Genomic DNA, 55,395 nt, shown 5'->3' on the forward strand with positions numbered 1-55,395 from the left:
GCGGGTGTTCCGTGAGCCGGTGCTGGACGCGGTGGCGCGCGGACTGGTCGACATCGCCTACCGGCACCAGGTGGACGAACTGATCGTCGAGGACGGTGCCGTGGTGGGCGTTCGCGGCACCGTGCTCGAGCCCGCGAACGCGGCACGGGGTGTGCAGTCGTCGCGAGTCGGTGTCGGTGAGTTCGAGCACCGTGCCGCCGCGGTGATAGTCACGTCGGGCGGGATCGGCGGAAACCCTGATCTGGTAAGGGAGAACTGGCCCGTCGAGCGGATGGGTCCGGCGCCGCGCTCGATGATCCGCGGCGTACCCGCGCACGTCGACGGGCGCATGCTCGCAATCGCCGAACGGGCCGGCGGCAGCATCGTCAACCGTGACCGGATGTGGCATTACACCGAGGGCATCAAGAACTGGGACCCGATCTGGCCCGAGCACGCGATCCGGATCATTCCCGGCCCGTCCTCGCTGTGGCTGGACGCGACCGGAAGGCGGCTGCCCGCCCCGTACTACCCGGGGTTCGACACGCTCGGCACCCTGCGCCACATCGCCGGCACCGGCCACGACCACACCTGGTTCGTGCTCACGCGCGCGATCGCCGAGAAGGAGTTCGCACTCTCCGGGTCGGAGCAGAACCCCGACATCACCGGCAAGGACCTCAAACTGGTGCTGTCGCGCGTGAAGAAGGGCGCGCCCGGTCCGGTCCAGGCCTTCCTCGACCACGGCGAGGACTTCGTGCAGGCGTCGACGCTGCGCGAACTCGTCGACGCCATGAACGCGATCTCTCCCGGACCGCAGCTGGACTTCGCCCAGGTCGAGCGTGAGGTGGCCGCCCGCGATCGCGCGGTGGCGAACGCGTTCGGCAAGGACATGCAGTTGATGGCCATCAGGAACGCCCGCGCCTACAAGCCCGATCGGATCATGCGCGTGGCGAAGCCGCACCGGCTGCAAGATCCCGCGTACGGCCCGATGATCGCGGTCCGGCTGCACCTGCTGACCCGCAAGACGCTCGGCGGGCTCGAGACCGATCTGGACTCGCAGGTGATTCGCGCGGACGGCTCGCCGTTCCCCGGCCTGTACGCGGCAGGCGAGGTGGCCGGCTTCGGCGGCGGCGGCGTGCACGGGTACAACGCGCTGGAGGGCACCTTCCTCGGCGGATGCATCTTCTCCGGCCGGGCGGCTGGGCGGGCGCTGGCGAGGGACCTGCGGTGACCTCGCCGCGCACGGCACTGGTCACCGGCGCATCGTCCGGCATCGGCGCCGCAGTGGCGAATGCCCTGGTGGCGAAGGGGTATCGGGTGTTGGGCACCAGTCGCCGGCCGGAGTCGATCGCAGCTCCGATCGCCCGGGTCGAATACCTGGCACTCGATCTCGGTGACGACGCCAGCGTGACCGCGTGTGCAGCCGCGGCCGGCGCGGTCGACGTGTTGGTGAACAACGCCGGCGAGAGCCAGAGCGGCCCGTTCGAGGAGCTGCCGGCGGATGCGATCGAGCGGCTGTTCCGCGTCAACGTGTTCGGCGCGGTCCGGCTGAGCCAGTTGCTGCTGCCCGGCATGCGTGAGCGCGGGTACGGGCGCGTGGTCATGGTCGGCTCGATGTTGGCGAGCTTCCCGCTCGCCTATCGCGGCTCGTACGTCGCGTCCAAGGCGGCGATCAAAGGGTTCGCCAGCTCGCTGCGCCGCGAGGTTTCCCGTTACGGGATAGGGGTGTGCACCGTGGAGCCCGGGTCGATCAGCACCGGGATCGGCGAGCGCCGCACGCACTATCTGCGTGACGGTTCGCCGTACGCGTCCGAGTACCGGACGATGATCGAACACCTGGACGCGAACGAGCGGGCGGGCGTGTCGGCCGCGCGGGTCGCGCGGACCGTGCTCGCCGCGATCGAGGCCGACCGGCCGCGTCCGCTGTATGCCGTCGGCTCGAACGCGCCGCTCGTATTCGCGCTGCGCCGGCTGCTGCCGCGGCGCACCGTCGAGACGATGGTGGCCCGGCGACACGGCCTGCGCTGATCCTGCCGAGTTCTGCCGCTGCGGCGGTGCCGCAGTTGCCCTCCGGCGGCGCCGCAGGTGCCGGTTCAGTCGATGGTCAGGATGAACCAGACCGTCTTGTGGCCGTCGGCCGGGTCGATCACCGTGCCCCAGGCGTCGGCCAGCGCGTCGACGATCTGCAAACCTCGCCCGTGCGCCTCGCTCGGCGTCGGGCGGCGCACCCGCACGTTCCCGCCGCCGCTGTCACTGACCTCGATGCGAATACGTGCCGATCCCGGCTCCACGCGGATCCGGAACTCGCTGCCGGCGTGCAGCACGCAGTTGGTGGCCAGTTCGGACACGACGAGCGCGGCCGTGTGCAGGGTGTCGTCCGGCAGGCCGGACAGCGACTCGGTGACGAACCGGCGCGCGGCGCCGACCGATTCGGGGGCGGGTGGCAGCACGCACGCGACGCTCACGATGCGACCCGCAGGATGTCGCTGAGCCCGGACAGTTCGATCAGGCGGCGGATCGGAGTGGACGCGTTTCGCAATTCGACCGCGCCGACGCGATGAGCGGCCTCGAGCAGCAGAGCGATACCCGAGCTGTCCATGAAGTCAAGATCTGCCAGGTCGAACGCGATGGAGTCGGGCGCGTCGGCAAGTGCGCGATCGAGTTCGGGCTGCAGTACGGGGACGCTGGAGATGTCCACCTCGCCGCGTAGCCGGAGAACGACCGTGCCGCTACCGTCGCCCGGTAGCCGCGCCAGCTCCGCGCGTGCGCACGCGTCGGCGCCCCCCGACCCCGCTACGCCAACCATTTGACCCCCAGAATGGCAGTGTCGTCGTCGTGCCCGTCGTGCGCCAGCCCCGCAAGTACCGTATCGATCACGCTGTCGAGCGAGCCCGATGCGCTGGCTGCCGTCGTCCGTAGCCGGTTGAGGCCCGTCTCGAGGTCCTCACCGCGTCGCTCGATCAGCCCGTCGGTGTAGGCGATCAGCGTCGCCTGGGGCGGGATGGTGACCGTGACCGCCTGGTGGCCGTGGCCGTTCGCCACGCCGATCGGCGGGCCGACGGGCAGCTTCGCGTACTCGGCCCCGCCCGCGCTGATGATGAGCGGCGGCGGGTGGCCGGCGTTGGCGAGCGTGATCTCGTGCCGCTCGATGTCGGCAAGACCGCACAGCACGGTGGCGAAGTGCTTGTCGTGGGCAACGCTGAGCAGTGGGGCGAGCTTGTCCAGGATCGTCGCGGGCGGGTGCCCTTCGCTGACGAACCCGCGAATCGCGAAGTTGAGCGAGGCCATCACGGCGCCGGCGCCCACCCCGCGTCCGGACACGTCACCGACGACGAACATGCAGCGCTTGGGGCCCACCGGGATGACGTCGTACCAGTCGCCCCCGATGTCGACCCCGTTGACACCGGGCAGGTAGCGCGCCGCGAACTCGACGCCAGGAACCTGCGGCAGCGCCTTCGGCAGCAGCGCGTGCTGCAGCGTCTCGGCGATCGTGCGCTGCTCGCCGAGCAGGCTCTGCACCTCACCCGCCAGGCGTTCGGCGGCCTGCCGGCGCCGCACCAGCCGTTCGGTGGTGACGGCAGCGACGATCGCGATCAGGAAGCCCAGCGCCGCAACGATCCACCACAGCCAACCGGAGAGGTTGCCGCCGAGTTGGGTGGTGTTGGAGGCCACCAGCGTCAGCGAGTTGGAGCCGAACGGGACGACGACGGTGGCGGTGCGGCCCCGCAGCGGGGGCGCGACGTTGCTCTCCAGCAGCGAGCTCGGCGTTGCGGACTTGCCGAGGTACAGCGCGAAGTCGAGGTCGGAGAACGGCGAGTCACGCGACGGGGAAGGGGCGCGCCGGTTCGGCGGCAACGCGGTCTCGGCATATACCGCGTAGGCCGGTGCCTTGTCGGTGGACACGAAGGCCCAGCCGAGCCGCAGCTCGCTCGTCCCGATCGGCCCGGTGACGCTCAGCTCGGTGCGGCTGCCGGCTTCGGCGAGGAAGGTGGCCATCTTTGCGGGCTGCGCCTTCAGTTCGGGCGTCTTGCCGACCACCGTGATCAACCGAGGGGTGGCGCCGTCCAGTTCCCAGAGCGAGGCCGACGCGAACGTCCCGTGCGGTGCCAGGTAGGCACTGATGTAGTCCTTGAACGCGGCCGGGTCGCCGTGGCCGGTCGCGGCGATCTCGGCCGCGGAGGCGAGCGGTGTCTCGATGCTGGGCACGATGGCCTGCAGCACGGTTCCGGTCTGCTGCGTCTGCAGGTGCAGCAGGCGATCCTCGTTGCGATCGTTCACGTCGTAGCAGAGCCAGGACAGGACGCCGGTGACGATCAGGGTGATGACCAGGGCCGCCACGCTGGCCCGGCTCGGACGCCAGCGGCGCGGCGAAGCCGATTGATCTGCCTCGGCCACGCCCGCCCCCTTCCCCGCACGTGAGCAGAACGGTACCGCCAAGGCGGGACGCTTCCCGGGATCCGCCGCCGCTGCCACACGCGCGAGCACGACAATTCGCACAAGAGCATCCGGCGGGGACCGGGCACTGCAGTCCGGGGGTCACCGGGCCACGGCGTCACCGGACCCGCGCCCACCGAACGCCGCCGCTAGATTCGCCCACGTGCCCATCGTGACGACGGCGCGCCTGAGCCTGCGCGAGATGACCGACCAGGACCTCGACGACATGGCGGACCTGCTCGGCGACGAACAGGTCATGCGCTACTACCCGCGGCCCAAGACCCGAGCCGAAGCGCAAGACTGGATCAGCTGGAACCGTCGTCTCTACGAGGAACACGGGTTCGGACTCTGGATCATCTCGCTCACCGAGACCGGCGAATTCGTCGGCGACTGCGGGTTGACCATCCAGCAGGTCGACGGTGCCAGCGAGGTGGAGCTCGGGTATCACGTCCGAACCGGGTGTCAGCGGCGCGGCTACGCCACCGAAGCCGCAGCGACGTGCCGCGACCTCGCGCGCGAACGGTTCGGCGTCGCTCGCCTCATCGCCATCACCAACCCCGCCAACGGACCGTCGCGAGCGGTTGCCGAGAAGATCGGGCTGCGACTGGAGAAACACGCCCGGGTCCACGGCGAGGACCGCGCGATCTACGCCGCCCAACTGTAGGTGCGCCCGCGGCGCTCAACATCCGGACGGTTCCCCCATCGACTGACGACATTCCGGCCGCTCGCCCCACCGGCTCACGAATATTCGGCGCCAGATCTCGTCACTGCAGGGGGGAAGCAGCAGCGGCACGCACCATCGAGGCCCGAGTACGGTGCCGCGTCCGCTGCCGCAACCTGCGGTGACAGTGGAGCGATCACCTCGGTGGGCCCCGCGGGGCTCGAACCCGCAACCTACGGATTAAAAGTCCGCAGCTCTGCCAATTGAGCTAGAGGCCCGGCGTATGGGAGGAAGTCTGGGAACAACGGCAGGAAGAACCCAGGGAACAACCCGCTGCCGGCTCCCAGCGTAGTGCCCAGCGCCCCTCCGGCCACGGCGTCCTCCCCGGCTTGACCGTTCGGGGCGCTGCCCGTGCGTCAAGGAGCCGCGACCCTTGCCACTGGGTGGAGGATGTTGCTGATCATCGACGGTCGTCGGAGGGTACTGCGTGGCAACGCCTGCGGGATTTGAAAACAAGGTCGCGTTCGTATGGAGGATCGCGGACAAGCTGCGCGGTCACCTCAAGCCGCACGAGTACGGGTCGGTGATGCTGCCGACGCTTGTGTTGTTCCGGCTGGACGCGGTCCTGGAGGAGACGAAGCCGCAAGTGCTGGCGAAGGCCACCGGCCTAGACCTGATGTCTCCGGGCGCCGACAAGATCCTCCGCAAGGTGGCTGGGCAGCCGTTCTACAACACCAGCCCGCTGACGCTGAAGTCGATGCTGTCGGACGACAAGAACATCGCCGCGCAGTTGCGGCAGTACATCGCGGCGTTCAGCCCGGCGGCGACCGAGGTGCTCGACGCCTATCGCTACGACGAGACCATCACCCGACTGGACAAGGCCGGCGTGCTGTACGCCGTGCTCGGCGACTTCGCCGACATCGAACTGCACCCGAACTACGTCTCCAACGAGGCGATGGGCTACATCTTCGAGGAACTCCTCCGGAAGTTCTCGGAAATGAGCAACGAGACGGCCGGTGAGCACTACACGCCGCGTGAGGTCATCCGGCTCATGGTGGACCTGCTGTTCGCCGAGGACGCCGACGCACTGACCGGCCCGGCGCCGGTGCGCACGCTGTACGACCCGTGCGCAGGCACCAGCGGGATGCTCTCGGTCGCGGCGAACTACCTCACCGAGCTCAACCCGAACGCGCTGCTGGAGGTCTACGGGCAGGAACTGAACCCGGAGACCTGGGCCGTCGCGCGGTCGGAGTTGATGATGCGTGGTGTCGAACCCGACCGCATGGCGCTGGGCAACAGCCTCACCCAGGACGGCTACCCGGGGCTTCGCGCGGACTACCAGCTCACGAACCCACCCTACGGCGTGGACTGGAAGACCTACGCCGACCCGATCAAGACCGAGGCCACCACGAAGGGGTTCGCCGGCCGCTTCGGCGCCGGCCTGCCCCGGATCAGCGACGGCTCGTTCCTGTTCCTCCAGCACATGATCAGCAAGATGAAGCCGATTGTCGGCGGCCAAGGTGGATCGCGCATCGCGATCGTGCTGTCCGGCTCGCCGCTCTTCTCCGGCGGCGCTGGGTCCGGGGAGTCGGAGATCCGGCGCTGGATCATCGAGAACGACTGGCTGGAGGGCATCGTCGGCTTGCCGGATCAGATGTTCTACAACACCGGCATCTCCACCTACGTCTGGATCGTGACCAACCGCAAGCCGGCCGAGCGGGCCGGCACCGTGACGCTTGTCGACGCCCGGGAGCTCGGCACGAAGATGCGGAAGTCGCTCGGCGACAAGCGAAAGGAGCTCAGCCCGGACGCGATCAGCGAGATCAGCCGCCTGTTCCGTGATGCGCTCGAACTGGCCGGCTCAGACCCGCGCGTGAAGGTGATGCGCAACGAGGAGTTCGGCTACGCGCGGCTCACCGTCGAGCGCCAGATGCGTCGGGTCTGGCGGATAGATGACACGACCCTCGTCGAGCTGCCTGGGGACCTTGCAGCCGTGGTCGACAAGTTGCGCGGCCAAGCTTGGACGACTGAGAAGGCGGCGCGCATCGCCGTGGGCGCGTGCGGGCTGGACACCAAGCAGATCAACACCGTCGTCAAGACGATCACGGTCTACGACGCCGAAGCCGAACCGATCAAGGCGAAGAAGGGGCACGGCTTCGAGGCCGACCCCGACCTGCGCGAACAGGAGAACATCGCTCTTCCCTCGGGGTACCTCGACCTGGGCGAGCAGGAGCGGATCAAGGCCGTTCGGGAGGCTGCTGTGAAGCACCTCGCCGAGGAGATCCACCCGTACGTTCCCGACGCCTGGATCGACCATGACAAGACGAAGATCGGCTACGAGATTCCGTTTGTCCGCCAGTTCTACGTCTACACCCCACCGCGTCCGGTCGCGGAGATCCGGGCCGACATCGACGCCCTCGAGCTTCAGGTTCAGCGGTTGATGCAAGGACTAGCAGGATGAGTAGTAGACCGGGTTGGCAAGGTATCCCGGCCTCGATCCCGCAGGTTCCATTCCGGCGTGTCATGACGCGGCTCGACCGGCCGGTACCGGCTGACGCAGAGATCGTCACGGCATACACCGACGGCCAAGTCACTCTCCGACGTAACCGGGCGAAGATCGGTTACCACGAGGCGACGGATCTCTCTGGGTACCAAGGTGTCGAGGTTGGCGATTTCGTCGTCCACGGTTTGGACATCCTGCGTGGGTCGGTCGGAGTTTCCGAGTCCCGTGGTGCTATGTCGAGCGTCTGCACAGTCTGTCGGCCGTCACCAGATGTCGATGGTCGATACGTCGCGTATGCGATTCGAATGCAGGCAGCCAGCGGCTATACCCGGGCCCTCGCCCGAGGGATCCGCGAAGGCGGCGCTGACTTCAGGCGCTGGGACACCATGGCGGAGCTCCCGGTGCCTGTGCCACCTGTCGCTGATCAGCGCAGGATCGCGGATTTCCTCGACGACCAGCTCTCTCGCATCGACAAGATTATCGCCGCTCGACGGCAACAACTCGATCAACTTGGCGAGTACCTCCAGGCCGCTATAGATGCCGCCTTTCTTCCAGGCCCTGGTGGTGGGGCGCCCGCAGGCCGATTCGTGCGAGTGCTGTCGGGGTGGGCCTTTCCGAGCGGTAGTTACTCGGCGGATCCCACCGACATCCGCCTGCTGCGAGGCACAAATGTCGGGGTCGGCCTCGTCCGCTGGGACGACGTCGTCTACTGGCCAACCGATCGGATGACTGGACTCGCGCCGTTCAGGCTTGCCGACGGTGACATCGTGCTTGGCATGGACAGGCCTTGGATCGGCGACGGACTGCGTATAGCCCGGTTGACCGCCGAAGACCTACCGTGCCTGCTCTTGCAGCGCGTTGCCAAGCTCACGCCCTCATCGGCAATACGTCCGGCCTTCGTGTTTTGGGCCTACCGCGCGACTGCCTTTCGCCAGCAGGTGGAGTCCGAGTTGACAGGTCTCGCCGTACCGCATCTCAGCGCAGAGCAGATCTTGTCGTATCGGCTGCCCATCGCAGACATCGCCGAGCAGGATCGCCTCGTCCGGGGAGTCGAGGAGAAGGCTGGGTGGCAGCGATCGCTGAAGAGCTCGATCGAATCCGCGATTCGTCTCGCGGAGGAGTTCAGGCGCTCCTTGATCACGGCGGCGGTAACCGGCGAGTTCGACATCTCGTCAGCGGATGGATCGCGGGTGCCGGCATGAGCAACGTGAGGTCGGAGTCCGCGTTCGAGGCCTCGATCGAGGCGCATCTCCTCGCCAACGGTTGGGACGAGGGCACGGCGGGATACGACGTAGCGCTGGGCTTGATGCCGATCGAGCTGGCAGCATTCGTCGCAGCGTCGCAGCCGGAGGAGTGGGAGCAGCTGTCCCTGCGCTTGGGCGGCCCGGCAGCCGCGACGGCGAAGGTGGCGCAGTACGTCGCCAAGCAGCTCACCGACCGTGGCACCGTCGATGTGCTCCGGCGCGAGACCAAGATGAACGGCGTCGCGTTTCGGGTGGCGTTCTTCGCGCCGGCGAACGGGCTGACGGCGTCGTTGTGGGAGCGGTACCGCGCGAACCGGCTGACGGTGGTGCGGCAGTTGCATCACAGCGAGTCGAAGCCGGGCGACTCGCTCGACATGACCCTGTTCGTGAACGGCATCCCGACGGCGACGGCGGAGTTGAAGAACCCGCTCACGCAGCAGACGGTCGCGCACGCGATGAAGCAGTACCAGCAGGACCGTAACCCGAACGATCTGATCTTCCGGCACCGGGCGGTGGTGCACTTCGCGGTCGACCCGAATCAGGTGTACATGACAACGCGGCTGGCCGGGGACAAGACCCGGTTCCTGCCGTTCAACCAGGGCAGCGGCGGCTCCGGGCAGAAGGGCGGAGCCGGCAACCCAGTGAACCCGGCCGGCTACGAGACCGCGTACTTATGGGAGCGGGTCTGGCACCCCGACGCCTGGCTCGGTCTACTGGGCGAGTTCGTGCACGTCGAGGACGTCTTCGACGACGACGGCAAGAAGACCGGCGAGACCCGCACGCTGTTCCCGCGCTTCCATCAGTGGGATGCGGTGCAGAAGCTGCTGGCCGCGACCCGGGCGGCCGGTCCGGGAGTGAACCGGCTGGTGCAGCACTCGGCCGGGTCCGGGAAGTCGAACACCATCGCCTGGACCGCACACCACCTGTCGCGGCTGCACACCCCGTCGTTCCACGGCGAGCTCACCGACGAGGTGAAGGCGGCCGCGCTCGGCGTTGACCAGCCGATCTTCAACAAGGTCATCGTCATCACCGACCGCGTGGTGCTCGACCGGCAACTGCAGGCCACCGTGGCCGGGTTCGAGCACACACCAGGCACGATCGTGAAGATCGACGAGGACTCCCAGCAGCTGCGCGCGGCGCTGGCCGGACACACCGCCCGCATCATCATCACCACCCTGCAGAAGTTCCCCGTCGTGGCCGAGATGGCTGCCCAGGACGTCGACGGGAACGTCGCCGGCCAGCGGTTCGCGGTCATCGTCGACGAAGCGCACTCCTCCACCTCGGGCGACGCGATGAAGGACCTGAAGAAGGTCCTCTCGACCGGCGGCGGGGACTCGGTCCTGCTGACCGAGGAGGAGGCGGCCAACCCGCTGAGCGTCGCGGAGACGGCGGAGGCGAAGGCCGAGGCGGAGACGCCGGACGCCACCGATGTGCTGGCGGCGTCGATGACCGCGCGCGGCGCGCAGAAGAATCTGGCCTTCTTCGCCTTCACCGCGACGCCGAAGCCCAAGACCCTGGAGCTGTTCGGCGACCTTGCAACGGGGTCGGACGGCGAGCCGGTGCGGGTGCCGTTCCACCTGTACTCGATGCGGCAGGCGATCGAGGAGGAGTTCATCCTCGACGTGCTGGCCAACTACACCACCTACGACACGTACTACCGGCTGGCGAACACCGAACCGACCGAGGACCCGGACGTGCCGGTGAGCAAGGCTTCGGCGGCGCTGGCCCGGTTCGTGTCGCTGCACCCGACGAACCTGGCGCAGAAGGCGGAGATCATCGTCGAGCACTTCCGGCAGAAGACCGCCGGCAAGATCGGCGGCCGCGCCAAGGCGATGGTGGTCACCCGGTCCCGGCTGCACGCCGTCCGGTACAAGCAGGCCATCGACGCCTACATCACGAAGAAGCGCTACGACACCGGCCCGAACAAGATCGCCACCCTGGTCGCGTTCTCCGGCACCGTCACCGACCCGGCCCAGCCGACGGTGGCCTGGACCGAGCCCGGGATGAACGGCTTCGGCGAGGCGCAGCTGCCGAAGCGGTTCGCCAGCGACGACTACCAGGTGCTGGTGGTGGCCGAGAAGTACCAGACCGGGTTCGACCAGCCGCTGCTGCACACGATGTACGTGGACAAGAAGCTTGCCGGGGTCAAGGCGGTGCAGACGCTGTCCCGCTTGAACCGCACCCACCCCGGGAAGGCCGACACGTTCGTGCTGGACTTCGCCAACAGCGCCGAGGAGATCCAGGACGCGTTCGCGCCGTTCTTCGAGCAGTCCAGCGCGGCGCCTACCGACCCGAACGTGCTGTACGGGTTGGAGCTCACCATCAAGGCGGCGCAGGTCATCCACCCGGACGAACAAGCAGCGGCCGTGGCGGCGCTGCTGTCCGGGTCCACGGCGAGGCAGAAGGACGTCTACGCCAACCTCAACCCGGCCGCGAACCGGTTTGTCGCCCTACCAGAGGACGAGCAGCGGGACAGCTTCCGGCAGGCGCTGAAGTCGTACGTGCGGGCGTACTCGTTCCTGGCCCAGGTCATGCCCTGGACCGACCGCGACCTCGAGTCGCTGTACCTCTACGGGCGAGCGCTGCTTCCTCTGCTGCCCACGGCCCCGGACGAGCCGCTCCCGCAGATCAGCGACAGCGTTCTACTCACCCATCTGCGGACCGAGGCGCAGGCGCAGGAGGAGAACATCGCGCTCACCACCGGCACCGACGAGCCCGGGGTCGCGTTGCCCGGCGGCGGCATCGGGAAGAAGTACGAGTCGCCGGTGGAGAAGCTGTCGCAGCTGATCGCGACGCTCAACGACAAGTTCGGAATGAACCTCACCGACGCCGACAAGGTGTGGTTCGAGCAGCAGAAGCAGGCCGTCAAGGAGAACGAGCACGCCCGCGTCGTCGCGCTGAACAACGACCGCGACCAGTACCGGGTCGTGCTGGAGAAGATCGCCGAAGACGCCATCATCGAGCGGCACGAGTCCAACGGGCAGCTGTTCAACGCCTTCTTCGACAAACCCGGCTTCCGGGAGAAGCTGCTGGAGTATCTCGCCGAGTCCTACGACGAGATCCGCGAAGAGGGCGAGGCGTCCTGACATGGCCGCGCCTGCCCACACTCGCTGCAAGCACGAGCTGCTACCGGGCCAGTGCGCCGACTGCGCGCGACCACCGGCCAGGCAGAAAGCGGTAACGCCCTTGACCGGTTCGGCCGCCGCAGCGCAGGTTGAGCGGCTGGTCAAGGCGCTACTCGCCCAGCAGGGCGGCATCGGCAAGAGCAAGGCGGTGCGCAAGGACCTCGCGAAGCGGGTGCTCGACGCCGAGGCGGCCCTGAGCAAGACGGACCGGCGACGCGCGAGGCGGATCGCGATCGAGCGTCAGCCGGCGTTTCGTCCCACCAGGGCGCAGCTGGCGCACGAGGACAGGGTGGCTGGCATCTACCAGCCGTGGGCGTCGCCGCAGAACGTCGGCCGCGGCAAGCGCAGCTGACCAAATCGCCGAGAGGGGCAGGACGACACGATGGGCAGACTCGACGACGACTGGCTCGCATCGGCTAGCGCCAGTGACCTGCTTGCCGGATACGCAGCCATCCTGCGAACGTTGCGCGAGCGGGGCGTCGTGCGCTCGGCCAACGCCCCAGTCGGGGACTACGCGGAGCTGCTGGTGGCTCAAGCGCTGAACGGCGAGCTGGTGGAGAATTTCTCGGTGAAGTCCTACGACCTGGACTGCCCCGAATACCAGCGCGTGCAGGTGAAGGCGCGCCTGGTCTCGTCGCCCCGGAGATCCGGGCAGCTCCAGACCTCGCCATTCCGCTCCTGGGACTTCGACCACGCTGCCCTGGTGTTGGTCGACGCCGACACCTACATGGTGGAACAGGCGGTCCTGCTGCCAGTCGAGGCGGTGCAGGCCGTCGCGTCGCACCGCTCGCACGTCAACGGCGCGGTGGTGCAGATGAACGCCGCGACCATGCAGCACCCGCAGGCGGTGGACATCACCGACCGGATGCGTGCGGCTGCTGCAACGTCCCCCACTTCGTGAGATGGGCCGTCCGCGGCCCTTCTTGCGGCGCTACAGCCAGTGGAACAGCTCGGGGACGATGACGCCGTCCCAGAGGAAGTCCACGAGTGGCCGGGCGCGTGCGATGGCGTCCTCGGCGCTGCGCGGCTCGGCGTGGCCCTGTTCTGGTTCGGGCCCGCTGATCCACCACGCGGCGAGCGCGGCGGCGGTCGGCAGCCACTGGGTGGGGTCGGGTAGTTCCCGGCGGTGACCGTCGAGGCGTGCCCTGGCCGCCTCGTGCAGGTCGTCGATCTGGTCCGACCGCATGCCCGGACAGGCCGAGCCGATGGCGGCGAGCATCTCCTCGGTGGTGGGGTCGAGGTCGGGGGCCATGGCCATGCCGGCCGCGATGTGGACGATCAGGGCGTCGAGCAGCGGGCCGTGCCAGGTGGTGTCGTCGCGGCGCTGGAAGGCGGCGAGCAGGCAAAGCCGGTGGTGGGGGAGCCAGAAGGGCGGGTCCGCGATGAGCTGGCGGAGCACGTTCTCCGCGGCGGTCAGTTCCCAGCCTGCGGCGACCGTGTCGCGCAGCCGCCGCACGGTGAAGTCGTCGGTGAGCGTGTCGTCGGGGCCGTCGTTGATGAGGGGAGTGAGCGGGTGGTCCATGGGTGTCCTTGGATAGGCGAAGTTGGAGGGCAGCGGGGCGTCCGGGCCGCGGACGCGGTCGATGCTGAGTGGCAGCGCTGGCTGCCGGGCGGGCGCGTGGAGGGTTGATCACCTCCTGGTCCACGCGGGGTCGGTGCCCGAGAGCCTTGGTCGACGGGTGGTAGGCGCGGGTGCGTGGTGGTCACCTCCTCGGTGCACCCGCGGTCAGAGTGGGATGGGGACGTCGGGCGTGGAGCCTCCTTTCCGGTCGTGGTTGTTAGGGCCGCGTCGTCGGTTTCGCTGTGGAGTTCTCAAGGAGCCGGTGACGCGTGAGCGTCGAGTCCGAAGGTCCGCGGCCGTCCAGGCGGCGCAATCGCCACCGCGGCCGGACGCGGTCAGGAGGTGTACAGGGCGCGTTCGCCGAGTTGGAACAGCTGCCGGTACAGGGTGGTGGGCTGGACGCCGGCGTAGGCGGCGGCCGCGGTGAGCCCGTGCTTGCGGCCGTGGTCGGCGGCGGCCCAGTACCGGAAGGATCCGGCGGACAGGCCCGGTTCGCGGCGGAGGTCGGCGACCTTGAGGAGCTTGCGGACCTGCTGGTCGGCACAGACCTGGGCGCTGGTGGAGGTGAGCGGCTGGTTGCCGCCGTACAGCACGGACGCGTCGGCGGGTACGGGCTGGGCGCGGCGGCGTTCGGCCTGCCAGGCGGTCAGCGCGGCGACGTCCCATGGGTCGAGGCGGTTGGTGCGGGTGGCGATGGCGGTCTCGGCCCAGCCGCGGTCGGCCGGGCGGCCGGGCAGGGCGATGGTGGCGCCGGCGAGGTCGAGGTCGCGCCAGAGGATCTGCGGGGCCTCGCTGGTGGTGGCGGTGCTGGAGCAGATGGCCAGCGCAGCGGCGGCCAGGTGCCGGGTGCGGCTGGTCTGCGCGAACGACGCAGCCAACCGCACCAACAGCACCTCGTCGTGCGTGGCCGGGCGGACGTGGACCTGCTGGTCGTAGCCGTTCCGGTTCCGGTGGGCGGTGGCCGCGCCGCGGCGGGTGCCGCGCTGGTCGACGCGGACCTGACCGGGCACCGGCAGCAGGCCGTGGACGGGGCTGAGCGCCGGGCCGGTCGCGCTGAACCCGGTGGGCACGCCGTGGTCGGCCAGGGCCAGGTACGCGGCGTGGATGGTGTTCTTGGCCAGCACGGCGGCGTCGGCGTCCAGGCCGTCCTCGAGGACGAACTGGTGCGCCAGCGCCGGGGGGATGTCGGCCCAGCGGGTGATGCGGTGCTGGCCGGCGGCGATACCGACCAGGGTGATCAGCACCGAGGTCATCGCGTCGGTGGCGGCCGGGTCGGGCGAGACCTCGTCCCAGCTCCGGACGACCAGCGGCAGCGAGTCGACGATGCTGCCGGCCAGCGCCGCGCTCGTGTCGTAGACGGGCCGGCGGGCCAGGGCGAGGTCGGCGTGGCTGCAGCCGGGGTCGACGCGCAGCAGCAGCGAGCCGAAGGCGGACTGGCCGACGCCGACCGGAGCCGGGTCGCTGGGGGGTGCGGGGGTGCCGCCCGGCGTGGGGGCGGGGGCCGCGGTGGTCACGGGATTCCTTCAGCGGGTGGTCGTTGGGGGATGCGGTGAGTGCCGGTGTGCGTTCAGGGGCGGAACTCGCGGGCGACGGCGTAGGCGGCGCGGACCAGCGACACCGGGTCGTGGTGCAGCAGGGTGAGCTCGCCCTCGGTGACCGGGGCCGGGAAGGCGCACACCAGGCGCGCGATCCGGGTCTGGACGGCGTGCAGCGCCAGATCGTCGTCGGGCGTGGCGAGCCTGCGGGCGGCGTAGCGCCGGACCCAGCACGCCAGGCCATGCTGCTCGGACATCCACCTGCTGAGCTGCGCCGGCCAGCCGTCCTCGACGGCCTCCACGACGTAGCCGGTCAGCGCGAGGAACAGCGTGGCGGCCATCGACGGGTCGACCGCCGAGCGCAGCAATGCGCTGCGGTGGCGGTTCAAGTCCATGGCATTGCTCAGCGCGGCGTCGATCGTGCGCGCGGTGGCCTCGTCGAACTCGCTCGGGATGACGATCTCGTGCTGGGTGATGGCGGTGCCGAAGTCCACCGCGGCGGTGCTGGTCGTGCTGGTCATGGAAGCTCTCCACTGTCGTTCGGAGGATTCGCGGCCCGATGACCGCTGAAACCAGCCTCATCGAGCGGGGCGCGGAAAGCGTCCGACGAGAACCTGATCTTCCGCGTACGGCGTGCGCCCCGCCCCGTGCGGCTTTCGCCGTACCTCCGTACGGTTTTCGCCGTACCTCCGTACGGCATCGGCGCTACCGAACTGCGAAGTTGCGATGAGTGAGACCGAAGTTGCGTGCTCTCGCTCCGGACCAAACCGCGGAAGTTACACGGCTCGCACCGGCCTGATCGTGTGGGTGTCGGCTCTTGCCGGACCCGGCGAAGGGCAGCGATGTCAGCGCCGTGGTGTGCCTGGCCGAGTACTGCACGTCGCCGCGGCGCTGCTGATCGAACCAGGCCGCCCACGCTCGGACGAGCTCGTAGACGTCGACGGTGCCGATCTCGCGGGTCAGCCCCGGCGCCTCGACTGCGTCGGCAGCGGTGGTGTCGGCGGGATCTCGCCCGTGTGGAGCCGGCAGACGGGACACGCGCACGTTGGCGAGATCAGCGGCCTCCACCGAGCTGACCCCCGCGGGCGTGGGTCAGAGACGCTCGCGCAAGGCGGTGGTCGGGTCGCGGCGAGATAGCAGGGTGCCCTTCGAGCCTCGCGGTCGAACAGATGCTCGCGAACCACCGCAGGGCCAGGCGAGGGGTCCGGCCGGCGGAGGTGTGCACGCCACGCTTGTGCGGGGCGGGCGATGGGCGGGGTCGGTGCGCGACCGGTTGGCGGGTAGGTGAGTGTGAGGCGTTGACGGCCGGTCACGCGGCCCACCGGGCAGCGTCGGCACGCGCGGCGGTGAGCACGGGTTGCACGTCGGAGCCGCTGCGCAGCCAGGCTGCTGCCGACACATTGCCGGGCAGGTACGGCGCCGGTGCGGCCAGCCATCGTGCCGCGCGCCAGCGTCGGTCGTCGCCGGGCGTGATCAGCACGTCGAGGAGTTCGCGAAGGTGCGGCAGCGGGTTCCCGCGGTCGTCGAACTGCAGCGCGGGGTAGCGCCAGAAGCCGGACTCGGTCCGGCAGGCCAGCAGCGTGTGCGCCTTGTTGCGCTTGTCGATGGCCTGCTTGCTGATGCCGAGCCAGCGCGACAGCCCGCGGGTGTCGTAGCAGGGGCCGACCAGGGCCGCGGTCGGGTGCCGGCCGATCGGGATGGCTGCACCGACGCGCGCGGTCAGCTCCTCGGCGCTGCCCAGATCCTCTGGGCCCAGACCGTTCTCGGTGGCGAGCGCGAGCCGCGTTTCGATCGTGGCCACCAGCTGCTCGCGCAGACTCGCGAAGCTGGCACTGAACGTCGCGTACATCACCGCCGCACCCTCTCGGTCAACCGCGTCAACCTCTACCGTACGACGCAGTCAGCGCGGACAGGGCCGACTTCGAGGGGCCGCCCGATACCGCGGCCAGGTGCTGGCTCCGGATTGGCGTCGATCGCCTGTGTCGCAGCGAGACCTCACACTCTCGTCGTGGCAAGCACTGAGGCATCGAACACCCCGTCCGCAACGCCCGCGGAGACGACGTCCGCGCTGTACCCGGGGTTGGGCGGACGCTGGCTGGTGAGGACCAGGCGCAGTTCGCACGTCTGGGACTTGGACGCGTCGACCTACCAACGGCTGCCGGGGTCCACGGCCAAGCGCATGCCGCATGACGGCCGGGAGTTGCGGATCACCCGAGTGACGGCGTGGCCGGCGGTCGGCCGGTCGGCGTTGGTGTTCTTCGACGATCCGCACCTGGACGCGCTCGAGCACTGGCGGCAGTGCTCGACCATCCAGAGCATCACCCGACTCGCACCCGGCGAACCCTCCGAAGACCAACCCCAACGCTGAAGCAGCGGTCCTTGCCACCATGCGCTGATCCGGCCCGGATGAGCCACGCCGCGGTGAATGCACGGGCGGTTTGGGCTGCCCCCCTTGCGGGGGACGAAGCCGCACCGAGGGGTAGCGGCGCGCACCAATCCATCCGAGCGGTGCGCCGCGTCGCCGGCCAGCAAGCCCGCCGGCCGGGACGCCTAGCCCGTGGAGGGCTCATGTCACCAAACGAGCAGTTCGATCAGGCCCCGGACGACCTGCCTCCCGGCGGGTCGAGCGTGATGCCGCTGCCGCCTCGGCTCGCGGTTGCTGTCGCCCGACGGCACGCGCTGGCCGCGCACTGGGCCGAGTCCATGGCCCATGGCGGCCCGGGCGCGGAGATCTTCCAGGAGTTGGCCGACCTGGAAGAGGCCATCGCCGAGGCCTGGCCCCGCTTCTGGGACGAGCACGCCCATGACTGGGCGATCCGCGACGCCGGGCTGATCCACAGTGAGGCGACGCCTACCGCCGCCTGCCGCACCTGCACCCTGCAATCGGCAGCGTGGAGGCGCGAGGCTGCCTGACCGCAGCGTCGGTCAGCAACGTTGGTGATCTCGAGGAGGGGCGGAACAGCAGATCCGCCCCTCCCTCACGTCCGGGAAACGGGGGCGATTGCGCCGGCCGGCGGCCTTCGGACCGGTCACGACGTCCCGCACCGACGTCGAAGGCGCAATCATGTCCATCCACCCGTCCTTCACTGCCACGCCGACCGTGGCCACGCCGTCCCCGGTCCTCGCGAAGCCGGAGAGCACCACCGACCGGACACCCATCGTCCCCGACAGCGCGCGGGAACACGCGCCGAAAGACGCGCGCAGAGCAGGCTTCACCGCGAACAGTCCCGCAACACCCATCACCGCCGACACCCGGCCCACGCTGCAGCAGTTGACGCTGCCGGGGCCGCGGCGAGATGACGAGGGCCGTGGCGGCGCGATGGCCGGGCTCAACCTGATGCGGCTGATCATCCGCTGCCCACTGTTGCCGGCCTGGTCGAGCCGCATCATCCGCTCCCGCAAGGGGCGCCCCTCGGGACTGAAGAAGCCCGACCTGTTCTGGACCTTCTACCTCCTCGCGACGCGGGAGTTCGGCAGCCACGAACAGCTGGACCAGGAGCTGAAGACCCACTGGTCGGCGATCCGCGACGAGTTCTGGTTCGAACATGGCGTCCTGCTGCCCGACGCGAAAGCGGACGGGGAGGTGTACGGCTACATGGACTTCAAGAGCTGGCGCAAGCACAACGTCATCGAGGCCGGCCGGGTCGAGGCGATGCTGCGCCAACTCACCGTTGTCTCGGCGCCGCTGGCCGCCGCCATCCGCGCCGCCGAGGAACCGACCGGCGCCGTGCGCGACCCGCTGAACCCAATGCCGTGGGACTGCCTGTCCGCCGACGGCACCGTCATGGACACCGCCTCCAGCGTGTACGAGCACAGCTACGTCGACCAGGACGGTCACACCGTGAAGAAGATCCAGGGAAGCCGCGCGAAGACAGGCAAGCCCCGGCTGTACCAGCCGACGCGCAACACCGGCCACAAGCGCTCCGGCGGCGGTCGCGGTCTGTTCAACGTCGCCGCGGTCACCAAGGGCGTCGACACCTACACCCGCGTCGCGCTCGGCGTCGCCATCGGCGACCACACCCAGGGCGAGGTGCCCATCGCGATGGGCCTGCTCGAGCAGATCTACGACGTGGTCGGCAACCAGTTCCCCGTCCTGCTCTACGACGGCGCGCTCACCCCCGTGTTGTGGCACGAGCTCACCCGCCGCTACGGCATCTACTGCGTCAACGCCAACTACGCCCGGCCTCGGCAGAAGGGCGAGCCCGCCTTCGACGCGCCGGACGAGCTCCTCGGCGCCCCGGCCGGTGCCGGCAAACGGCTCTACGGCCGACGCCGCAACGACCCCAAACGCACCTACATCACCGGGCTGCCACCCGAACGCCACACCGGGCCGGACGGCCACACCCACCTGCATCACCTGGTCGCCGACGACGGCGGCGTCTACGAGCTCGACCGGGCGTGGCGCCGCAGCGACCCCGGCGTCCGCCAGCAGCTGCTCGTCCCAACCCGCCTCGAGCGGTTGGTCGACGACCGGGACGAGTACTACTTCGCGGTCACCCTGACCGGAAAGTGCACGCACAGCAGTTTCGACGTCACCTTCCACCTGCGCGACCACCAGCCCGAGCCCGGCGGGGAGCTGTCCTGGAAGTCGCAGGTCGCCAACATCCGGATCTTGCCCGAGGCGCTGATCGAGCGCTACGCGGTCGTGTTCGGTCGCCGCAACCAGATCGAGTCGTTCTTCTCCTGGCTGGAGCAGCGGTTCCGGCACAAGGACCGTCACGCCTCCTACGGCATCGACTCCGAACGCCTCGACCTCGCCGCCGTCGCCCTGCTCGAGAACGTCCGGGCCTGGGGGCACCTCGCGCTACGCCACCCCCGCCACGCCGAAGCCCTCGCCGCGCAGCTCGCCGAGATCGCGCACACCACCACCGTGGCCGGCGACTCCCCGCCCACCCCAACGCCCCGGCGCTCGGTCCTGGACGGCAGCCCGTCCACGCCGATCGTCCGGGCGAGTGTGCCCGTCGGCGTGCCCGTCACGCTGCCTCGTGTCGAGGTGCCCGCAGGCGTCGGAGCGTGGCCTGCCGGTCGGAGGCAGTAGCGGCGTGGTGGGCGGCCAGGGCGTTATTGAGCAGCCCGTAGCACAGGACGTCGAGCAGCTGCCGGGCCGCGCCCAGGCTCATCGCCCGGTCCACCAGCAGGCTGCGCTTGAAGTGGGCGTTGAACGCCTCGGCGTCGTTGCGCAGCCCGTACAACCGGGTGAAGTCCTCCTCGCCCTCGGCGATGACGCGCACCGCATCGGCGCGGCGGTGATCCGGGTCCCCGGGTTCGCCGTGCGGGGTCACCCAGGCCAGGAACACTCCCTGCGGGCAGGGGATCTCGTAGGCGACGTTGAAGTGGTAGCCACCGTGCAACCGGCGGGACCGCTTGACCTGTTTGCGGGGCAGCCGGCTCACCACGACCGGGGTGCCGGCGTCGTCGGTGCCGATCTCACTGACCGCACCGTCGACCGCGGCCAGGGTGTGCCGGCAGACGCCGGTTGGGGTGTCGTGTTCCCACTGGCCGAGCGGGTGCCAGCGTGGCGCCGCCGGGGGTTTCTGCTGGCCGGCGGCGCGCTGCTTACGGCTCCGGGTCTTGCTCGAGGCGTGGACCTTGTTGACCACCAGCAGCCCGCACTCGCGCATCAGCTCGTCGATGTGCACCCCGCGCAACGCGCCGTCGTAGACGACGACCTGCATCCCCGCCCCGGCCACCACGTGCAATGCCTTGATGCCGGCCACGGCCGCCTCGGCCTCGCCGCCGGGGCGTTCGGTCCGATGGACGCCGAGCACGACCCGCTGATGCGCCCGGTCGCCCCGGGCGTAGAGGGCCACGAAGTTCTGCCCGTGGACTGGGCCGGCGTGGCCGTGGAAGTCGGCGGCGTCCGGGTCGAAGCGGCGCCGCGGCGACGCGATCGGGTTGCCGTCCGGGTCCAGGTACTCGACCTTGGTGAGGCCGGTGGCCGGGTCGGTGACCCGCCGGGCCGCCGGCGGCCGGTACATCGGCCGCACCACGGTGCCGTCGCCGTAGACGGTGCGGCTGCGGTCCGGGTGGGTCAGCGACCCGGGCCCGTCCGGCCGCAGCAACCCGAGCTGCCGGGCCTGCTCGACCGCGGCGCGGGTGAACTCCTCCCGCAGCGCGTCCAACACCTCGGGGTCGGTGAAGTAGTGGTTGCGGGCGTACTTCCACGCGTCCCACCCCGGTGGCACCGGGCCGGCCGGCGAGATCTCCAGCTCCGGGTCCTCCGCCCGCATCCAGTCGGCGGCGTCGAGGATGAGCTGCCAGGTGCCGGGGTGGCGCAGCTCGTTCTCCACCCGCACCCCCGACCGGTACACCCGGGCCAGCACCCCGTACCCGAGCAGCACCCACGCCGGGTGCTGCGCCGGCCGGCCGGTGCCCTGCCGCGTCGGCAACAGCGCCGCCAGCCGGTACAGCGCCGGCAGCGAGAACACCGCCCGGACCTGATCGGCGGTGGTCAGCACCTCGCTGCGCACCGCCCGCAGCTTCCTCATCGGCCCTCCCCTCCCCGGCTGCGGCGACCTCGACCGGTCGCGGCGGCCCGCCAGTCGAGGCCGATGTCGGTCGCGGCCTCGTCCAGCGACCGGTGCCCGAGCGCCAGCGCCGCCTGCTCGATCGAGCCAGTCCGCTCGTAGATGACGCGCCCGGCCCAGTGCCGCACCGACCCCGGCCGCACGTCCGGCTCCCGGCCCAGGCCGGCCTGGTTCAACACCGCCCGCAGCGCCGTGCAGGCGGCCGCCTGCGCCTTCGCCCCGCCCGGCGGCCGGCGCCCGCCGTAGGCCAGCAGCGTCTGCCCGTCCGCGCCGGCCGCGTGCAGCTCCACCACGCGCCGCGCGACGACCGCCCGACCCCACTCGCTCAGCACGCCCACCCTGGGCTCGTGCCGGCGGGTGCCTGGCAGCGCCACCCCGGTCGCTCCGACCCCATGGCGGACGTCGGCGACCCGCACGGCCGCGATCTCGCTGCTCACCGCGGTCGCTTCGGCCAGCGCCCACACCGTCGCCCGCACCGGTGACCACAGCTGCGGATGCCCGTACGCGCTCAACCGGGCCAGGCCGAGCTCGTCGTCGGTCAGCGGCCTGGCGGCCAGCTCGCCGCGCGGCGGCAGCTGCAGGTCGAGCGTCGGGTCGCCGTTCGCCAGTCCGAGCGCGCGCAGTGACCGGTACAACGCCCGCAGCGCGGTCCGCCGCGCGTGCATCGTCGCCAACTGCGGCGCCCTCCCGGACCCGGTAGCCGCCCGGACGAACTCCTCCGCCTGCCGCGGCGTCACCGCCGCGAACGACGACGTGCCCCGGAAGGCGAGCCGCTGGGCGAACCGCGACACCGTCTCGCCCATCCGAAGCTGCGTCTGCTCGGTCAACGCCACCGAACTCGCCCAATGCGCCTGGACCCGCGCGAGCGTCTCCTTCAAATCACACCGTGTGCCGGACGTGTTGCACCCCGAACCCGGCGACGCCGTCCTGCTCAGATGGCTGGACACCTCTTGCGTCGACATCACCCGTCGGCCCATCCCGACCCCTTCCCGGCCACCGATTGGACGGCCGAAGGGTGCGGGCCACCGACGTCACGGCATTCGCTCGGCGGGGTCGTCGCGCTGCGAGCCGTGGCTGATTGCGCCGCGGCCTTGGTCGGCGACGTTCAGTCACGCACTACGCGGCAGCACCTTGAGAACTCCACAGTGGAAACCACGGCGGCCTGGCCCTCGGTCGGCGGACGGCGCGAGAAAGGAGGTGATACGAGCTCGCCCGGCCCGCGAAACGGGCGCAAAGTCGAACGCCGTTCGCGCCTGAGGTTGCACGCTACTTCGCCGGACTCTAGCTGACCGTCAGCGAGCGCCGCGGCGACGCAACGACGCGTTTCGCAGCTGCCATCCGCTGAACGGCGTCGTGGGTCGTTGGACACACGTCGCGGATACGGCACTGTAGCTACAGTTAGGCTACAGTTGAGCCGATGGAGGAGTTGTGCTGACGCTTCCCGCTCCTGACCGCCGCCCCCTGCCAAATGCGGCGTTGTCCCTTGTCGTCACGCAAGTCAGGTTCGACGCGCGGGCTGACGCGGTGTCCGGAGAGGTCTTGGAGGCCCTTCGCGGCCGCCTGGACGAAGCGGGCCACCGGTACACCCAGATGGACCAGCTATCAGCTCGCGATCTGATCGTCGGTCCGGCCGGGCCGATCGCGGAGACATCTGCGGTGCGCAAAGGTTGGCGGCTCGCCACGCCCGACAACCGATGGCAGCTGAGTCTGCTACCTGACTCGCTCTCGGTGGAGACAGCGCAGTTCGAGACGTTCGACGAGATGCTGCCCAGGGTCACGGCTGCACTGGACGCGCTGTCTGGCGTTGATAGGCCCACGGTGGTTACGCGTGTAGGTCTGCGCTTCATAAACCAACTCGAGTCGCCGCATCCCCTCAGCGGCATTGCGGATTGGCGGCCCTGGTTGGCGCCGGCGCTGCACGGAGCACTAGCAGATGACACTCTCCGCGACGGCGTCGTGGCCGCCGAACAGCGGATGGTGCTGGCCGTCGATGATTTCGTGCGCTCCGCTGTACGGTCCGGGCCGCTGGTCCACGACGGTGAGACTGCACGCTATCTACTCGACATCGACAGTTTCGTCGAGATGTCGGAGCTGTGGCGAACCGTCGACCTTCCAGGATTGATTTCCCGCCTGAACGACGTGAGCGTGTCGGTGTTCCAGCACCTACTATCGCCGAGGATGATCAGCTACCTGCAGGGCCACGAGGGAGGCGAGTCATGAGCGTTGCCGAGTTTGTCGACGAGGTGACCGGCGTGCCCACTGACGACCTGTGGACGCCCTACTCCAGCACCGGCCTCCTAGATGCGCTCCACGGCCGGCACCCCCGGGTGCTCGTCGTGCTCGACCAAACCCTCGAGCAGACCCCGGTGACCCCGTGGCCGCTACGGGCGCGACTCATCTCGGTGCCCGAGGCGTTATCGGTCGTTCCAGGGGCAAGCGGCGCGCCACCGCACCCAGGGGTTGTGGCGACACGGGAACTTGTGTCGTGGCTTGCTCGACCCCAGGCGGAGATCCTGCAGCTAGTCGGACTCGCCGAGTCGACTGTTGCGTATTGGCGGAATACGCCAACCGCCGAGATGAAGCCGAACAAGGGCGGTCGACTTCTCCGACTACACGCCGTGGTAGGGCTTCTCGTGGAGCACTTTGGAGTCGATGCGGTCCGGCGTTGGATGCGCGAGCATTCGTATTTCGACACCCTCGCCCCGGGTGAGGAGATGGTCGCGACCATCGAACGTGATGGTTACGCACGCCTTCGGACGATGAGGCCGCCGCGTCGGGCAGTATCGGAAGCGGATTGGGACGCCGCCGAAGCCGCCTGGCACAAGGGCGAGGCCGAGGAGGCTCGCCGGGAGCTGAATGACGGCCAGATCGCCATTGCCCCCGAAGAACCGGCCGCGCGGTAAGCGACCGTCCCGCGGACCCGCTTGGCCGTGGGACGACACGCCGGCGAACGAGAAGCTCATCGCAGCCAACCTCGCGACTGCAAGGAAGGCGGCAACCGCGCTCGGCCGCGTCGGCAGGCTGCCGACAGCCGACGACGTCCGCGACTGGCACATCGCCGCCCTGTCCGGCGTCCGGGTGGCCGACTCGTCCGTGGTGGGGCGCTTTCGCGGGGAGGACCCGGGCCCCACGACAGCGGTCGCCTACGTCGGGCTCATGGCCGGCTTGGCTCCGGCCGGGGTGCCGAAGGCAATCCACCGGTTCTTCCGGCAATTAGCGTCGCGCGTCGACCAGCTCGATCCCCGGCGCGATGAGGACGGAGGGTTGAGCGACGACCTCTACGACGATGTGCTCGACCTTCTAGCCTGGGTGCATGGGCAGTGGGTTCGAATCCACCCCTTCGTGAACCTCAACGGGAGCACCGCTCGCCTTCTGACGGTCTCGGTCGCCGCGTACTTCGGCCTACCGTTGCCGCTGCCCGGGAAGCCCCGCCCCACGAAGACCTTCGGGAGCGGGCTCGGGCTGAGCATCGAGTACGGACACGCCGCTGGGCTGCAGATGGCCGGAACGGATGAACCGATGCGTCTGTACCTTGCACAACTCCTTGCATGAGATGCCCCCACCGCGCAGTCCGCCACGCCACCGGCTCCCGGGCTCCTGACCGCAGGCGGACCCGGACCGCGGCGTCGGTGTGCGCGGGCGTATGGATTGCGCCGGAGCTGAGTCACGCAATTCGGAGCTGCTGCTCCTGACTGGTGATGTGCCATCCGTTGCAGGATCCGCAGTAGTACTTCCGTCGCTCGCCTCGCCGGCTCGAGTCGCCGGTGAGTTCCGCGATAGCGCGTGCGGTCGCAGCACGATGCACTGCCTGCGTCGCGCTGAGCTGATCTGGGAACCGAACCTTGCGTGTTACGGGGCACCTGCTTACCGGCGGTACCCCGTGACGCCGTCCGTGCGTCACAACACGACAACCGCGGTCAAGGCCGCCGCGCTGACACCGGCGGCGCCGACGACCGTCCAGCGCAGCACCTCCTTCGCGACCTTCACCTGTGTGGAGTCGGACTGCTGCGGCGCCATCTGGTCGAAGAACTCCCGGACGTCCCCCGCGAATCCGCCGACGACCGGGACCGAATAGATCCCACCGGTCGGTCGGGATTGCTTGGCGATCTCGATCTCGCCGCGTTCCATGGTGACCACTTCCAATCCCTGAGCTGGCTGACTTGTTGTCAGTAGTTGGAGAATTGCACGGCCAGCACGGTTGCGCAACTACTTCAAACAAGTGAGTTGTTGTAATCTGTAGACGTGGATCCAGTCGCTCTCGCTCGAGCGCAAGCCGAGACCTATCGGGTTGCCGCCGATGCTGACGAAGCGCTCGTCGTGGGGCCCGGGTGCCCCGACAACGCACGTCTGGGTGAATACCTCAAGGCACTGCGTGTGCAGGCCGGGTTCGCCTCCCGGGCCCAGGCTGCCGATGCCCTGGGGCTGTCGAGCGAGTACTTGCGGCTCGTCGAGAAGGGTGAACGCACACCCGCCCTCGGGCAGCTGCGCAACTTCTTGACTGTCTACAGCGCGGACGGCGCCGTCGAAAAGCCGCTGGCGAACGGTGCGCGCCCGGACCTGGTGCTCTTCAATCCTGCCGACGGTAAGACCGCGGTCGTCGAGTTCAAAAGCCGCATTCGCGAGGCGCGCCGTCCGGTGGTGCTCGACACGAACGTCATCGCGGAGGGATTGGCGACGTTTGCGGAAGTGCAGAAGCGCCTACTTGAATCGATCAACCCGGACGGTGCGAGGCAGGGGCTGGCCGTGGTTGCGGCAGCGCAGAAACGCCTACTGGAATCGATCAACCATGACGGTCCCGGGCAGGGCGAAGTGGTCCCGGCAGAAGCATCGTTCCAGCGCGACGCGCTGATCGGATCGATCGTAGGGCGACTAGCCGTCGCGGACGCCACCACGCTGAAGAAGATCGCCGAGCTGCTCGACTCGGTGCAGGCTTCCGCGACAGAGTTGGAGGCCCCGGAGGCAACCCGACCCGGTCCCGCGTGAGTCGCAGGCAGTATTCGTGCGGCTAGACCGAAACTCGGCACCGACCCTCCGCGACGGCTGGCTGGCAGCCGTTGGCCCGGCGTTCCAGTCCGAGAGTGGGAGCGTTCCATGATCGGCACGCCGACGTCTTCGGACTGCGAGTGAGCGCTCGAGGTCGAAGATCAGGACGGACCGCAAATGCTGGGGTAGAGCGACTTTCTCCCATACGCCAGAGGCCCGGGGGACAGGGACCTTGCTCGGGACAACCCTCAGGTGAACCCTCGGGAAAGCCTCGTCCCCATTCCGCCGACGTCCAGTGTGGCAGACGGGACCCAGCGTGCTGTACGCACGGACGAGGCCGAAGGGACGACCTGCCGGAGTCCCGACCCGGCGAGCGTCCGGCGAACCTTGTGGGCGAGTCGGCCGTCACGCACACCTCGCCCGCGAGGGCGTCGACGCCCTCGCAGCGGGATTCGCCGGGTAGATCGTCAGCAAGAGCGGGGCCGCGTGCGACCCGATCGAGACGGCGACTATCGAACGCTGTGCTGGTGGAACTGCCCGAAGCGGTGCTCGTCGTGGTGCCAGCCGTGCACGGGTAGCACCAGCACCACGGCCAACGCCGAAGCCAGAAGCGCGGCGGTGAGCATTGCGGCCCGACCCCGTCGACCCGGTACGCCGCCCCTGGATGCCACGCGCTGGGTGCGGCCGCTCATGAGGAAGACGGCCGGAACGAACCGCGCGAGCAGGTGCAGTCCGGTGCAGACCGCGAACAAGACGAAGAACGCCTGGTGAATCGTGATCGGGCTGACCTGCTGGCCGAGCAGCGCGAACAGGGACTGCTGGCTCTGTTCCTCGCCGATCGCTATCAGTGCGATACCTGACCCCAGCACTCCGAGCGTCGTGAAGACCACGAGCGGTCCGAGGAGGCGCAGCAGGGTCGGCGGCGGCCCGGCGCGCACGTACGCCGCCTGGCCGGTGTAGTACCGCACGATCCGCCATCCCGTGCTGGCGGACTTCATCAGGGTCAGAGCGACCATGACGATGCCGATGCCGACGTGCCAACCGATCAACCCGGTGACGTCGAGCAGGGTGACCAGTTCGGCGATGATGACGGCGAGCAGCAGGACTCCCGTCCAGGCGGTCAGCCGGGCGTTGCCGGCCGGCCCGCCGCTGCGCGGCAGGACGGGATCGTGGCGGCCGCCGCGGCCGATGGCCTCGGCCACGACGCCGTCGAGCAGGGCGTAACCAGAGGGGCCGGATGTCACGACCGCAGTGTGCCCGCGCGAGCTGAGAATCCGGTTGCTGACGGCGTCCGGCGACCGCGGGCCGACGCTCGAACCGGGTGCTCGTCCATGGGCCGGGTGATCCAGGTCGCCGAATCGTCGCTGGTACTCGGCTTGAGGATTCGCATTGGCCCGGGCTGGGATGATTCCCGCATGCTGATTTCGACGGGGGCGGCGCTCGGCATGGCAGTAACCGCGTTGGGGATGGTACTGACGCCGGGACCGAACATGATGTACCTGGTGTCGCGCAGCATCAGCCAGGGCCGGACGGCCGGCCTGATCTCACTGATCGGCACCGGAGTCGGCTTCATCGTGTACATGACGATGGCCAACGTGGGGCTGGCGGTGGTGTTCGTCGCGGTGCCGTGGTTGTTCATCGGGTTCAAGGCCGCCGGCGCCGCCTACCTGGGTTACCTGGCATGGCAGGCATTGAAGCCCGGCGGCCGGGGCCTGTTCGAGACCCGCGAGCTCGGACGGGACTCGTCGGCGAAGCTGTTCCAGATGGGCCTGATCACCAATCTGCTGAACCCCAAAGCCGCGATCATGTATCTGGCGCTGATCCCGCAGTTCATCGACCCGCGCCGGGGTCACACGGTCGAGCAGGGCTTCAGCCTCGGCGCGGAGCAGATCGCCGTCAGCATGACCGTGAACGCCTTGATCGTGATCGCTGCCGGTGCGATCGCCGGGTTCATCCGGCACCGCCCGAGCTGGGCGAGCTGGCAACGCAGGATCACGGGCACGCTGCTCGGCGGGGTCGCGCTGCTGCTCGCGCGCGAGGTGCCTGCCCGAGCGCGCGTCTAGCGGCGGAATCACCAACAGACTCGAACCAAGGCGGCCGCTGTGCGGATACCGAAGCGGAGGCCGCATCGACGGGAGGTCCCGTCAGCCGCGGGCCCTGGTGAGGCCCAGATAGACCGGCCGGTAGGACGAGAGCCGATGCGCCTTGCCGTCCACCCAGTTCGAGCACACGGTGACCAATAGCCCGCCGCCGGAAACCCTGGCCTCCGGATGCGCGCTCGCCATGTACCGGACCTGGCCGGACGCAGGCGCGGGCACCGCGCCGATCACCTCGCGCGTGTACGGACCGCGCGGCGCCGGAGCATCCAGCCGCACGATCGCCCGGCCGCTCTTGGTCACGTAGTGCCAGCCGTCCGGATCGGCGTACGCACTGCCCCCGGCCGGTCCGATCGCGTCAGCGACCGGACGGCGGCCCAGCGACCACTCGCCGCGTGCCGCGCCGGCCGCCGTCGCGGTCGCCACGTACAGCGCGCGCCGCAGCCCGGTGCCGGAGATGCCGTACATCACGATCGTCGAGCCGCGCCGCGCGAACCCGGTGCCCCACACGATGTTGTCCTTGAGCGCCGGCCATTTCGCCAGCCAGTGCGAGAACCGCAGGTCGCCGTCGGGCTCGAGCGTCACGATCGCGCCGCGCAACCCGACCTGTCGAAAGCACAGCCCGCACGCGCCGGTGAGCTTCTGCTGCCCGGTCGCGACGAGCAGATGAGTGTTGTCCAGCGCAATCGCGCCGGACGGCCAGGAGATCCGCGCCGGGTTGTCGTTGGGCAGTAACTGCGCGCCGCGCGCGGACACGTGGAAGCACCCCGCGTCCTGTACCACGGCGCTGGAATGGACCAGGCCGGAAAGGTGCGCGGGGTCAGGGCCGGTGAGGGTGTCCCCGTACAGCCAGACGATGCGTCCATCGGGCATCGGCACCGAGACGGACAGGTCGGCAGCGCCCCATTGCTGGCTCGGCAGAGCGCCGAGGGCGGCGGCGAACGCCGCGGGAGTATCGGGAGCGGGCTTGGCGCATCGGGCGATTGCGGGAGCGGAGCGTGCGCTGGTCGCCGCGGCACCCGCCGGCCCCGAGGTCCTGGAGGCGGGCGCCGTCGGAGCAGTCGGCGACGGCTGAGCGGACGAGCACGCGGTGGTGAGGATCGCGAGCAGGACGCACCCGGCGAGAAGCCGCAGCATGCCTCGGGCGGTGAACGGTGTCCGGCCGCGGGGTCGGCGGCACGTCACCCCGCACGCGTACCGACCTGGACGAGCACGTGACGTGCTCATCAGCGAGCGTGACCGACTTCTCGGTCAGCCGACATCCGGAGCGGTCGGCACCCCGGTTCTGCCCCCGCGGCGGTCGAGGGCGGCGGCGCGGACCGGCATGCGCGGCGGCGGAATCGCGCGCCGGCGTGCTCTGATCCTCACGCCTTCATGATCGGCACGCCGGACGGCGTCCTTAGTCCGCGGCCGTGCTCCGGTCCGGCCGGCGGGGGAGAGTCAGCGCGCGGGTCAGCCCTGCTTGTTGCCCAGCGCGACCAGCACGCCGGCCAGTGCGAAGTACTTGTTGCTGCCGAGATCGGCGATCGTCTTGATGCCGAGCGCCTCGCGCAGCTGTTCGTCGTGCTTCTCGGTCAGGCCGGCGAGCGCGGACGGCGGTGCGGCGAGGATCTCGTCCAGCGACTTGTTCTCGTACGCCTTGTCCAGGCCCTTTTCGAGGTTGACGGAGATTGCCATGGTCCGGTCCTTCCCTCGTCCGGCCGCTGCTGCGGCACGGTCCTGCGCGCCAGCCTTGCCCATCACCGGCGGCCGGGCAAGAGCGGTGCGATCGCCGGCCACGCGACGGTGAGTTCACCGTGCCGCGCGCGGTCGGTCCGCACCGGCCAGCGGTCCTGCAACCCGGTGCAGGCGGCGATCCAGCGCTGTCGCCTGCCGAACGGGGCGAGCGCTGCCGCCGCGTCCCACGCCGCGTCCAGGTCGCTCAGGAAGGCGTGGATCGGCTGCCCCGGAACGTTGCGGTGGATCAGCAGCTTCGGCAACCGCTCGGCCAGATCACCCGGGCGCACAAGGGATTCGACGCGGCAGGCGAGCGTGAGGCTCACCGGCCCGGACGCGTCGAGCAACACCCAGCCGGCCAGCCGGCCGAGCTCGTCGCTGGTGCCTTCGACGATCAGGCCGCCCGGGGCGAGCCCGGCCCGCATCCGCGTCCACGCCTCGGCGGCCGCGTCCTCGTCGTACTGGCGCAGCACGTTCGCGGCCCGTACCAGGTCGGGGCGGTGCGCGGCGAACTCGAAGCCGCCGCGGGCGAAGGTCAGCCGCGGTGGCGCGGCGGCGGGCAGGGCCGTGGCCACCCGCATCGGGTCGAGCTCGAGGCCGAGCACCCGCACGTCCGGGCAGACGCGCTGCAACCGTGCCGCCAGCTCGATCGAGGTGATCGGGCTCGCCCCGAAGCCCAGGTCGACGACAAGCGGCGCCTCGACAGCGCGCAGTGCCCCGCCCAGCGTCGCGGTGATCCAGTTGTCCATGCGGCGCAGCCGATTCGGGTTCGTGGTGCCGCGCGTCGGCAACCCCAGTACGCGAGCGCGGCCGGCCGCCAGCCGGGACCGCGACTTGCGGGGTGCGTTGATCACGAACGCAAAGGGTAGCGTCGCGGATCGTGCCCGACCTGCTCGCCGACCTGACCACGCTGCGCCTCGGCGGACCCGCCGCACGCACGGTCACGGTGGCGAGCGCGGACGAGCTGGTCGATGCCGTGCAGACCGCCGACGCCGCCGGTGAACCGGTGCTCGTGGTCGGCGGTGGCAGCAACCTGGTGGTGGCCGACGCGGGTTGGCCCGGCGCGGTGATCGTGATCCGTAGCGAGGGAATCGGCTGGACCGGGCTCGGCGACCGCGTGAGCGTCACGGCACAGGCCGGCGTGGTCTGGGACGACCTGGTCGCGATCACGGTCCGGGAAGGCTGGTCCGGGCTCGCGCCGATGTCGGGAATCCCCGGCCTCGCCGGCGCCACGCCGATCCAGAACGTAGGCGCGTACGGCAGCGAGGTCGCCGACGTCATCAGCACGCTGACCGTGCTCGACCGGCGCACCGGCGCAGTCGAACGGTGGGATCCGGACCGGTGTGGATTCGGCTTCCGCACCAGCGCGTTCAAGCACACCGACCGGTACGTGGTACTCGACGTGACGTTCGAACTGGTTCGCAGCGAACTGAGCGGCCCGGTGCGCTACCTCGAACTGGCCCGCCGGCTCGGCGTCGAGCCGGGCGAACAGGTTGCGCTGGCGCGGATGCGCGAGGTCGTGCTGGACCTGCGACGCAGCAAGGGCATGCTGCTGGACGCGGTCGATCACGACACGTGGAGCGTCGGCTCGTTCTTCGTCAACCCGTTCGTCGAGCCGGGCCTCGTCCCGGACGGCTGCCCGCACTGGGTGGTCGACGAGCAGGTGAAGCTGTCCGCCGCCTGGCTCATCGAGAACGCCGGCTTCGGCAAGGGGTTCAGCGGCGGACGCGAGCACGTCAGCGTCTCGACCAAGCACACCCTCGCGCTCACGAACCGGGGCGGCGCGACGACCGCGGAGCTTCTCGATCTCGCGGCCGAGATCCGCACCGGCGTCCAGGCCCGGTTCGGCGTCACGCTGCGCCCCGAGGCGCACCTGGCCGGCGTCACGCTCTGATTCGCCCGTGACGGCCCCGATCCCACTGCCGGCCCCGGTGCCGAAGGCAACTGCGCGCCGGCTCGTGGTCGCCGATTCGTGCTGTGCCGTGACTCGGGCATGATTTGCGGGGTACACGTGTTACGTCAGCCACGGGTCGGCACAGGAGAGGGGCGACGGGTGCATCGCATCGCGCGCGCTGGCCTCCCCCGACGGGTCGCCATGCTCAGCGTGCACACCTCCCCGCTGGACGCCCCCGGCGGTGGCGACGCGGGCGGCATGAACGTCTACATCGTCGAGACGGCCAAACGGCTGGCGGCCGACGGCGTCGAGGTCGAGATCTTCACCCGCGCGACGTCCAGCGACCAGCCGCCGCGGGTCGAGCTGGAGCCGGGCGTGCTCGTCCGGCACGTGACCGCCGGGCCGTTCGAAGGGCTGGCCAAGGGCGACCTGCCGGCCCAGCTGTGCGCCTTCACCGCAGGTGTGATGCGCGCCGAGGCGTTCCAGGACCCGGGCTGGTACGACGTGATCCACTCGCACTACTGGCTGTCCGGGCAGGTCGGCTGGCTGGCCCGCGAGCGTTGGGGTGTGCCGCTCGTGCATTCGGCACACACCCTGGCCAAGGTAAAGAACGCGCTGCTCGCGGCCGGTGACGTCCCCGAGCCGCGGGCCCGCATCATCGGCGAGGAGCAGGTGGTGGCCGAGGCGGACCGGTTGATCGCGTCCACCGCCGAAGAGGCCGACGAGCTGGTCAGGCTCTACACGGCCGACCCGGCACGGGTGCGGACGATCGCCCCCGGCGTCGACCTGGACACGTTCACGCCCGGCGACCGGGCCGCCGCGCGGTCGGCCCTCGGGTTGCGCGCGGACGTGCCGACGCTGCTGTTCGTCGGGCGGATCCAGCCGCTGAAGGCGCCGGACGTGCTGTTGCGCGCCGCGTCGCTGCTGCAGGCCCGCGTGCCCGCACTGCAGGTCGTCGTGCTCGGCGCACCCAGCGGCTCCGGCCTGGACGAGCCGAACTGGCTCACCGGCATCGCCGATTCGCTGTCGCTGCAGGACACCGTCCGCTTCGTCCCGCCGGCCGACCGGGCTACCGTCGCGCAGTTCTACCGCGCCGCGGACCTGACCGTCGTGCCCAGCTACAACGAGTCGTTCGGATTGGTCGCGCTCGAGTCGCAGGCCTGCGGAACCCCGGTGGCGGCCGCAGCCGTCGGCGGGCTGACGACCGCGGTGGCCGACGGAGTCTCCGGGGTGCTCGTCGACGGGCACGAGCCCGAGCAGTGGGCCAAGGTGCTGGGCGATCTGCTGTGTGCGCCCGCCGAACTCGCGCGGTTGACCGACGGCACCCGGGCGAACGCGGAGCGGTTCAGCTGGACGCGCACCACGAGCGCCCTGATCGACGCGTACGCCGAGGCGATCGGCGCGCTGCGGAGTCAGGCCGTGGCTCGGTGAGCGACCGGGCGAGCGCGCAGGACGTGATCGCCGACGTGCTGCACGATCAGGAGCTCGAGCACGAGCGGCTGGACGAGCGCACCTTCGCCGTCGCGCTCCCCGGCGAGAAGCGGCTGAAGACGGCTTGTGTGCTGACCGTGGCCACGCACGCGCTGGAGATCGAGGCGTTCGTGATGCGCAAGCCGGACGAGAACGCGGAGCAGGTGTACGCCTACCTGCTGCAGCGCAACGCCCGCATGTACGCGGTGTGCTGGGCGATCGACTCGGCCGGGGACGTCTACCTGACCGGCCGTGTGCCGCTGTCGTCGATCACACCCGAGGAGATCGATCGCATCCTGGGCTGCGTGCTCGAGTACGCCGACGGCACGTTCAACACCCTGCTCGAGATGGGCTTCGCGACCTCGATCCGCCGCGAGTGGGCCTGGCGGGTCAAGCGCGGCGAGTCGCTGGCGAACCTGCAGGCGTTCAAGGCCTTCGCCGAACGCCCCGCCGAGTGAACGATGCCCGGACCGCCACGCTGTGGGGGTGTTCACGGCTGGCAGGATTGAGGGCGTGCCGACCCTGATCCTGCTCCGCCACGGCGAGAGCGACTGGAACAACAAGAACCTGTTCACCGGCTGGGTGGACGTCGACCTGAGCGAGGCAGGCGTGGCCGAGGGCCGCCGCGGCGGCGAACTGCTGCGCGAGCACGGCTTGCTGCCGGACGTGGTGCACACGTCGTTGCTGCGCCGCGCGATCCGCACCGCGAACATCGCGCTGGACGTCGCCGACCGGCACTGGCTGCCGGTGCGTCGCTCGTGGCGGCTCAACGAACGGCACTACGGCGCCTTGCAGGGCAAGGACAAGGCGCAGGTTCGCGACGAGTTCGGCGACGAGCAGTTCATGCTGTGGCGCCGCTCGTACGACACCCCGCCGCCGCCGCTGGCCGACGACGACCCGCACAGCCAGGTCGGCGACGCGCGGTACGCGGATCTGCTGGACAGCGTGCCGCGCACCGAGTGCCTCAAGGACGTCGTGGCGCGGCTGCTGCCGTACTGGTACGACGCGATCGTGCCCGACCTGCGCAACGGCACCGTGCTGGTGGCCGCGCACGGCAACTCGCTGCGGGCGCTGATCAAGTACCTGGACAAGATGTCCGACGACGCCGTGGTCGCCCTGAACGTGCCCACCGGCATCCCGCTGCGGTACGAGCTGGACGCGAGCACGATGCTGCCGACCCGGCCCGGCGAGTACCTCGACCCGGACGCCGCGGCCGCCGCGATCCAGGCCGTCGCAAACCAGGGCAAGAAGTAGCGTCTCGCGGGGTCGTCGCGGTTCCGCCGGTCACCTCGCCGGACCTCGACGTTCGGCGCGCGCGGAGGCGGTCCGTACCATCGTCGGCGTGTGGGGCTTCGCGATCGCGGTCGGTGTGATGTGCCTGGTGCTCGGCGTGTTCGCCGGGGTCAGGCTGTCCGAGCGGCGGGCCGCCGACCGCGCGGCTCGGGCCCCGCAGCCCTCGGCGAGCCGGCCGCGTCTCGTCGCACAGCTTCCCGCGTTGTCCTCGCTCGTCATCGAGGCGCTGGACAGCGGCGTCGTGGTGCTGGACGAGCAGGAGCGGGTGGTGCTGGTGAACCCGGCGGCGCGCGCCATGGACGTCGTCGCGGTCGACCAGCTGGCGTTCGAGCCGCTGCGCGAGGTCGCCCGCCGTGCCCGCGAGGTGGGCGGCGCGATCGCCGAGGCCGTCGATCTGCCGATCGGCCGGCTGGGACGCGAACCGATCGCGCTGGCGGTCACCGCGGTGCCGATCAGTGACGGGCAGAACCCGAATTCGACCGCGCTGCTGCTGACCGACCTGAGCGAGCAGCGCCGCCTGGACGCGGTGCGCCGCGACTTCGTCGCCAACGTCTCGCACGAGCTGAAGACGCCGGTCGGGGCCCTGACCCTGCTGGCCGAGGCGGTTCAGGACGCCGCCGACGCTCCCGAGGCGGTGGCCCGCTTCGCCGGCCGGATGCAGCACGAGAGCTCCCGGCTGGCCAAGCTCGTCGGCGAGCTGATGGAGCTGTCCCGGGTGCAGGGCGTCGATCCGATGCCGGGCGGCTCCGAGGCCGACGTGGCAGTGCTCGTCGCCGACGCCGTGGATCGCGAGCGGCTCGCTGCGGAAACGGCGTCGATCGCCATCGACGTGCAGTGCGAGGACGACCTGGTGGTGCGCGGCAATGCCGAGCAGCTCACCGCCGCGATCGCGAACCTGGTCGAGAACGCGGTCGCCTACAGCGAGCCGGACACGAGGGTCAGCGTCACCGCGCGTGCCGGGGCCGATCACCAGGCCCGTCCGATCGTCGACATCGTGGTCACCGACCAGGGCATCGGGATCGACAGCACCGACCAGGACCGCATCTTCGAGCGCTTCTACCGCGTCGACCCGGCACGCTCGCGGGCCACGGGTGGCACCGGCCTCGGCCTGGCGATCGTCAAGAACATCGTCACCAACCACCTCGGCCGGGTCAGCGTGAGCAGCGTCCCGGGTGCCGGCTCGACGTTCACGATCCGTTTGCCGCGCGTTCACTCAGTTGCTGGATCGTCGGTGCTGGAGCCGGAGGTCGGCGCCGCATCGTCCGTGTGAAAGGGGTCAGGTGACCCGCGTACTGATGGTCGAGGACGAGGAGTCCTTCTCCGACGCGCTGTCCTTCCAGCTGCGCCGTGAGGGTTTCGAGGTGGAGATCGCCGCGGACGGCCACGACGCCCTGACGGCTTTCGACCGGGGCGGCGCGGACATCGTGCTGCTGGATCTCATGCTGCCGGGACTGTCCGGCACCGAGGTGTGTCGCGCGCTTCGCGCCAGGTCGGCCGTGCCGATCATCATGGTCACCGCGCGGGACGCGGAGGTCGACAAGATCGTCGGGCTCGAGCTCGGCGCAGACGACTACGTCACCAAGCCGTACTCCTCACGCGAGTTGATCGCCCGGATCCGCGCCGTGCTGCGCCGCGGCATGGAGCCGGACGAACTGTTGCCTTCGGTGGTGGAGGCCGGGCCGGTGCGGATGGACGTCGAGCGGCACACCGTCTCGGTCGAGGGGCGGCCGGTGGCGATGCCGCTGAAGGAGTTCGACCTGCTGGAGCTGCTGCTGCGCAACGCCGGACGGGTGCTCACCCGCGGCCAGCTGATCGACCGGGTCTGGGGCTCGGACTACGTCGGCGACACCAAGACCCTCGACGTCCACGTCAAACGGCTGCGCGCCAAGATCGAGCCCGATCCGGGAACGCCCAAGTACCTGGTGACCGTGCGGGGGCTGGGTTACAAGTTCGAGGCCTGAGTAGCGGCCGCTGCCGCGGTCGCGGGATGGACGGCGACCAGCCCGAGCTTGAGCCGGTCGGCGCACAGCCGGGCCAGCTCGTCGTACGCGGCAGGGCCGAGCAACGCCGTCAGCTCCGGGGCGTACGAGGCGTACATCGGCTCGCCGCCGACGTGCGCCTCGGGCGAGGACGTGCAGTACCAGTCCAGGTCGTGGCCGCCCTCGCCCCAGCCGCGCCGGTCGAACTCGCTCACCGTCGAGCGCAGGATCCGCGTCCCGTCCGGACGGTCGACCCACTCCTGCTCGCGGCGCACCGGCAGCTGCCAGCACACCTCCGGCTTGGTCTCCAGCGGGTTGCGGCCCTGCCGCAGGGCGAGCGCGTGCAGTGCGCAGCCGATGCCGCCCGGGAAGCCCTCGCGGTTGGCGAAGATGCAGGCGCCGTCGACCACGCGGGTCTTCTTGCGCCGCTCGTCCTCGACCTCGTCCTTGACGAAGATGTCCAGCTTGGGCCGGCCGGACGCGCGCGCCTCGTCGTAGAACTGCCAGATGTCCGGCGTCAGCTCCTGGGCGTACGCGCGCACCCGCTTCTCGTCGGCGCGATCGGAGAAGAACGCGCCGTGGTTGCAACACCCGGTGCTCGCCTGGCCGGCGATCGTCCCGTGACAGCCGCGGCCGAAGATGCAGGTCCACCGCGAGCACAGCCAGGTCAGGTCTGCCCGGATCCAGTGCGACTCGTCGGCCGGGTCGGCGAACTCGATCCACTCGCGCGGGAAGTCGAGCGGGACCTCGGCGACGTGATCAACGGCAGGCACGGTGTTCAGCGTAATAGTCTTCGCGAATGCGGCTCGGTGTGCTGGACGTGGGGTCCAACACCGTGCACCTGCTCGTGGTCGACGCGTACCGCGGTGCCGAGCCGACGCCGCAGCGCTCGCACAAGAGCGAGCTGCGCCTGTTCGAGCTGCTCGGCCGCGACGGCGAGCTGGCCAAGCGCGACGTGTCCGCGCTCGTCGACGCGGTGGCCGAGGCGAAGAAGGAGGCCAAGGCGCTCGACTGCGACGAGCTGCTCGCCTTCGCGACCTCGGCGGTGCGTGATGCCGGCAACTCGGCCGCGGTGCTCGAGCGGGTGCTGGCACAGACCGGCGTCGAGCTGGCCGTGCTGTCCGGCGAGGACGAGGCCCGGCTGACCTTCCTGGCCGTGCGCCGCTGGTACGGCTGGAGCGCCGGCCGGCTGATCTGCCTGGACATCGGCGGTGGCTCGCTCGAACTCGGCGCCGGAAGCGACGAGGACCCGGACGTCGCCATCTCGCTGCCGCTGGGGGCGGCCCGGCTCACCCGGGACTGGTTCGACGCCGATCCGCCGGACAAGGGCCAGATCGCGGCACTCGGCGCGTACGCCGCCGAGCAACTCGCCGAGCCGGCGACCCGGCTGCTGGCCGGTGGGGCCCCGGACCGGGTCGTCGCGACCAGCAAGACGTTCCGCACGCTGGCCCGACTGGCCGGCGCCGCGCCCAGCTCGGCGGGCCCGCGCGAGCGGCGCACATTGACCCGGGTCGGGCTCACCCAGATCACGGCGTTCATCTCGCGGATGAACTCCGGCGACCTCGCGGAGCTGGACGGGGTGAGCGCCGGCCGCGCGCACCAGGTGCTGGCCGGTGCGGTGGTAGCCGCGGCGGCGCTGGATGCTTTGGGCGTGGGCGAACTCGAGCTGTGCCCGTGGGCGCTCCGCGAGGGTGTGATCCTGCGCCGGCTGGACTGGCTCACCGGCAGCTGACGCGGCCGTCCCGGCTACCCTGCGGCCATGGCCCACGATCCGTCGCACGCGCCGCGCGTGGCGGTCGGCCTGTCCACCGCCTCGGTGTATCCGGAGGGCACCGCGGCCGCGTTCGAGCTGGCCGGCAAGCTCGGCTACGACGGCGTCGAGGTCATGGTGTGGACCGACCCGGTCAGCCAGGACCCGTACGCGCTGCTCCGGCTCTCGCAGCACTACCAGGTGCCGATCCTGGCCGTGCACGCCCCGTGCCTGCTGATCACCCAGCGGGTCTGGACGACCGACCCGTGGGCCAAGTTGCAGCGGGCGCAGTTCGCGGCCGAACTGCTCGGCGCGAAGACGGTCGTCGTCCACCCGCCGTTTCGCTGGCAGCGCGACTACGCGCGCGGCTTCCGGCGTGGCATCGAGCAACTGGCCGGCGAGACCGACGTCCGGTTCGCGGTGGAGAACATGTTCCCGCTGCGGGTGCGGGGCCGCGAGATCTCCGCCTACCAGCCGAGCTGGGACGTGGCGGGCGGGGCCGAGACCGACGCCGGGGAGTACCGCGACTACACCCTGGACCTATCGCACGCGGCGGTGTCCCAGTCGGACGCGCTGGCGATGCTGGAGGCGATGGGTGATCGGCTCAGCCACGTGCACATGGCCGACGGCACCGGGCTGACCAAGGACGAACACCTGATCCCCGGGCGCGGGACCCAGCCGTGCGCCGAGGTGTTGCGCGAGCTTGCCGCGCGCCGGTTCGACGGCACCGTGATCGTCGAGGTGAACACGCGGCGCGCGTTGGACCGGGCAGAACGCGAACGCGACCTGGCCGAGGCGCTCGCGTTCTGCCGCGGGCAGCTGGCCGCGGCGGGCCGGCCGTCCGGCGCCGGGTCGCGTCCCATCGACCACGCGACGCCGGACTGACCACGCGACGCCGGACTGACCACCCGGCGCCGCTCTGACCACCACGTCCTCAGCCGGCCTTCGCCCTCTCGTTGAGTGGCGGCTTTCCGGTTGAGTGGCGGGCTATAGGTCGCCACTCAACGCCGAACCCGCCACTCAACGGGGACAACGGGGGAACTACGGGTGGACGATCGGGTGCCCGATAGCCTTCCAGGCATGTTGCGGACGGCGATCCTGGCGGCATCTCGCAGTGCGCGCGTGCAGCGCCTGGTCACCGCGGCGCCGGTGTCCCGCGGCGTCGTCAACCGGTTCGTCGGCGGTGCGGACACCGACGCGGCCGTCGCGGCCACCCGCGAGCTGGTGCACGCCGGGCTGACCGTCACCCTCGATCACCTCGGCGAGGACACCACCGACCGCCGGCAGGCCGTAGCCGTCGTCAGCGCCTACCGGCAGCTGCTCGGCCGGCTCGCCGACGCCGGGCTGACCGCGCGGCTCGGCCCGCTCACCGCGACGGCCGAGGTCAGCGTCAAGCTCAGCGCGATCGGCCAGGCGCTGGGAACGGACGGCGACAAGCTCGCGCTCGAGCACGCGCGCGAGATCTGCCAGGCCGCGCGGGCCGCCGGCGCCACGGTCACCCTGGACATGGAGGACCACACGACGACGGACTCCACCCTCGGCATCCTGCGCGAGCTGCGGGCCGACTTCCCGGACACCGGCGCCGTGCTGCAGGCCTACCTGCGCCGCACCGAGGGCGACTGCCGCGACCTCGCCACGGCCGGCAGCCGGGTCCGGCTGTGCAAGGGCGCCTACCGCGAGCCGGCGTCCGTCGCCTACACCAAGCGGCTGGACGTCGACCTGTCGTACGTCCGCTGCCTGAACGTGCTGATGGCGGGCGAGGGCTACCCGATGCTGGCCACCCACGATCCGCGGCTGATCGAGATCGGCGCCGAGCGTGCCAAGTTCTACGCGACCGAGGCGTTCGAGTTCCAGATGCTGTACGGCGTCCGGCCGGACGAGCAGCGCCGGCTCGCCGAGAACGGCAACACGGTTCGCGTCTACGTCCCCTACGGTGCGCAGTGGTACGGCTACCTCATGCGGCGGCTCGCCGAGCGCCCGGCCAACGTCGAGTTCTTCGCCCGGGCGCTCACCTCGCGGCACTGACTGGAAGGCAGATCGGCATGGGCGAACTGGCGCTACCGGACGGACTGGCGATACTGGGCGGCGGCAAGATCGGGGAGGCGCTGCTGTCGGGACTGCTGCGCGGCGAGCGCGGTCCGGCGGACATCGTGGTGTCCGAGAAGCACGCCGAGCGGGCCGCCTACCTGGAGCGGACGCACGGGGTGCGCGCCCTGGACGTGGCAGGGGCGGCCGGCGCGGCAGCGACCCTGGTGCTGGCCGTCAAGCCGCAGGACATCGACTCGCTGCTCGCCGAGCTGGCCGACGCGATCACCCCGGCCCACCTGATCGTCTCGGTGGCCGCGGGCGTGACCACGGCACACATCCAGTCCCGGCTACCCGCGGGCGTTCCGGTGGTGCGCTGCATGCCGAACACCCCGGCGCTGGTGGACCAGGCGATGACCGCGATCTGTGCCGGTGATCACGCCGGCGAGCAGCACCTGGCGGTGGCCGAGTCGCTGCTGCAGGCGGTCGGCAAGGTGGTGCGAGTGCCCGAGTCGCAGCTGGACGCGGTGACCGCGCTGTCCGGCTCCGGGCCGGCGTACTTCTTCTACCTGGTCGAGGCGATGATCGACGCCGGCATCCTGCTGGGGCTGCCGCGCGCGCTGGCGGCGGAGCTGATCGTGCAGACCGCGATCGGCTCGGCGGTGATGCTGCGCGACTCCGGCGAGCACCCGGTGCAGCTGCGCGAGGCGGTCACCAGCCCCGGCGGCACCACCATCGCCGCGATCCGGGAACTGGAGGTGCACGGGGTGCGGGCCGCCCTGCTCGCCGCGATCGAGGCCGCCTGCCTGCGCAGCCGCGAACTCGGTGCCGCCGAGTAGCCCGCACATCGGGGCATAACGGGGTGAACGGTGCGGCGCCACGTCATGATCAGCAGGACCGGTGGGGGGCAGGGGTCGCTTCTGCCCCACCCGTACCGCTAGTCTCAGGCCAGCACGTGCGTGTCCCGTTCGTCGGTGGGGAAGCCGACGCACTGACACGTGCCGAAGGTGTCGGTGAGACATGAGCACGTCCGGAAAGCGCAAGAGCGGCGATTCGCCGGAGCCGGCCGCGGTACACCCGGCCGACCCCGCCCTCGCCGAGGTCAGGTTCCTGACCGTCGCCGAGGTGGCGTCGGTGATGCGCGTGTCCAAAATGACCGTGTACCGCATGGTGCACAGCGGCGATCTGCCCGCCGTGCGCGTCGGCCGCTCGTTCCGCGTCCCGGAGAAGGCAGTCCACGAATACCTGCGTGCCGCGTTCATCGAAGCCGGATAATCGCCCCTTCGCCGATCGGCGTGCGGGGAACCCCCGCGCGTTGGGTACAGTGTGAGTTCGGTCCGGAAGTCCGTCCGGGCGTTACCTAGCTAGCCCGCCCGGGCTGTTGACGAGGGTTTTCTTATGGGTTCAGTCATCAAGAAGCGGCGCAAGCGGATGGCCAAGAAGAAGCACCGCAAGCTGCTGAAGAAGACTCGCGTCCAGCGCCGCAACAAGAAGTAGCGCTCAGCGCCGGGCGGCCACCGCCCGGACGACGCCCGGACCCAGCTGCACCCACCGGGCACTGGACGACGCCCGTCCGGTGCCCGCTGCGGCGCGCCCGGGCGCTGCCGGACGGGCGCCCCACCGCCCGCTGCGCCGCAGCGCGCCGGCCGCGACCACCCCGCCGCCGAGCGCGCCCAGCCCGAGCGCTGCCGGGATGCCGACCCGTGCCGCCCTGCGGCCCGAGCGGAAGTCGCGGATCTGCCAGCCGCGCGCCTTGGCCTCGGCCCGCAGCGCCGAGTCCGGGTTCACCGCCACCGGGTGCCCGACCAGCGAGAGCATCGGGACGTCGTTGATCGAGTCCGAGTAGGCGCTGCACTGCGTCAGGTCCAGGCCCTCGCGGGCAGCCAGGTCGCGCACCGCCTGCGCCTTGGCCTCGCCGTGCAGCACGTCGCCGACCAACCGCCCGGTGTAGGCGCCGTCGAGGGTCTGCGAGACGGTCCCGAGCGCGCCGGTCAGACCCAGCCGGGTCGCGATGATCCGGGCCAGCTCGACCGGGGTGGCGGTCACCAGCCAGACCCGCTCGCCCGCGGCCAGGTGCTGCCGGGCGAGTGCGTGCGTGCCGGACCAGATCCGTCCGGCCATCTCCTCGTCGTAGATCTCCTCGCCCAGGGCGACGATCTCGCTGACCTGCTTGCCCGCGACGAACGCCAGCGCCGAATCGCGGGTGGAGTGCATGTCCCCGGCGTTCTCGCCGGTGAGCCGCAACCGCGCCTGACGCACGGCGAACCGCGCCAGGTCCCGGCCGGTGAAGAACTTGCGGCTCGCCAGCCCGCGCGCGAAGTGGTACATCGACGCGCCGATCAGCATCGTGTTGTCGACGTCGAAGAACGCCGCCCGGTGCGGTTCCGGCCCCACGGCGAGCGGCTCGGCCGGGCCATCGGCTGCTCCCGCGGACGTCACCGAGCCAGCGTAACCAAGGTGGGCTGACCGCCAGGTGGCGCGCTGCTAGATGCCGATGTGGATGCCGCAGGTGCCCACGCCGATGCCGATCGGGCCGAGCGAGATGGAGGCGCCACAGCTGTCGGTGGTGACCGACGGGGTGGGCAACGGCAGGCTCGGTAGCGGCAGGCCGGGCAGCGGCAGGCTCGGCGTCGGCAACGGCACCGGCCCGCCGGTGGAGCCGCTCGACCCCGGCGGGCTGCTACCCGGGGCAGCGGACGTGCCGCCACCGGGCGTGATCCCGGTCCCCCCCGGCGCGGCCGGGCTGTGGCTCTGGTCCGGCCGCGGGCTGCTGGTCGAGCCGGTACTGCCCGGCGTGGCGCCCGAGCTGTGGCCGGGCCTGCCCGGCTGGGCCGGCCCGGCGCACGCGGTGCACGGCAGCGGGCCGAGGTCGTCGCTGTGCGCGTTGTCCAGGCAACCGCACCCGATCACGGCCTGCAGTTGCCTGGCCCGCGCGTACGCCGAGGCGATTAGGGTGGCCGAGGACGCCGCGGCATCGTGCAGCGAGCCCGCCGGGATTCGCGCCACGATCGCGTCCAGCCGGCCCTGCTGCGCCGGCGCCCAGCCGGTCATCACCTGCAGCGGCGCCGCCGAACGGGCGCTGACGGCCTGGCTGCCGAGCAGTTGCGCGGCCTGCCGGACGTCGTCGTCGGCCGAACCCAGCGTGCTGCGGACGAGCGAGGCGGTGCGCTCGGTGATGGCGCCGTCGGCCTGCGGCCCGGTGCCGGATGCGGATGCGTTGCCCAGCAACGAGCTGACCTCATCGGCGCGCGTCTTGGCGAAGGAGAGCAGGTCCTTCGCGCGCGAGACCTTGCCGCTGGTGAGGGACAGCTGGGCGTTCTCGCCGGCGCGTTTGAGGCCGTACAGGGCGTCGCCGGGCAGCGCGCTGCGGCTGAGCCAGACCGCCCCGGTGAGGGCGATCGTCAGCACCGTCAGGGCGGCCACGGCGAACCGCACCTTGCGGGCGAGGTGCAGCTGCGGGACGCGCCGGGCCGCCGCGCGGGCACGGGACAGGCGCCCCGCCGGGGCAGCGGCCCCGGGCTTGCGCTGCGGCTGCTCGGTGGACCCCTCGGCGACCAGCCGCGGCGTGACCGCGACCAGCTGCTCGCGCAGCTCGGCCCGGAACTCGGCGCGCGGTGCGGGGCCGGGCTCGAGGCTGCTCAGCGCGGCGACGAGCTCGCGGATCTGCGGGTCCTTCGAGCGCGCCGGATCTTCGAACCTGCGCAGCGCGGCCCCCAGCAGCGGGACACGATGCTCAGCCATGACCTGGTTCCCCCACTGCGGCACTGCAGACGGTGGGCGCGGCGATGCACGCGCTCGAATGGTTCAACGAGCGAGCAAATGCCGCGTTACGCGTCATCGCAGCTCACCGCCGACCAGTTCGGCCAGCTTGCGCACGGCGCGGTGCTGCAGGGCCTTGATCGCTCCGTCGTTCTTGCCCATGACCGCCGCGGTCTCGCTGACCGAGAAGCCCTGGATGAAGCGGAGCAGCACGCACTCGCGCTGCTCGTCGCCGAGCTGGCGCACCGCCGCCATCAGCCGTTCGTTGGTCAGCGCCTCGAGCACCGCCGCCTCGGGGCTCGGCGCGCGGTCGTCGCCTTCGAAGGTGTCGGCGGTGGTGATCTCCAGCCGGTGCCGCGCGGACTTCATGTGGTCGAACACGATGTTGCGGGCAATGGTGACGAACCAGGCGCCGATGTCGCGCCCCTGATAGGTGATGGTGCCGATGCGGCGCAGGGCGCGCAGGAACGTCTCGCTGGTGAAGTCCTCGGCCAGGGCGCGGTCGTTCACCCGGAAGTAGATGAAGCGGTACACCGAGTCGACGTAGCGGTCGTACAGCTGCCCGAAGGCGTCGCCGTCGCCCTGCTGGGCCCGGCTGACCAGTTGCCAGACCTCGCTGTGCTGCTCCTCGACCGGCTCGGGCGTCGCCTGCCAGCCGCGGGCCCGCAGGCCGCCCCGCGGCGCGGGGCGGTGCTGGCCGGTGGTGACGTCGACGGCCATGGCGAGATCGAGCGGGACCGGTCCGTCCACGGCCAGGGCCGGGCGCAGCCGCAACTCGACAGCAGCGGCGGCGACCAGTTCGGCGAGCGCTCGCCAGCCCCGCGCGGGGTCGTTCGACCCGCGCTCGAACCGTGCTGCACCCGGCATGCGTAGCACCCTTTCCACGGCGGGCGAAGATGGGGGAACTCCGCCGTGTGTGAAAACAGGCGCCAACGGTACCGTTGAATCGCGGTTCTGGGTACCTTTCGGACGCGACAGTCCCTGCCCGGGCCGGCCGGCGGCGTCGGGAGAGGGGGAGCGGTGAACGGCTCGCGTGCCTGCGGACCCTCGGACCTGGTGCGTCACCGGGCGTCCGAACGGCCCGGCGCCACCGCCCTGGTCGACGCCACCACCAGGCTGAGCTGGGCCGAGCTGGACGCGCAGGTGAACCGGGCGGCGGCGGCGCTGCGCGCGGCGGGGCCGGCTCCCGGAGACCGGGTCGCGCTGAGCCTGGGCACCGGCACCGACTTCGCGGTGCTGTACCTCGGTGCGCTTCGAGCCGGTCTGATCGCGGTTCCGCTGAACCCGGCCTACACCGGCCCCGAACTCGCGCACGTCACCGCCGATTGCGGCGCGGCCCTGCACCTGGACGCGACCGCCGGGCGCGCGCTGCTCGCGGCCGCGCCGGCAGCCGAGGACCCGCGCGCCGACCGCACCGGCGAGAGCGCGGCCGTCCTGCTCTACACGAGCGGCACCGACGGCCGCACCCGCGGCGCGATCCTGTCGGTGCGGGCGCTGATGGCGAACCTGGACCAGCTGGCCGGTATCGAGCCCGCGCTACTCACCGGCACCGACGTGCTCTACGTGCCGCTGCCGCTCAGCCATGTCTTCGGCCTCAACGCCGGGCTGGGCATGGCGTTGCGGGTGGGCGCGACCGCCGTCCTCGCCGACCGGTTCGACCCCGCCGCCAGCCTGGACGCGATCCGCGCCGAGCGGGCCACCGCGGTGATCGGCGTGCCGGGGCAGTACGCCGCCTGGCTGGGCCGGCCCGGTGTCGCCGCGGCGTTCTCCGGCGTGCGGATCGCGATCTCCGGCTCGGCCACCCTCACCCCCGCCGTCGTCGAGGGCTACGCCGCGCTCGGAGTGCCGCTGCGCAACGGGTACGGCCTGACCGAGGCCGCGCCGGTGCTGGCTATCACCGGCCCCGGGGAGCTGCCGTCGGCGGGCTCGGTGGGCCGGCCGATCCCCGGCGTCGAGGTCGAACTGCGCGACGCCGACGGCAGCGTGAGCGAGCCGGGCGACCCGGGCCGGGTGTTCGTGCGCGGCCCCAACCTGTTCTCCGGCTACTGGACCGGCGGGGCCGACGCGGCCGATGGCGCCGCCGGGTCCGGGGGACCGGACGCCGACGGCTGGTTCGGCACCGGCGACCTGGCGGTACTGGACGACTCCGGCGCGCTGCGACTGGTGGGACGCTCGGCCGAACTGGTCGTGGTCAACGGCTTCAACGTGTACCCGGCCGAGGTGGAGTCCGTTCTCGCCGCCGAGCCGGGCGTGGCCGAGGTCGCCGTGATCGGCGTCCCGGACGAGCGGGCCGGCGAGGCCGTGCAGGCGTACGTGGTGCCGGTGGCCGGGGCGGCGCTGCATCCGGACGACCTGCTGGCGGCCGCGTCCCGCTCGCTGGCCCGGTTCAAGCTGCCCGCGAACATCACCGTGGTCGACGCGCTCCCGCACACCGTGACCGGCAAGATCACCAAGTGGATGCTCGCTGCGAGGGTCGCCGGGAGCACCGAAGGGGAGCGCGATGGCGACGGCTGAGCACGAGGTCACGCTGATCACCCGGACCGGCTGCCACCTGTGCCAGGACGCCGAGGCCACCTTGCGCCGGCTGGCCGGCGAACTCGGCTTCGGCTACCGCGAGCTGGACGTGGACGCCGACCCGGCGCGGCGCGCGGAGTACTCCGACCGGGTGCCGGTGATCCTCGTCGACGGCAAGGAGCACGGCTACTGGCGGGTCGAAGAGCCACGCTTGCGGGCGGCGCTGGCCCGCTGAGCGGCCCCGCAGGCGGCCCGCAGGGCCTATAACACAGCCGTCCTCGATTTGGGAAAAGATTCACGAGCGGCGTAGCTTCGACGCTGTCCTTCCAGCTTCTACCACACCGCTCCGGACGCCTGTGCGGCACCTGTCCGGCGCGGCGCACGCGGGGTGTTGATGACGGTCGAGCGCAGCGTCGCGGCTGATTCGCGCACGGTGCCCGAGGCAACGGTGGCCCGGCTGGCCACCTACCTTCGCGTTCTCGGCGCGCTCAGCGACCGGTCGATCACCACCGTCTCGTCCGAGGAGCTGGCCGCCGCGGCCGGGGTCAATTCGGCCAAACTGCGCAAGGACCTTTCCTACCTCGGCTCGTACGGCATCCGCGGCGTCGGCTACGACGTGCGCACCCTCACCGACGAGATCGCCCGCATCCTCGGCGTCACCGTGCGGCGTGCGGTCGCGCTGATCGGCGTCGGCAACCTGGGGCAGGCGCTGGCCGGCTACGACGGGTTCGCCTCGCGCGGCTTCCGCATCGCCGCGCTGCTGGACGCCTCGCCCACCCTGATCGGCTCCACGGTCCGTGAACTGGTGGTCCGCGACATCGCCGAGCTGGAGCAGGTGGTCACCGAGCAGGAGATCGCGATCGCCGTGCTGGCGGTGCCGGCGTCGGCCGCGCAGGACGTCTGCGATCGGGTGGTCGCTGCGGGAGTCACCAGCATCCTGAACTTCGCACCCGTGGTGTTGGCGGTGCCGGCGCACGTCGACCTGCGCAAGGTCGACCTGGCCGCTGAGCTGCAGATCCTCTCCTTCCACGAGAACCGCAAGTCCGCCGCGGCCCTCATCGCAGGTGGTATGGCGTGAGCATCCTGGTGGTCGGGCTGTCGTACCGGACCGCGCCCGTCTCGCTGCTGGAGAAGGCGGCCGTCCCGGTCGACGACCTGCGCAAGACGCTGGAGGAGTTGCAGCGCGCCGAAACGATCAGCGAGGCGCTGCTGCTGTCGACCTGCAACCGGGTCGAGGTGTACGCCGACGTCGCCCGCTTCCACCCCGCGGTCGCCGACGTCAGCTCGGTGCTGTCGCGCCATTCGGGCGTTCCGGTCGCCGACCTGTCCGAGCACCTGTACGTGCACTTCGCCGAGGCCGCGGTCGAACACATGCTCTCCGTCGCGTCCGGGCTCGACTCGATGGTGGTCGGCGAGTCGCAGATCCTCGGCCAGCTGCGCTCGGCGTACGCGCTGGGCGCCGACCTCGGTTCGATCGGCAGCGTCCTGCACGATCTGGCGCAGACGGCGCTGCGGGTCGGCAAGCGGGTGCACTCGGACACCGGTATCGACAAGGCAGGGGCGTCGGTCGTCTCGGTCGCGCTCGATCACGCCGAGGAGATCCTGGGCGAGCTGGCCGGGCACCGCGCGGTCATCGTCGGTGCCGGCTCGATGGGCGCGCTGGCCGGCGCGTCGCTGCGGCGCCGCGGCGTCACCGACTTCGTGATCGCCAACCGTTCGCTCGAACGGGCCGAGCGGCTGTCCGCGGCGCTCGGCGGCCGGGCGGTCGGGCTGGCTGAGCTGGAGGTTGAGCTCGCCGGCGCGGACCTGCTGGTGTCCTCGACGGGCGCGAGCGGCCTGGTGGTCGACGCCGAGGCGATCGGCCCCCGCGCCGGCCGCCCGCTCGTGGTGCTCGACCTGGCCCTGCCCCGCGACGTCTCGCCCGCGGTCGGCGATCAGCCCGCGGTCAGCTACATCGACATCGAGGCGCTGCGCAGCCGCGGCGCGATGGTGAGCGACGAGGACGTGCGCGCGGCCACCGCGATCGTCAGCGCCGAGCTCGGCCGCTACCTCGCCGAGCAGCAGCAGCTGGCCGTCGCGCCGACCGTCACTGCGTTGCGGGCCCGCGCCAACCAGGTGATCGAAGGCGAGCTGTCCCGGCTGGACGGGCGGCTGCCCGGGCTGGACTCGGACGTGCGCAGCGAGGTCGCCGACGCCGTGCGCCGTGCGGTCGAGAAGGTGCTGCACACCCCGACCGTGCGGGTGAAGGAACTGGCGGCGACCCCCGGCGGCGACCAGTACGCCAGCGCGCTGCGGGAACTGTTCGGCCTGGATCCGGCGCGGGCCGAGTCGGTCGCCGCGGTCAAGACCAACCCCGAGGCCGCGTCATGACGGCGACCAGGACGATCCGCATCGGCACCCGCGCCTCGGTGCTGGCCCGCACCCAGACCCAGCACGTCGCCGACGCACTGGGCGCCTCGGTCCAGATCGTGCCGATCGTGACGGCCGGCGACCGGTCCGCCGCCTCGGTGTCCCAGCTGGGGGGCACCGGGGTGTTCGTGTCCGCGCTGCGCGAGGCGCTGCTCGCCGGCGAGATCGACGTCGCCGTGCACTCGTTCAAGGACCTGCCGACCGCACCGGCCGACGGCATCGTCATCGGCGCCGTGCCGGTGCGCGAGGACCCGCGTGACGCGCTGGTGGCCCGTGACGGCCTGACGCTGGGCGAGTTGCCGCAGGGCGCGCGCGTCGGCACCGGCGCGCCGCGGCGGGCGGCCCAGCTGCGTGCGCTCGGGCTCGGGCTGCAGATACTCGACCTGCGCGGCAACGTGGACACCCGGCTGGGCAAGGTGAGCTCGGGCGAGCTGGACGCGGTGGTCCTGGCACTCGCCGGGCTGCGCCGGCTCGGCCGCGACGGCGAGGTCAGCGAGATCCTCGACCCGATCCAGGTGCTGCCCGCGCCGGCTCAGGGCGCGCTGGCCATCGAGTGCCGGGCCGACGACGAGCACGTGCTCGCCGCGGTGGCGGCGCTCGAGCACGCGGACTCGCGGGCGGCCGTGGCGGCCGAGCGGGCGGTGCTCGCGGCGCTGGAAGCCGGCTGTTCCGCACCGGTGGGTGCCCTGGCCGTGGTCGCCGAGGGCGACGACGGCCCCGAAGTGTTCCTCCGCGCGTCGGTGACGGCAGTGGACGGCAGCGCCGCCGTCCGGCAGTCCGCGACCGGTGCGGTAACCGATGCCGAAGGCGTGGGACGGCGACTGGCCGCCGGCCTGCTCGCCGACGGCGCAGACCAGATGATGGCCGCGACACAGGAAAGCGGCCGAGATGGGGAGAGTTCCACATGACCCGAGTGCGCAAGACCGTCGGCCGTGTCACCTTTGTCGGTGCCGGCCCCGGTGACCCGGGCCTGCTCGCGGTGCACGCGGCCGAAGCGCTGCGCCGCGCTGACGTCGTGTTCGCCGACGCGCAGGTGAGCCCGGCCGTGGTCGCGTTGGCCGCCGCCGAGGTGCGTGCCGTCGAGGGGACGCCCGCCGATACCGCCAAGCTGTTGCTCGCCGAGGCCCGCAACGGGCTGTCCGTCGTCCGGCTCGTGGCCGGCGACCCGCTGGCCGACGAGGCCGTGGCGAAGGAGGCGCTGGCGGTGGCCCGCACCGTCGTCCCGTTCGATGTCGTGCCCGGCGTCCCGGTCGGTGTCGGCGCCGCCGCCTACGCCGGCGTGCCGTACGGGCCGTTGCGCACCGAGGCCGACATCAGCGATGCCGCGGCGCTGGACTACGAGAGCCTGGCCGGCGCGCCGGGCACCCTGGTGCTCACCGTCCCGGCCGCCGACGCGCAGCTGCTCGGTGAGCAGCTGGTCGCCAACGGCCTCAAGCCGGACACCCCGGTCACGGTCAGCTGCGGCGCGACCACCACCGGCCAGCAGACCGTCACCGGGAGCCTCGGCGATCTGGAGCTGGCCGCCGTCGGGATGAGCGGCACCCTGGTCGTCACCGTCGGCAAGGCCGCGACCCAGCACGAGAAGCTGGCCTGGTGGGAGGCGCGCGCGCTGTACGGCTGGCGGGTGCTGGTGCCGCGCACCAAGGAGCAGGCCGGTGCCATGAGCGAACGGTTGCGCTCGTTCGGGGCGGTCCCGGTGGAGGTGCCGACGATCGCCGTCGAGCCGCCGCGCACGCCGACTCAGATGGAGCGGGCGATCAAGGGCCTGGTCACCGGCCGGTACGAGTGGATCGTGTTCACCTCGACCAACGCGGTGCGTGCCGTGCGGGAGAAGTTCGAGGCGTTCGGGCTGGACGCCCGCGCGTTCGCAGGGGTCAAGATCGCGTGCGTCGGGGAGGCCACCGCCGAGGCGGTCCGCTCGTTCGGCATCACCCCGGAGCTGGTGCCCTCCGGGGAGCAGTCGTCCGAGGGTCTGCTGGCCGACTTCCCGCCGTACGACGACATCCTGGACCCGATCGACCGGGTGCTGCTGCCGCGCGCGGACATCGCCACCGAGACGCTGGCCGCCGGCCTGCGTGAGCGCGGCTGGGAGATCGACGACGTGACCGCGTACCGCACGGTGCGCGCCGCGCCGCCGGCTGCCGAGATCCGTGACTCGATCAAGTCCGGCGGTTTCCAGGCGGTGTGCTTCACGTCCTCGTCCACCGTGCGGAACCTGGTCGGCATCGCCGGCAAGCCGCACGCGCGGACCGTCGTGGCGTGCATCGGCCCGCAGACCGCGGCCACCGCGAAGGAGTTCGGCCTGCGGGTGGACGTGCAGCCCGAGAGCGCCACGGTGCCTGCGCTGATCGACGCGCTGGCCGAATTCGCCGTCGCCAAGGTCGCCGAGGAGCGCGAGAAGGCCGCCGCGGCCGCTGCGAAGAAGGCCGCCCGGAGAAGGTGATCCCCGCGTCGAACCTTCCTGAGTTGCCGGGGTTCCCGGTATCGCGGTTGCGGCGGCTGCGGCGCACGGCCGCGCTGCGGCGGCTGGTGTCGGACGTCGTGGTGCGTCCGGCCGAGCTGGTGCTGCCGATGTTCGTGCGCGAGGGCGTGTCCGAGCCGGTACCGATCTCGTCCATGCCGGGCGTCGTCCAGCACTCGCAGGAGTCGCTGGTCAAGGCCGCCGTGGCCGCGGTCGAGGCCGGGGTCGGCGGGCTGATGCTCTTCGGCGTGCCGGCCTCGAAGGACGCGCGCGGCTCGGGCGCCGACGACCCGGACGGCGTGCTCAACGTCGCGCTGCGCCGGCTGCGCGCGGAGTTGGGCGATGACACGGTGCTGATGGCCGACCTGTGCCTGGACGAGTTCACCGAGCACGGGCACTGCGGGGTGCTCGCCGCGGACGGGTCGGTCGACAACGACGCGACGCTGCAGCGGTATGCCGCGATGGCCCTGGCGCAGGCCGAGGCGGGCGCGCACCTGCTCGGCACCAGCGGGATGATGGACGGCCAGGTGGGCGCCGTGCGGGCGGCGCTCGACGCGGCCGGGTCGAGCGACACCGGCATCCTGGGTTACGCGCCCAAGTACGCCTCGGCGTTCTACGGGCCGTTCCGCGAGGCGGTCAACTCCTCGTTGCAGGGCGATCGCCGGACCTACCAGCAGGACGCGTCGCGGACGGTCGCCGAAGCCCTGGCCGAGGTTGCCCTGGACGTCGCCGAGGGTGCCGACCTGGTGATGGTCAAGCCCGCGCTGCCGTACCTGGACGTGCTGCGTGCGGTCGCCGACGCATCGCCGGTCCCGGTCGCGGCGTACCAGATCAGCGGGGAGTACGCGATGATCGAGGCGGCCGCCGAGCGTGGCTGGCTGGATCGCGATCGCGCCGTCGTGGAGACCCTGACCTCGATCAAGCGAGCTGGGGCGTCGCTGATTCTCACCTATTGGGCTGCCGAATTTGCTAACAAGGAGTTAACATAGCGGGGTGAGCGCGCCGGGCCGTCCGATCTACCACGAGGCGGGCCGCAGCTATGGCTCCGCGCTGGTCCTGTCCGTCCTGATCGCGCTCGGGTTCCTCGCCGACCTGCTGATCGGCGGCGGCCTGGCGCACCTGATCGCCTGGATCGTCGCGTTCGTCGTCGTGGTCGGGATCGACCTGATCGTGGTGCACGCCGCGCGCACGTTCGGCTCGGTGACCGTCACGGAGACCGCGCTGGTCGTGGGCGAGGGGCGCGTGGACCGTGAGCGGCTCGTGGCGATCGTGCGCAGTGCGGACGACGGCGCGCCGGTGCTCGGTCGCAGCAGCGCCCAAGGCGTGCCGCGCGGCAAGGCGGTACTGGCCGCGCGGCTCAGCGACGGCAGCACGCTGCTCGTGCCGACGCGTCACCCGGACCGGCTCGCCGAGGTGCTGTCCCTGTCGCTGGACGTCCCCCAGGTGCGCCCGGCCGAGCCCGCGGACGCGCCTGCGATCCGCGAGATCGAGCAGGGCGCCGCGGCGCTGTTCCGCGTCGCCGGCCTCGAGTTCCCCGGGCCGTGGTCGGATCTGACGCGAACCCGAGGATCGCTCGCGACGTACGTGTGCGGCGAGCCGCCGGCGGGGTTCGTCCAGCTGACCGAGCTGGACGGCGCGGCGCACATCGAGCAACTCGCGGTGCTGCCGGGGCGGATGCGCTCGGGGCTCGGTGGCGCCTTGCTGGAGGCCGCCTGTGGCTGGGCGCGCGAGCGCGGCCGGCCCGCGATCACCATCACGATCTACCCGGGCGTGGAACCGGTCCGCGAGTTCTTCCGCGGGCATGGCTTCGCCGAGACGTCCGAACTCGGACCCGAGCTGCTCGAACTGCGCGACTGGGAGCGGGCGATCGGGCTGGACGCCGCCGGCGAGCGGGTCGTGCTGCGCCGCGAGCTCTAGCCGCCGATGGCGCGGGCTAGCGCGGCGCCATCCGGATCGCTCCGTCCAGGCGGATCACCTCGCCGTTGAGCATGGGGTTGCGCACGATGTGCTCGACGAGCGCGGCGTACTCGCCCGGATCGCCCAACCGGGACGGGTGTGGCACCTGGGCGCCCAGGCTGGCCTGCGCCTCCTCGGGCAGCCCTTCGAGCATCGGCGTCTTGAACAGCCCGGGGGCGATCGTCATCACCCGGATCTGCTTGTCGGCCAGGTCCCGCGCGATGGGCAGCGTCATGCCGACCACCCCGCCCTTGGACGCGGAGTAGGCGGCCTGCCCGATCTGCCCGTCGAACGCGGCGACGCTCGCGGTGTTGACGATGACGCCGCGCTCGCCGTCGACCGGGTCGGTGGCGGCGATGCGTTCGGCGGCGAGCCGGATCATGTTGAACGTGCCGATCAGGTTCACCGTGACGACGCGGGCGAACGCGTCCAGCGGCAGGACGGCGCCCTTGCCGCTGATCACCCGGCCGGGCGTGCCGATGCCGGCGCAGTTCACCGCGATGCGGATCGGTCCGAGCGCGGCCGCGGTGTCCAGCGCCGCGGCGACGTCCGCCTCGCTCGTGACGTCGGCGGCCGCGAAGCCGGCCGCGGCGCCGAGCCGCTCGGCGGCCTGCGCTCCCGGCGAGCCCGGCAGGTCGACGAGCACCACCTGCGCGCCCTCGCCCGCGAGCCGCTTGGCGGTGGCGAATCCGAGGCCGGAGGCCCCTCCGGTGACGACGGCGACGCTGCCCTGGATCTGCATGCCCGCGATCCTCTCGCACGCCCCGACTGGGACACTGAGCGGGTGAGCGATGCACCGAAGTCGGCCGAACTGTTCGAGCGCGCGCAGCGCGTCACCCCGGGCGGCGTGAACTCGCCGGTGCGGGCGTTCCGCGCGGTCGGTGGCACTCCCCGGTTCATGGTCAGCGGGTCCGGGCCGTACCTGGTCGACGCCGACGGGCGGCAGTACGTGGACCTGGTCTCGTCCTGGGGGCCGATGATCCTCGGGCACGCGCATCCGGCGGTCGTCGCCGCGGTGCAGGCCGCGGCGGCGGGTGGGCTGTCCTTCGGGACGCCGACGCTCGGCGAGATCGAGTTGGCCGAGCTGATCATCGCGCGGGTCGACGCACCGTCGCTGCAGCAGGTGCGGCTGGTGAACTCCGGCACCGAGGCCACCATGTCGGCGATCCGGCTGGCCCGCGGCGTGACCGGGCGGCACCGGGTGGTGAAGTTCGCCGGCTGCTACCACGGCCACGTCGACGCGCTGCTGGCCGCGGCCGGCTCGGGGGTCGCGACGTTCGCGCACCCGGACTCCGAGGGCGTCACCGGCGCGCAGACGGCCGAGACGATCGTGCTGCCGTACAACGATCTCGCCGCCGTCGAGGAGTGCTTCGCCGCGTACGGTGCCGAGATCGCGTGCGTGATCACCGAGGCGGCGGCCGGCAACATGGGCGCTGTCGCACCGCTTGCCGGCTTCAACGCCGGACTGCGCGAGGTCACCTACAAGCACGGCGCGTTGCTGATCATGGACGAGGTGATGACCGG

At 71.1% G+C, this 55,395-nt stretch carries 57 protein-coding genes and 1 tRNA gene (2 of these 58 cut by a window edge); 37 read left to right on the forward strand and 21 right to left on the reverse strand.

Annotation, left to right across the window (positions count from 1 at the left end; all coding sequences use genetic code 11):
- Both M6B22_RS13280 and M6B22_RS13285 read left to right on the forward strand, forming a co-directional pair.
- Positions 1 to 1,207, forward strand: the 3' portion of a protein-coding gene (locus tag M6B22_RS13280; RefSeq protein WP_269442036.1) for an FAD-binding dehydrogenase. 455 nt of this gene lie to the left of the window's left edge; 1,207 of the gene's 1,662 nt are visible here — the last part of the coding sequence; its start codon lies off the left edge, out of view; the stop codon is at positions 1,205 to 1,207.
- Positions 1,153 to 2,004 (forward strand): SDR family oxidoreductase, encoded by an 852-nt coding sequence (locus M6B22_RS13285; RefSeq protein WP_407935523.1) that lies wholly within the window; start codon positions 1,153 to 1,155, stop codon positions 2,002 to 2,004. Before M6B22_RS13280 ends, M6B22_RS13285 begins: the two co-directional genes overlap by 55 nt.
- A gap of 65 nt (positions 2,005 to 2,069) precedes the next feature.
- Here the strand turns inward: M6B22_RS13285 and M6B22_RS13290 are convergent, their stop codons facing one another.
- The 3 genes from M6B22_RS13290 to M6B22_RS13300 are packed head-to-tail and all read right to left on the reverse strand — an operon-like array spanning position 2,070 to position 4,371.
- Entirely contained in the window at positions 2,070 to 2,426 is a 357-nt protein-coding gene (locus M6B22_RS13290; RefSeq protein ID WP_269442038.1) for an ATP-binding protein, read from the reverse strand.
- 11 nt (positions 2,427 to 2,437) lie between these two features.
- Positions 2,438 to 2,782 carry an STAS domain-containing protein gene (locus M6B22_RS13295; protein ID WP_269442039.1) on the reverse strand — a complete coding sequence of 115 codons (345 nt, stop codon included), beginning with the start codon at positions 2,780 to 2,782 and terminating at the stop codon, positions 2,438 to 2,440.
- Positions 2,770 to 4,371 carry a PP2C family protein-serine/threonine phosphatase gene (locus M6B22_RS13300; RefSeq protein ID WP_269442040.1) on the reverse strand — a complete coding sequence of 534 codons (1,602 nt, stop codon included), beginning with the start codon at positions 4,369 to 4,371 and terminating at the stop codon, positions 2,770 to 2,772. Before M6B22_RS13300 ends, M6B22_RS13295 begins: the two co-directional genes overlap by 13 nt.
- 241 nt (positions 4,372 to 4,612) lie before the next feature.
- On the opposite strand from M6B22_RS13300, the gene M6B22_RS13305 reads away from it, so the two are divergent.
- Positions 4,613 to 5,074 carry a GNAT family N-acetyltransferase gene (locus M6B22_RS13305; RefSeq protein WP_407935702.1) on the forward strand — a complete coding sequence of 154 codons (462 nt, stop codon included), beginning with the start codon at positions 4,613 to 4,615 and terminating at the stop codon, positions 5,072 to 5,074.
- 202 nt (positions 5,075 to 5,276) lie between these two features.
- On the opposite strand, the gene M6B22_RS13310 is transcribed toward M6B22_RS13305, so the two are convergent.
- Positions 5,277 to 5,349 (reverse strand) — tRNA-Lys (locus M6B22_RS13310).
- A 209-nt stretch (positions 5,350 to 5,558) separates the two neighbouring features.
- Between M6B22_RS13310 and M6B22_RS13315 the strand changes: the two genes are divergently transcribed.
- The 5 genes from M6B22_RS13315 to M6B22_RS13335 all read left to right on the forward strand — a co-directional run bounded on the left by M6B22_RS13315 (position 5,559) and on the right by M6B22_RS13335 (position 12,844).
- Positions 5,559 to 7,532: a type I restriction-modification system subunit M gene (locus M6B22_RS13315; RefSeq protein ID WP_269442042.1), complete on the forward strand. Its 1,974-nt coding sequence runs from the start codon at positions 5,559 to 5,561 to the stop codon at positions 7,530 to 7,532.
- Positions 7,529 to 8,776 (forward strand): restriction endonuclease subunit S, encoded by a 1,248-nt coding sequence (locus tag M6B22_RS13320; RefSeq protein WP_269442043.1) that lies wholly within the window; start codon positions 7,529 to 7,531, stop codon positions 8,774 to 8,776. The genes M6B22_RS13315 and M6B22_RS13320 overlap by 4 nt, the downstream gene beginning before the upstream one ends.
- Positions 8,773 to 11,904: a type I restriction endonuclease subunit R gene (locus M6B22_RS13325; RefSeq protein ID WP_269442044.1), complete on the forward strand. Its 3,132-nt coding sequence runs from the start codon at positions 8,773 to 8,775 to the stop codon at positions 11,902 to 11,904. The genes M6B22_RS13320 and M6B22_RS13325 overlap by 4 nt, the downstream gene beginning before the upstream one ends.
- A gap of 100 nt (positions 11,905 to 12,004) precedes the next feature.
- Complete coding sequence (locus M6B22_RS13330; RefSeq protein WP_269442045.1) at positions 12,005 to 12,295, forward strand: hypothetical protein; 291 nt, start codon at positions 12,005 to 12,007, stop codon at positions 12,293 to 12,295.
- A gap of 30 nt (positions 12,296 to 12,325) precedes the next feature.
- The gene (locus M6B22_RS13335; protein ID WP_269442046.1) at positions 12,326 to 12,844 is read left to right on the forward strand and encodes a hypothetical protein; all 519 of its coding nucleotides are present in this window, start codon (positions 12,326 to 12,328) and stop codon (positions 12,842 to 12,844) included.
- Between the two features lie 30 nt (positions 12,845 to 12,874).
- Here M6B22_RS13335 and M6B22_RS13340 read toward each other — a convergent pair whose 3' ends face one another.
- From M6B22_RS13340 to M6B22_RS13360, 5 genes are all read right to left on the reverse strand, one after another.
- Positions 12,875 to 13,465: a hypothetical protein gene (locus tag M6B22_RS13340; RefSeq protein WP_269442047.1), complete on the reverse strand. Its 591-nt coding sequence runs from the start codon at positions 13,463 to 13,465 to the stop codon at positions 12,875 to 12,877.
- A 374-nt stretch (positions 13,466 to 13,839) separates the two neighbouring features.
- On the reverse strand, positions 13,840 to 15,018 hold the full coding sequence (locus tag M6B22_RS13345; RefSeq protein WP_269442048.1) for a hypothetical protein: 1,179 nt from the start codon (positions 15,016 to 15,018) through the stop codon (positions 13,840 to 13,842).
- 53 nt (positions 15,019 to 15,071) lie between these two features.
- Positions 15,072 to 15,560 carry a hypothetical protein gene (locus M6B22_RS13350; RefSeq protein ID WP_269442049.1) on the reverse strand — a complete coding sequence of 163 codons (489 nt, stop codon included), beginning with the start codon at positions 15,558 to 15,560 and terminating at the stop codon, positions 15,072 to 15,074.
- Between the two features lie 184 nt (positions 15,561 to 15,744).
- A complete protein-coding gene (locus M6B22_RS13355; RefSeq protein WP_269442050.1) occupies positions 15,745 to 16,107 on the reverse strand; it encodes a hypothetical protein in 363 nt (120 codons plus the stop codon).
- Positions 16,108 to 16,348: 241 nt separating this feature from the next.
- Positions 16,349 to 16,888: a hypothetical protein gene (locus M6B22_RS13360; RefSeq protein WP_269442051.1), complete on the reverse strand. Its 540-nt coding sequence runs from the start codon at positions 16,886 to 16,888 to the stop codon at positions 16,349 to 16,351.
- A 159-nt stretch (positions 16,889 to 17,047) separates the two neighbouring features.
- On the opposite strand from M6B22_RS13360, the gene M6B22_RS13365 reads away from it, so the two are divergent.
- The 3 genes from M6B22_RS13365 (at position 17,048) to M6B22_RS13375 (ending at position 20,077) form a co-directional block, all read left to right on the forward strand.
- On the forward strand, positions 17,048 to 17,407 hold the full coding sequence (locus M6B22_RS13365) for a hypothetical protein (RefSeq protein WP_269442052.1): 360 nt from the start codon (positions 17,048 to 17,050) through the stop codon (positions 17,405 to 17,407).
- Between the two features lie 200 nt (positions 17,408 to 17,607).
- On the forward strand, positions 17,608 to 17,952 hold the full coding sequence (locus M6B22_RS13370; RefSeq protein ID WP_269442053.1) for a hypothetical protein: 345 nt from the start codon (positions 17,608 to 17,610) through the stop codon (positions 17,950 to 17,952).
- A 151-nt stretch (positions 17,953 to 18,103) separates the two neighbouring features.
- Positions 18,104 to 20,077 (forward strand): hypothetical protein, encoded by a 1,974-nt coding sequence (locus M6B22_RS13375; protein ID WP_269442054.1) that lies wholly within the window; start codon positions 18,104 to 18,106, stop codon positions 20,075 to 20,077.
- Here M6B22_RS13375 and M6B22_RS13380 read toward each other — a convergent pair.
- Both M6B22_RS13380 and M6B22_RS13385 read right to left on the reverse strand, forming a co-directional pair.
- Positions 20,013 to 21,527, reverse strand: coding sequence for a hypothetical protein (locus tag M6B22_RS13380; protein WP_269442055.1), 1,515 nt, complete (start codon positions 21,525 to 21,527; stop codon positions 20,013 to 20,015). The two genes, M6B22_RS13375 and M6B22_RS13380, sit on opposite strands and share 65 nt — an antisense overlap.
- Positions 21,524 to 22,444, reverse strand: a complete 921-nt coding sequence (locus tag M6B22_RS13385; RefSeq protein WP_269442056.1) for a hypothetical protein — start codon at positions 22,442 to 22,444, stop codon at positions 21,524 to 21,526. Before M6B22_RS13385 ends, M6B22_RS13380 begins: the two co-directional genes overlap by 4 nt.
- Before the next feature lie 550 nt (positions 22,445 to 22,994).
- On the opposite strand from M6B22_RS13385, the gene M6B22_RS13390 reads away from it, so the two are divergent.
- From M6B22_RS13390 to M6B22_RS13400, 3 genes are read left to right on the forward strand one after another with little or no spacing between them, the layout of a single operon-like run.
- On the forward strand, positions 22,995 to 23,786 hold the full coding sequence (locus tag M6B22_RS13390; RefSeq protein ID WP_269442057.1) for a TIGR04255 family protein: 792 nt from the start codon (positions 22,995 to 22,997) through the stop codon (positions 23,784 to 23,786).
- Positions 23,783 to 24,469: a hypothetical protein gene (locus M6B22_RS13395; RefSeq protein ID WP_269442058.1), complete on the forward strand. Its 687-nt coding sequence runs from the start codon at positions 23,783 to 23,785 to the stop codon at positions 24,467 to 24,469. The genes M6B22_RS13390 and M6B22_RS13395 overlap by 4 nt, the downstream gene beginning before the upstream one ends.
- A complete protein-coding gene (locus M6B22_RS13400; protein WP_269442059.1) occupies positions 24,423 to 25,118 on the forward strand; it encodes a Fic family protein in 696 nt (231 codons plus the stop codon). Before M6B22_RS13395 ends, M6B22_RS13400 begins: the two co-directional genes overlap by 47 nt.
- A gap of 345 nt (positions 25,119 to 25,463) precedes the next feature.
- Here M6B22_RS13400 and M6B22_RS13405 read toward each other — a convergent pair whose 3' ends face one another.
- A complete protein-coding gene (locus tag M6B22_RS13405) occupies positions 25,464 to 25,703 on the reverse strand; it encodes a hypothetical protein (RefSeq protein ID WP_269442060.1) in 240 nt (79 codons plus the stop codon).
- A 105-nt stretch (positions 25,704 to 25,808) separates the two neighbouring features.
- Between M6B22_RS13405 and M6B22_RS13410 the strand changes: the two genes are divergently transcribed.
- The gene (locus tag M6B22_RS13410) at positions 25,809 to 26,549 is read left to right on the forward strand and encodes a helix-turn-helix domain-containing protein (RefSeq protein WP_269442061.1); all 741 of its coding nucleotides are present in this window, start codon (positions 25,809 to 25,811) and stop codon (positions 26,547 to 26,549) included.
- Between the two features lie 509 nt (positions 26,550 to 27,058).
- Here the strand turns inward: M6B22_RS13410 and M6B22_RS13415 are convergent.
- Positions 27,059 to 27,793 (reverse strand): hypothetical protein, encoded by a 735-nt coding sequence (locus M6B22_RS13415; protein WP_269442062.1) that lies wholly within the window; start codon positions 27,791 to 27,793, stop codon positions 27,059 to 27,061.
- Positions 27,794 to 27,964: 171 nt separating this feature from the next.
- On the opposite strand from M6B22_RS13415, the gene M6B22_RS13420 reads away from it, so the two are divergent.
- Positions 27,965 to 28,612 carry a LysE family translocator gene (locus tag M6B22_RS13420; RefSeq protein WP_407935703.1) on the forward strand — a complete coding sequence of 216 codons (648 nt, stop codon included), beginning with the start codon at positions 27,965 to 27,967 and terminating at the stop codon, positions 28,610 to 28,612.
- 81 nt (positions 28,613 to 28,693) lie between these two features.
- Here the strand turns inward: M6B22_RS13420 and M6B22_RS13425 are convergent, their stop codons facing one another.
- The 3 genes from M6B22_RS13425 to M6B22_RS13435 all read right to left on the reverse strand — a co-directional run bounded on the left by M6B22_RS13425 (position 28,694) and on the right by M6B22_RS13435 (position 31,182).
- Positions 28,694 to 29,782, reverse strand: a complete 1,089-nt coding sequence (locus tag M6B22_RS13425) for a hypothetical protein (protein WP_269442064.1) — start codon at positions 29,780 to 29,782, stop codon at positions 28,694 to 28,696.
- A gap of 315 nt (positions 29,783 to 30,097) precedes the next feature.
- The gene (locus M6B22_RS13430) at positions 30,098 to 30,322 is read right to left on the reverse strand and encodes a hypothetical protein (protein WP_269442065.1); all 225 of its coding nucleotides are present in this window, start codon (positions 30,320 to 30,322) and stop codon (positions 30,098 to 30,100) included.
- A 62-nt stretch (positions 30,323 to 30,384) separates the two neighbouring features.
- Entirely contained in the window at positions 30,385 to 31,182 is a 798-nt protein-coding gene (locus M6B22_RS13435) for a class I SAM-dependent methyltransferase (protein WP_407935704.1), read from the reverse strand.
- 59 nt (positions 31,183 to 31,241) lie between these two features.
- On the opposite strand from M6B22_RS13435, the gene M6B22_RS13440 reads away from it, so the two are divergent.
- The 6 genes from M6B22_RS13440 (at position 31,242) to M6B22_RS13465 (ending at position 36,979) form a co-directional block, all read left to right on the forward strand.
- A complete protein-coding gene (locus M6B22_RS13440; RefSeq protein ID WP_269442067.1) occupies positions 31,242 to 32,255 on the forward strand; it encodes a UDP-N-acetylmuramate dehydrogenase in 1,014 nt (337 codons plus the stop codon).
- Positions 32,256 to 32,456: 201 nt separating this feature from the next.
- Positions 32,457 to 33,686 (forward strand): D-inositol-3-phosphate glycosyltransferase, encoded by a 1,230-nt coding sequence (gene mshA / locus M6B22_RS13445; protein ID WP_269442068.1) that lies wholly within the window; start codon positions 32,457 to 32,459, stop codon positions 33,684 to 33,686.
- Complete coding sequence (locus M6B22_RS13450) at positions 33,683 to 34,183, forward strand: type III secretion system chaperone family protein (RefSeq protein WP_269442069.1); 501 nt, start codon at positions 33,683 to 33,685, stop codon at positions 34,181 to 34,183. Before mshA ends, M6B22_RS13450 begins: the two co-directional genes overlap by 4 nt.
- 55 nt (positions 34,184 to 34,238) lie before the next feature.
- Positions 34,239 to 34,979: a phosphoglyceromutase gene (locus M6B22_RS13455; RefSeq protein ID WP_269442070.1), complete on the forward strand. Its 741-nt coding sequence runs from the start codon at positions 34,239 to 34,241 to the stop codon at positions 34,977 to 34,979.
- A gap of 88 nt (positions 34,980 to 35,067) precedes the next feature.
- Positions 35,068 to 36,288, forward strand: coding sequence for a sensor histidine kinase (locus M6B22_RS13460; RefSeq protein WP_269442071.1), 1,221 nt, complete (start codon positions 35,068 to 35,070; stop codon positions 36,286 to 36,288).
- Positions 36,289 to 36,298: 10 nt separating this feature from the next.
- The gene (locus tag M6B22_RS13465; protein WP_269442072.1) at positions 36,299 to 36,979 is read left to right on the forward strand and encodes a response regulator transcription factor; all 681 of its coding nucleotides are present in this window, start codon (positions 36,299 to 36,301) and stop codon (positions 36,977 to 36,979) included.
- Here the strand turns inward: M6B22_RS13465 and M6B22_RS13470 are convergent.
- A complete protein-coding gene (locus tag M6B22_RS13470; protein WP_269442073.1) occupies positions 36,961 to 37,770 on the reverse strand; it encodes a hypothetical protein in 810 nt (269 codons plus the stop codon). The two genes, M6B22_RS13465 and M6B22_RS13470, sit on opposite strands and share 19 nt — an antisense overlap.
- A 26-nt stretch (positions 37,771 to 37,796) precedes the next feature.
- On the opposite strand from M6B22_RS13470, the gene M6B22_RS13475 reads away from it, so the two are divergent.
- The 6 genes from M6B22_RS13475 to M6B22_RS13500 all read left to right on the forward strand — a co-directional run bounded on the left by M6B22_RS13475 (position 37,797) and on the right by M6B22_RS13500 (position 42,269).
- Positions 37,797 to 38,729, forward strand: coding sequence for a Ppx/GppA phosphatase family protein (locus tag M6B22_RS13475; RefSeq protein ID WP_269442074.1), 933 nt, complete (start codon positions 37,797 to 37,799; stop codon positions 38,727 to 38,729).
- A 27-nt stretch (positions 38,730 to 38,756) separates the two neighbouring features.
- Positions 38,757 to 39,632, forward strand: coding sequence for a sugar phosphate isomerase/epimerase family protein (locus tag M6B22_RS13480; RefSeq protein WP_269442075.1), 876 nt, complete (start codon positions 38,757 to 38,759; stop codon positions 39,630 to 39,632).
- Between the two features lie 195 nt (positions 39,633 to 39,827).
- Positions 39,828 to 40,772: a proline dehydrogenase family protein gene (locus M6B22_RS13485; RefSeq protein ID WP_269442076.1), complete on the forward strand. Its 945-nt coding sequence runs from the start codon at positions 39,828 to 39,830 to the stop codon at positions 40,770 to 40,772.
- 17 nt (positions 40,773 to 40,789) lie between these two features.
- Entirely contained in the window at positions 40,790 to 41,611 is an 822-nt protein-coding gene (gene proC / locus M6B22_RS13490; RefSeq protein WP_269442077.1) for a pyrroline-5-carboxylate reductase, read from the forward strand.
- Between the two features lie 181 nt (positions 41,612 to 41,792).
- Positions 41,793 to 42,047 carry a helix-turn-helix domain-containing protein gene (locus M6B22_RS13495; RefSeq protein WP_269442078.1) on the forward strand — a complete coding sequence of 85 codons (255 nt, stop codon included), beginning with the start codon at positions 41,793 to 41,795 and terminating at the stop codon, positions 42,045 to 42,047.
- A gap of 123 nt (positions 42,048 to 42,170) precedes the next feature.
- Positions 42,171 to 42,269 (forward strand): 30S ribosomal protein bS22, encoded by a 99-nt coding sequence (locus M6B22_RS13500; protein ID WP_012854759.1) that lies wholly within the window; start codon positions 42,171 to 42,173, stop codon positions 42,267 to 42,269.
- Between the two features lie 3 nt (positions 42,270 to 42,272).
- On the opposite strand, the gene M6B22_RS13505 is transcribed toward M6B22_RS13500, so the two are convergent.
- From M6B22_RS13505 to M6B22_RS13515, 3 genes are all read right to left on the reverse strand, one after another.
- Positions 42,273 to 43,211, reverse strand: a complete 939-nt coding sequence (locus M6B22_RS13505) for an HAD family hydrolase (RefSeq protein ID WP_269442079.1) — start codon at positions 43,209 to 43,211, stop codon at positions 42,273 to 42,275.
- A gap of 45 nt (positions 43,212 to 43,256) precedes the next feature.
- Positions 43,257 to 44,513: a DUF5667 domain-containing protein gene (locus M6B22_RS13510; protein WP_269442080.1), complete on the reverse strand. Its 1,257-nt coding sequence runs from the start codon at positions 44,511 to 44,513 to the stop codon at positions 43,257 to 43,259.
- Positions 44,514 to 44,606: 93 nt separating this feature from the next.
- On the reverse strand, positions 44,607 to 45,398 hold the full coding sequence (locus M6B22_RS13515; protein WP_269442081.1) for a sigma-70 family RNA polymerase sigma factor: 792 nt from the start codon (positions 45,396 to 45,398) through the stop codon (positions 44,607 to 44,609).
- 153 nt (positions 45,399 to 45,551) lie between these two features.
- On the opposite strand from M6B22_RS13515, the gene M6B22_RS13520 reads away from it, so the two are divergent.
- From M6B22_RS13520 to M6B22_RS13555, 8 genes are all read left to right on the forward strand, one after another.
- Positions 45,552 to 47,045, forward strand: coding sequence for a class I adenylate-forming enzyme family protein (locus M6B22_RS13520; protein ID WP_269442082.1), 1,494 nt, complete (start codon positions 45,552 to 45,554; stop codon positions 47,043 to 47,045).
- A complete protein-coding gene (locus tag M6B22_RS13525) occupies positions 47,032 to 47,280 on the forward strand; it encodes a glutaredoxin family protein (RefSeq protein ID WP_269442083.1) in 249 nt (82 codons plus the stop codon). The genes M6B22_RS13520 and M6B22_RS13525 overlap by 14 nt, the downstream gene beginning before the upstream one ends.
- Positions 47,281 to 47,439: 159 nt before the next feature.
- A complete protein-coding gene (locus M6B22_RS13530) occupies positions 47,440 to 48,123 on the forward strand; it encodes a redox-sensing transcriptional repressor Rex (RefSeq protein ID WP_269442084.1) in 684 nt (227 codons plus the stop codon).
- Entirely contained in the window at positions 48,120 to 49,415 is a 1,296-nt protein-coding gene (locus M6B22_RS13535) for a glutamyl-tRNA reductase (RefSeq protein ID WP_269442085.1), read from the forward strand. The genes M6B22_RS13530 and M6B22_RS13535 overlap by 4 nt, the downstream gene beginning before the upstream one ends.
- Entirely contained in the window at positions 49,412 to 50,362 is a 951-nt protein-coding gene (hemC, locus tag M6B22_RS13540) for a hydroxymethylbilane synthase (protein ID WP_269442086.1), read from the forward strand. Before M6B22_RS13535 ends, hemC begins: the two co-directional genes overlap by 4 nt.
- A complete protein-coding gene (locus M6B22_RS13545; protein ID WP_269442087.1) occupies positions 50,359 to 51,897 on the forward strand; it encodes a uroporphyrinogen-III synthase in 1,539 nt (512 codons plus the stop codon). The genes hemC and M6B22_RS13545 overlap by 4 nt, the downstream gene beginning before the upstream one ends.
- A complete protein-coding gene (hemB, locus tag M6B22_RS13550; protein ID WP_269442088.1) occupies positions 51,894 to 52,904 on the forward strand; it encodes a porphobilinogen synthase in 1,011 nt (336 codons plus the stop codon). The genes M6B22_RS13545 and hemB overlap by 4 nt, the downstream gene beginning before the upstream one ends.
- Before the next feature lie 4 nt (positions 52,905 to 52,908).
- Positions 52,909 to 53,832 carry a GNAT family N-acetyltransferase gene (locus M6B22_RS13555; protein WP_269442089.1) on the forward strand — a complete coding sequence of 308 codons (924 nt, stop codon included), beginning with the start codon at positions 52,909 to 52,911 and terminating at the stop codon, positions 53,830 to 53,832.
- 16 nt (positions 53,833 to 53,848) lie between these two features.
- On the opposite strand, the gene M6B22_RS13560 is transcribed toward M6B22_RS13555, so the two are convergent.
- The gene (locus tag M6B22_RS13560) at positions 53,849 to 54,613 is read right to left on the reverse strand and encodes an SDR family NAD(P)-dependent oxidoreductase (protein ID WP_269442090.1); all 765 of its coding nucleotides are present in this window, start codon (positions 54,611 to 54,613) and stop codon (positions 53,849 to 53,851) included.
- A 42-nt stretch (positions 54,614 to 54,655) separates the two neighbouring features.
- Between M6B22_RS13560 and hemL the strand changes: the two genes are divergently transcribed.
- Positions 54,656 to 55,395 carry the 5' portion of a glutamate-1-semialdehyde 2,1-aminomutase gene (gene hemL / locus M6B22_RS13565; protein ID WP_269442091.1) on the forward strand. Its footprint extends 568 nt past the window's final position, so only the first 740 of its 1,308 coding nucleotides appear in the window; the start codon lies at positions 54,656 to 54,658; its stop codon lies beyond the right edge, outside the window.

It is taken from the genome of Jatrophihabitans cynanchi (assembly GCF_027247405.1).
Taxonomy (GTDB): Bacteria; Actinomycetota; Actinomycetes; order Mycobacteriales; family Jatrophihabitantaceae; genus Jatrophihabitans_B; species Jatrophihabitans_B cynanchi.

What these genes read in the sequence shown, in the direction of transcription:
- M6B22_RS13285 (WP_407935523.1), top strand. Translation starts at nt 1,153, where the DNA reads ATGCATCTTCTCCGGCCGGGCGGCTGGGCGGGCGCTGGCGAGGGACCT.
- M6B22_RS13295 (WP_269442039.1), bottom strand. Translation starts at nt 2,782, where the DNA reads ATGGTTGGCGTAGCGGGGTCGGGGGGCGCCGACGCGTGCGCACGCGCG.
- M6B22_RS13305 (WP_407935702.1), top strand. Translation starts at nt 4,613, where the DNA reads ATGACCGACCAGGACCTCGACGACATGGCGGACCTGCTCGGCGACGAA.
- M6B22_RS13320 (WP_269442043.1), top strand. Translation starts at nt 7,529, where the DNA reads ATGAGTAGTAGACCGGGTTGGCAAGGTATCCCGGCCTCGATCCCGCAG.
- M6B22_RS13325 (WP_269442044.1), top strand. Translation starts at nt 8,773, where the DNA reads ATGAGCAACGTGAGGTCGGAGTCCGCGTTCGAGGCCTCGATCGAGGCG.
- M6B22_RS13335 (WP_269442046.1), top strand. Translation starts at nt 12,326, where the DNA reads ATGGGCAGACTCGACGACGACTGGCTCGCATCGGCTAGCGCCAGTGAC.
- M6B22_RS13340 (WP_269442047.1), bottom strand. Translation starts at nt 13,465, where the DNA reads ATGGACCACCCGCTCACTCCCCTCATCAACGACGGCCCCGACGACACG.
- M6B22_RS13350 (WP_269442049.1), bottom strand. Translation starts at nt 15,560, where the DNA reads ATGACCAGCACGACCAGCACCGCCGCGGTGGACTTCGGCACCGCCATC.
- M6B22_RS13360 (WP_269442051.1), bottom strand. Translation starts at nt 16,888, where the DNA reads ATGTACGCGACGTTCAGTGCCAGCTTCGCGAGTCTGCGCGAGCAGCTG.
- M6B22_RS13370 (WP_269442053.1), top strand. Translation starts at nt 17,608, where the DNA reads ATGTCACCAAACGAGCAGTTCGATCAGGCCCCGGACGACCTGCCTCCC.
- M6B22_RS13375 (WP_269442054.1), top strand. Translation starts at nt 18,104, where the DNA reads ATGTCCATCCACCCGTCCTTCACTGCCACGCCGACCGTGGCCACGCCG.
- M6B22_RS13380 (WP_269442055.1), bottom strand. Translation starts at nt 21,527, where the DNA reads ATGAGGAAGCTGCGGGCGGTGCGCAGCGAGGTGCTGACCACCGCCGAT.
- M6B22_RS13395 (WP_269442058.1), top strand. Translation starts at nt 23,783, where the DNA reads ATGAGCGTTGCCGAGTTTGTCGACGAGGTGACCGGCGTGCCCACTGAC.
- M6B22_RS13400 (WP_269442059.1), top strand. Translation starts at nt 24,423, where the DNA reads ATGACGGCCAGATCGCCATTGCCCCCGAAGAACCGGCCGCGCGGTAAG.
- M6B22_RS13420 (WP_407935703.1), top strand. Translation starts at nt 27,965, where the DNA reads ATGCTGATTTCGACGGGGGCGGCGCTCGGCATGGCAGTAACCGCGTTG.
- M6B22_RS13425 (WP_269442064.1), bottom strand. Translation starts at nt 29,782, where the DNA reads ATGCTGCGGCTTCTCGCCGGGTGCGTCCTGCTCGCGATCCTCACCACC.
- M6B22_RS13430 (WP_269442065.1), bottom strand. Translation starts at nt 30,322, where the DNA reads ATGGCAATCTCCGTCAACCTCGAAAAGGGCCTGGACAAGGCGTACGAG.
- mshA (WP_269442068.1), top strand. Translation starts at nt 32,457, where the DNA reads ATGCTCAGCGTGCACACCTCCCCGCTGGACGCCCCCGGCGGTGGCGAC.
- M6B22_RS13475 (WP_269442074.1), top strand. Translation starts at nt 37,797, where the DNA reads ATGCGGCTCGGTGTGCTGGACGTGGGGTCCAACACCGTGCACCTGCTC.
- M6B22_RS13480 (WP_269442075.1), top strand. Translation starts at nt 38,757, where the DNA reads ATGGCCCACGATCCGTCGCACGCGCCGCGCGTGGCGGTCGGCCTGTCC.
- M6B22_RS13485 (WP_269442076.1), top strand. Translation starts at nt 39,828, where the DNA reads ATGTTGCGGACGGCGATCCTGGCGGCATCTCGCAGTGCGCGCGTGCAG.
- proC (WP_269442077.1), top strand. Translation starts at nt 40,790, where the DNA reads ATGGGCGAACTGGCGCTACCGGACGGACTGGCGATACTGGGCGGCGGC.
- M6B22_RS13495 (WP_269442078.1), top strand. Translation starts at nt 41,793, where the DNA reads ATGAGCACGTCCGGAAAGCGCAAGAGCGGCGATTCGCCGGAGCCGGCC.
- M6B22_RS13500 (WP_012854759.1), top strand. Translation starts at nt 42,171, where the DNA reads ATGGGTTCAGTCATCAAGAAGCGGCGCAAGCGGATGGCCAAGAAGAAG.
- M6B22_RS13510 (WP_269442080.1), bottom strand. Translation starts at nt 44,513, where the DNA reads ATGGCTGAGCATCGTGTCCCGCTGCTGGGGGCCGCGCTGCGCAGGTTC.
- M6B22_RS13515 (WP_269442081.1), bottom strand. Translation starts at nt 45,398, where the DNA reads ATGCCGGGTGCAGCACGGTTCGAGCGCGGGTCGAACGACCCCGCGCGG.
- M6B22_RS13525 (WP_269442083.1), top strand. Translation starts at nt 47,032, where the DNA reads ATGGCGACGGCTGAGCACGAGGTCACGCTGATCACCCGGACCGGCTGC.
- M6B22_RS13530 (WP_269442084.1), top strand. Translation starts at nt 47,440, where the DNA reads ATGACGGTCGAGCGCAGCGTCGCGGCTGATTCGCGCACGGTGCCCGAG.
- hemC (WP_269442086.1), top strand. Translation starts at nt 49,412, where the DNA reads ATGACGGCGACCAGGACGATCCGCATCGGCACCCGCGCCTCGGTGCTG.
- M6B22_RS13545 (WP_269442087.1), top strand. Translation starts at nt 50,359, where the DNA reads ATGACCCGAGTGCGCAAGACCGTCGGCCGTGTCACCTTTGTCGGTGCC.
- M6B22_RS13560 (WP_269442090.1), bottom strand. Translation starts at nt 54,613, where the DNA reads ATGCAGATCCAGGGCAGCGTCGCCGTCGTCACCGGAGGGGCCTCCGGC.